The 56,783-nt window shown below is 60.9% G+C and carries 52 protein-coding genes and 1 tRNA gene (1 of these 53 running past the window's edge); 32 read left to right on the top strand and 21 right to left on the bottom strand.

What is annotated here, in order from left to right:
- The first annotated feature begins 177 nt into the window (after positions 1–177).
- From ACUUL3_RS09975 to ACUUL3_RS09985, 3 genes are all read left to right on the top strand, one after another.
- Positions 178–576: a hypothetical protein gene (locus ACUUL3_RS09975; RefSeq protein WP_448550936.1), complete on the top strand. Its 399-nt coding sequence runs from the start codon at positions 178–180 to the stop codon at positions 574–576.
- 70 nt (positions 577–646) lie between these two features.
- Positions 647–781 (top strand): DUF3373 family protein, encoded by a 135-nt coding sequence (locus ACUUL3_RS09980; protein WP_448550938.1) that lies wholly within the window; start codon positions 647–649, stop codon positions 779–781.
- Positions 782–1,038: 257 nt separating this feature from the next.
- Positions 1,039–2,985 carry a DUF3373 family protein gene (locus tag ACUUL3_RS09985; RefSeq protein ID WP_448550940.1) on the top strand — a complete coding sequence of 649 codons (1,947 nt, stop codon included), beginning with the start codon at positions 1,039–1,041 and terminating at the stop codon, positions 2,983–2,985.
- A 202-nt stretch (positions 2,986–3,187) separates the two neighbouring features.
- Here the strand turns inward: ACUUL3_RS09985 and ACUUL3_RS09990 are convergent, their stop codons facing one another.
- Positions 3,188–4,399, bottom strand: coding sequence for a DegT/DnrJ/EryC1/StrS family aminotransferase (locus ACUUL3_RS09990; RefSeq protein WP_448550942.1), 1,212 nt, complete (start codon positions 4,397–4,399; stop codon positions 3,188–3,190).
- A 106-nt stretch (positions 4,400–4,505) separates the two neighbouring features.
- Complete coding sequence (locus tag ACUUL3_RS09995) at positions 4,506–5,678, bottom strand: iron-containing alcohol dehydrogenase (protein WP_448550944.1); 1,173 nt, start codon at positions 5,676–5,678, stop codon at positions 4,506–4,508.
- A 93-nt stretch (positions 5,679–5,771) separates the two neighbouring features.
- Between ACUUL3_RS09995 and yjgA the strand changes: the two genes are divergently transcribed.
- From yjgA to ACUUL3_RS10010, 3 genes are all read left to right on the top strand, one after another.
- Positions 5,772–6,374: a ribosome biogenesis factor YjgA gene (gene yjgA, locus ACUUL3_RS10000; RefSeq protein WP_448550946.1), complete on the top strand. Its 603-nt coding sequence runs from the start codon at positions 5,772–5,774 to the stop codon at positions 6,372–6,374.
- Positions 6,375–6,500: 126 nt separating this feature from the next.
- On the top strand, positions 6,501–6,938 hold the full coding sequence (locus ACUUL3_RS10005; RefSeq protein ID WP_448550948.1) for a PPC domain-containing DNA-binding protein: 438 nt from the start codon (positions 6,501–6,503) through the stop codon (positions 6,936–6,938).
- 117 nt (positions 6,939–7,055) lie between these two features.
- Positions 7,056–7,373, top strand: a complete 318-nt coding sequence (locus ACUUL3_RS10010) for an isoamylase early set domain-containing protein (protein WP_448550950.1) — start codon at positions 7,056–7,058, stop codon at positions 7,371–7,373.
- Positions 7,374–7,586: 213 nt separating this feature from the next.
- On the opposite strand, the gene ACUUL3_RS10015 is transcribed toward ACUUL3_RS10010, so the two are convergent.
- Entirely contained in the window at positions 7,587–9,503 is a 1,917-nt protein-coding gene (locus ACUUL3_RS10015; RefSeq protein ID WP_448550952.1) for a biotin/lipoyl-containing protein, read from the bottom strand.
- Between the two features lie 73 nt (positions 9,504–9,576).
- On the bottom strand, positions 9,577–11,019 hold the full coding sequence (locus ACUUL3_RS10020; protein WP_448550954.1) for an acetyl-CoA carboxylase biotin carboxylase subunit: 1,443 nt from the start codon (positions 11,017–11,019) through the stop codon (positions 9,577–9,579).
- 562 nt (positions 11,020–11,581) lie between these two features.
- On the opposite strand from ACUUL3_RS10020, the gene ACUUL3_RS10025 reads away from it, so the two are divergent.
- The 6 genes from ACUUL3_RS10025 to ACUUL3_RS10050 are packed head-to-tail and all read left to right on the top strand — an operon-like array spanning position 11,582 to position 18,258.
- Positions 11,582–11,977: a roadblock/LC7 domain-containing protein gene (locus ACUUL3_RS10025; RefSeq protein WP_448550956.1), complete on the top strand. Its 396-nt coding sequence runs from the start codon at positions 11,582–11,584 to the stop codon at positions 11,975–11,977.
- 3 nt (positions 11,978–11,980) lie between these two features.
- The gene (locus ACUUL3_RS10030; RefSeq protein ID WP_448550958.1) at positions 11,981–12,601 is read left to right on the top strand and encodes a GTP-binding protein; all 621 of its coding nucleotides are present in this window, start codon (positions 11,981–11,983) and stop codon (positions 12,599–12,601) included.
- Between the two features lie 53 nt (positions 12,602–12,654).
- Positions 12,655–14,061, top strand: coding sequence for a hypothetical protein (locus ACUUL3_RS10035; protein WP_448550960.1), 1,407 nt, complete (start codon positions 12,655–12,657; stop codon positions 14,059–14,061).
- Between the two features lie 10 nt (positions 14,062–14,071).
- Positions 14,072–16,411, top strand: coding sequence for an ATPase, T2SS/T4P/T4SS family (locus ACUUL3_RS10040; protein ID WP_448550962.1), 2,340 nt, complete (start codon positions 14,072–14,074; stop codon positions 16,409–16,411).
- A 50-nt stretch (positions 16,412–16,461) separates the two neighbouring features.
- Positions 16,462–17,598, top strand: coding sequence for a response regulator (locus ACUUL3_RS10045; RefSeq protein ID WP_448550964.1), 1,137 nt, complete (start codon positions 16,462–16,464; stop codon positions 17,596–17,598).
- Between the two features lie 15 nt (positions 17,599–17,613).
- The gene (locus ACUUL3_RS10050) at positions 17,614–18,258 is read left to right on the top strand and encodes a hypothetical protein (RefSeq protein ID WP_448550966.1); all 645 of its coding nucleotides are present in this window, start codon (positions 17,614–17,616) and stop codon (positions 18,256–18,258) included.
- 111 nt (positions 18,259–18,369) lie between these two features.
- Here ACUUL3_RS10050 and ACUUL3_RS10055 read toward each other — a convergent pair whose 3' ends face one another.
- The 3 genes from ACUUL3_RS10055 to ACUUL3_RS10065 form a co-directional block, all read right to left on the bottom strand.
- Positions 18,370–19,251 (bottom strand): OmpA family protein, encoded by an 882-nt coding sequence (locus tag ACUUL3_RS10055; protein ID WP_448550968.1) that lies wholly within the window; start codon positions 19,249–19,251, stop codon positions 18,370–18,372.
- Positions 19,252–19,355: 104 nt separating this feature from the next.
- The gene (locus ACUUL3_RS10060) at positions 19,356–20,225 is read right to left on the bottom strand and encodes a c-type heme family protein (protein ID WP_448550970.1); all 870 of its coding nucleotides are present in this window, start codon (positions 20,223–20,225) and stop codon (positions 19,356–19,358) included.
- A 202-nt stretch (positions 20,226–20,427) separates the two neighbouring features.
- Positions 20,428–21,540, bottom strand: a complete 1,113-nt coding sequence (locus ACUUL3_RS10065; RefSeq protein ID WP_448550971.1) for a sensor histidine kinase — start codon at positions 21,538–21,540, stop codon at positions 20,428–20,430.
- A gap of 323 nt (positions 21,541–21,863) precedes the next feature.
- On the opposite strand from ACUUL3_RS10065, the gene ACUUL3_RS10070 reads away from it, so the two are divergent.
- On the top strand, positions 21,864–23,504 hold the full coding sequence (locus tag ACUUL3_RS10070; protein ID WP_448550973.1) for a hypothetical protein: 1,641 nt from the start codon (positions 21,864–21,866) through the stop codon (positions 23,502–23,504).
- 9 nt (positions 23,505–23,513) lie between these two features.
- Here ACUUL3_RS10070 and tsoX read toward each other — a convergent pair whose 3' ends face one another.
- From tsoX to ACUUL3_RS10105, 7 genes are all read right to left on the bottom strand, one after another.
- The gene (tsoX, locus tag ACUUL3_RS10075; RefSeq protein WP_448550975.1) at positions 23,514–23,774 is read right to left on the bottom strand and encodes an HSGNPxU motif (seleno)protein TsoX; all 261 of its coding nucleotides are present in this window, start codon (positions 23,772–23,774) and stop codon (positions 23,514–23,516) included.
- 53 nt (positions 23,775–23,827) lie between these two features.
- Positions 23,828–24,487, bottom strand: a complete 660-nt coding sequence (locus ACUUL3_RS10080) for a 4Fe-4S binding protein (RefSeq protein ID WP_448550977.1) — start codon at positions 24,485–24,487, stop codon at positions 23,828–23,830.
- 29 nt (positions 24,488–24,516) lie between these two features.
- Positions 24,517–25,707 (bottom strand): NAD(P)/FAD-dependent oxidoreductase, encoded by a 1,191-nt coding sequence (locus ACUUL3_RS10085; protein WP_448550979.1) that lies wholly within the window; start codon positions 25,705–25,707, stop codon positions 24,517–24,519.
- Between the two features lie 72 nt (positions 25,708–25,779).
- Positions 25,780–26,043: an NEPxGxxU motif selenoprotein TsoC gene (tsoC, locus tag ACUUL3_RS10090; protein WP_448550981.1), complete on the bottom strand. Its 264-nt coding sequence runs from the start codon at positions 26,041–26,043 to the stop codon at positions 25,780–25,782.
- Between the two features lie 9 nt (positions 26,044–26,052).
- Positions 26,053–26,511 (bottom strand): LULAXC motif selenoprotein TsoA, encoded by a 459-nt coding sequence (gene tsoA / locus ACUUL3_RS10095; RefSeq protein ID WP_448550983.1) that lies wholly within the window; start codon positions 26,509–26,511, stop codon positions 26,053–26,055.
- A gap of 18 nt (positions 26,512–26,529) precedes the next feature.
- Complete coding sequence (gene tsoR / locus ACUUL3_RS10100; protein WP_448556466.1) at positions 26,530–26,856, bottom strand: ArsR/SmtB-type metalloregulator TsoR; 327 nt, start codon at positions 26,854–26,856, stop codon at positions 26,530–26,532.
- A gap of 27 nt (positions 26,857–26,883) precedes the next feature.
- Positions 26,884–27,171, bottom strand: a complete 288-nt coding sequence (locus ACUUL3_RS10105) for a hypothetical protein (RefSeq protein WP_448550985.1) — start codon at positions 27,169–27,171, stop codon at positions 26,884–26,886.
- Positions 27,172–27,450: 279 nt separating this feature from the next.
- Between ACUUL3_RS10105 and trpB the strand changes: the two genes are divergently transcribed.
- The 5 genes from trpB to ACUUL3_RS10130 all read left to right on the top strand — a co-directional run bounded on the left by trpB (position 27,451) and on the right by ACUUL3_RS10130 (position 33,119).
- On the top strand, positions 27,451–28,683 hold the full coding sequence (gene trpB, locus ACUUL3_RS10110; protein ID WP_448550987.1) for a tryptophan synthase subunit beta: 1,233 nt from the start codon (positions 27,451–27,453) through the stop codon (positions 28,681–28,683).
- Entirely contained in the window at positions 28,670–29,434 is a 765-nt protein-coding gene (gene trpA, locus ACUUL3_RS10115; protein ID WP_448550989.1) for a tryptophan synthase subunit alpha, read from the top strand. The genes trpB and trpA overlap by 14 nt, the downstream gene beginning before the upstream one ends.
- 10 nt (positions 29,435–29,444) lie before the next feature.
- Positions 29,445–30,638 carry a PAS domain-containing protein gene (locus tag ACUUL3_RS10120; RefSeq protein WP_448550991.1) on the top strand — a complete coding sequence of 398 codons (1,194 nt, stop codon included), beginning with the start codon at positions 29,445–29,447 and terminating at the stop codon, positions 30,636–30,638.
- Between the two features lie 258 nt (positions 30,639–30,896).
- Complete coding sequence (locus ACUUL3_RS10125) at positions 30,897–31,904, top strand: PAS domain-containing protein (protein ID WP_448550992.1); 1,008 nt, start codon at positions 30,897–30,899, stop codon at positions 31,902–31,904.
- Positions 31,905–32,171: 267 nt separating this feature from the next.
- Complete coding sequence (locus ACUUL3_RS10130; protein WP_448550994.1) at positions 32,172–33,119, top strand: HDOD domain-containing protein; 948 nt, start codon at positions 32,172–32,174, stop codon at positions 33,117–33,119.
- A 162-nt stretch (positions 33,120–33,281) separates the two neighbouring features.
- Here the strand turns inward: ACUUL3_RS10130 and ACUUL3_RS10135 are convergent, their stop codons facing one another.
- From ACUUL3_RS10135 to ACUUL3_RS10150, 4 genes are all read right to left on the bottom strand, one after another.
- On the bottom strand, positions 33,282–34,547 hold the full coding sequence (locus ACUUL3_RS10135; RefSeq protein WP_448550995.1) for a glucose-1-phosphate adenylyltransferase family protein: 1,266 nt from the start codon (positions 34,545–34,547) through the stop codon (positions 33,282–33,284).
- Positions 34,544–35,803, bottom strand: coding sequence for a glucose-1-phosphate adenylyltransferase family protein (locus tag ACUUL3_RS10140; RefSeq protein ID WP_448550997.1), 1,260 nt, complete (start codon positions 35,801–35,803; stop codon positions 34,544–34,546). Before ACUUL3_RS10140 ends, ACUUL3_RS10135 begins: the two co-directional genes overlap by 4 nt.
- A 132-nt stretch (positions 35,804–35,935) precedes the next feature.
- Positions 35,936–36,958 (bottom strand): DHH family phosphoesterase, encoded by a 1,023-nt coding sequence (locus ACUUL3_RS10145; RefSeq protein WP_448550999.1) that lies wholly within the window; start codon positions 36,956–36,958, stop codon positions 35,936–35,938.
- 110 nt (positions 36,959–37,068) lie between these two features.
- On the bottom strand, positions 37,069–38,616 hold the full coding sequence (locus ACUUL3_RS10150; protein ID WP_448551000.1) for an ASKHA domain-containing protein: 1,548 nt from the start codon (positions 38,614–38,616) through the stop codon (positions 37,069–37,071).
- A 277-nt stretch (positions 38,617–38,893) separates the two neighbouring features.
- Between ACUUL3_RS10150 and crcB the strand changes: the two genes are divergently transcribed.
- The 7 genes from crcB (at position 38,894) to ACUUL3_RS10185 (ending at position 46,741) form a co-directional block, all read left to right on the top strand.
- Positions 38,894–39,280, top strand: a complete 387-nt coding sequence (gene crcB, locus ACUUL3_RS10155; protein WP_448551002.1) for a fluoride efflux transporter CrcB — start codon at positions 38,894–38,896, stop codon at positions 39,278–39,280.
- A gap of 157 nt (positions 39,281–39,437) precedes the next feature.
- Complete coding sequence (locus tag ACUUL3_RS10160; RefSeq protein WP_448551004.1) at positions 39,438–40,625, top strand: LptF/LptG family permease; 1,188 nt, start codon at positions 39,438–39,440, stop codon at positions 40,623–40,625.
- Positions 40,622–41,704, top strand: a complete 1,083-nt coding sequence (locus ACUUL3_RS10165) for an LptF/LptG family permease (protein WP_448551006.1) — start codon at positions 40,622–40,624, stop codon at positions 41,702–41,704. The genes ACUUL3_RS10160 and ACUUL3_RS10165 overlap by 4 nt, the downstream gene beginning before the upstream one ends.
- A 5-nt stretch (positions 41,705–41,709) precedes the next feature.
- Positions 41,710–42,486 (top strand): hypothetical protein, encoded by a 777-nt coding sequence (locus ACUUL3_RS10170; protein WP_448551008.1) that lies wholly within the window; start codon positions 41,710–41,712, stop codon positions 42,484–42,486.
- Positions 42,486–43,148, top strand: a complete 663-nt coding sequence (locus ACUUL3_RS10175; protein WP_448551010.1) for an ATPase — start codon at positions 42,486–42,488, stop codon at positions 43,146–43,148. Before ACUUL3_RS10170 ends, ACUUL3_RS10175 begins: the two co-directional genes overlap by 1 nt.
- Before the next feature lie 12 nt (positions 43,149–43,160).
- Positions 43,161–43,358 carry a uracil-DNA glycosylase gene (locus ACUUL3_RS10180; RefSeq protein WP_448551012.1) on the top strand — a complete coding sequence of 66 codons (198 nt, stop codon included), beginning with the start codon at positions 43,161–43,163 and terminating at the stop codon, positions 43,356–43,358.
- Positions 43,359–43,648: 290 nt separating this feature from the next.
- Positions 43,649–46,741 carry a GAF domain-containing protein gene (locus ACUUL3_RS10185; protein ID WP_448551013.1) on the top strand — a complete coding sequence of 1,031 codons (3,093 nt, stop codon included), beginning with the start codon at positions 43,649–43,651 and terminating at the stop codon, positions 46,739–46,741.
- 121 nt (positions 46,742–46,862) lie between these two features.
- On the opposite strand, the gene ACUUL3_RS10190 is transcribed toward ACUUL3_RS10185, so the two are convergent.
- The 3 genes from ACUUL3_RS10190 to rnc all read right to left on the bottom strand — a co-directional run bounded on the left by ACUUL3_RS10190 (position 46,863) and on the right by rnc (position 49,147).
- Positions 46,863–47,273: a hypothetical protein gene (locus tag ACUUL3_RS10190; protein ID WP_448551015.1), complete on the bottom strand. Its 411-nt coding sequence runs from the start codon at positions 47,271–47,273 to the stop codon at positions 46,863–46,865.
- A gap of 84 nt (positions 47,274–47,357) precedes the next feature.
- On the bottom strand, positions 47,358–48,374 hold the full coding sequence (locus tag ACUUL3_RS10195; RefSeq protein ID WP_448551017.1) for an elongator complex protein 3: 1,017 nt from the start codon (positions 48,372–48,374) through the stop codon (positions 47,358–47,360).
- A 35-nt stretch (positions 48,375–48,409) separates the two neighbouring features.
- Positions 48,410–49,147, bottom strand: coding sequence for a ribonuclease III (rnc, locus tag ACUUL3_RS10200; RefSeq protein ID WP_448551019.1), 738 nt, complete (start codon positions 49,145–49,147; stop codon positions 48,410–48,412).
- A 223-nt stretch (positions 49,148–49,370) separates the two neighbouring features.
- Between rnc and ACUUL3_RS10205 the strand changes: the two genes are divergently transcribed.
- From ACUUL3_RS10205 to ACUUL3_RS10235, 7 genes are all read left to right on the top strand, one after another.
- A tRNA-Cys gene (locus ACUUL3_RS10205) sits at positions 49,371–49,446 on the top strand.
- Positions 49,447–49,552: 106 nt separating this feature from the next.
- Positions 49,553–50,584, top strand: a complete 1,032-nt coding sequence (locus ACUUL3_RS10210; RefSeq protein ID WP_448551021.1) for a multiheme c-type cytochrome — start codon at positions 49,553–49,555, stop codon at positions 50,582–50,584.
- A 120-nt stretch (positions 50,585–50,704) separates the two neighbouring features.
- Positions 50,705–51,916: a U32 family peptidase gene (locus tag ACUUL3_RS10215; protein ID WP_448551023.1), complete on the top strand. Its 1,212-nt coding sequence runs from the start codon at positions 50,705–50,707 to the stop codon at positions 51,914–51,916.
- Entirely contained in the window at positions 51,913–52,980 is a 1,068-nt protein-coding gene (locus tag ACUUL3_RS10220; protein WP_448551025.1) for an SDR family oxidoreductase, read from the top strand. The genes ACUUL3_RS10215 and ACUUL3_RS10220 overlap by 4 nt, the downstream gene beginning before the upstream one ends.
- A gap of 1 nt (position 52,981) precedes the next feature.
- Positions 52,982–53,401, top strand: coding sequence for an SCP2 sterol-binding domain-containing protein (locus ACUUL3_RS10225; RefSeq protein WP_448551027.1), 420 nt, complete (start codon positions 52,982–52,984; stop codon positions 53,399–53,401).
- Positions 53,377–54,834 carry an aspartate aminotransferase family protein gene (locus ACUUL3_RS10230; RefSeq protein ID WP_448551029.1) on the top strand — a complete coding sequence of 486 codons (1,458 nt, stop codon included), beginning with the start codon at positions 53,377–53,379 and terminating at the stop codon, positions 54,832–54,834. The genes ACUUL3_RS10225 and ACUUL3_RS10230 overlap by 25 nt, the downstream gene beginning before the upstream one ends.
- A gap of 6 nt (positions 54,835–54,840) precedes the next feature.
- Positions 54,841–56,783, top strand: partial view of an efflux RND transporter permease subunit gene (locus ACUUL3_RS10235; protein WP_448551031.1) — the 5' portion only. It continues 46 nt past the right edge of the window; only the first 1,943 of its 1,989 coding nucleotides appear in the window; its start codon is at positions 54,841–54,843; the stop codon falls past the right edge of the window.

Consider the following 56,783-nt stretch of genomic DNA (forward strand, 5'->3'; position numbering starts at 1 on the left):
GCAAGAATGAATGTTCATTTTCTTCTTGAAATCTTTTCCACCCCGTGTAATAACAAGCTGCAATAGTTCACAAGGGGCCGCCCAGCCCCTCTGGAAACCAGTAAAACGGGACGCTGGAGCAAAAACAAGATCACCTGTCGTCTGGATTGTCGAAAACGCAGCACAGGAGGTGGAAAGATGAAAGAAAAGATCGCGGTCATTGTTGTGATGGTGGCATCCCTGGCAGTACTGTCCCATGCTCATGTTTTTGCCGGAGAGACGGTCTACCGGTTTGATCCGGCGACCCAGACCAGTCGTGCCATGGAGTTTAAAAACACCTTTGACGGGCATAAACTCTATAAAAGCAACTGCAAGAGTTGCCATTACCGAGGGAACGGCAAAGGCGCCCGGTACCTGAATGAGGATTCACGGACCATGCGGGGCTGGAACGCCCTGTTTTTCAGGAAAAACGTGCGCTGCGCCAAGGACGGCGCCTGGGAGAGGCTTTCCGCCGAAGAATTGACATTGGTGAATGATTACCTGTACAGCACGGCCTATGACACCTGGGATCCCAGGACCGCCAGAAGCTGCGGCTGATAAGCCTTGGCTGCTCCCGGTCCGGGGGCGATCACAATCTGATTCCGGTAAAAAGGTTCCAGCGCAGCGGATGGCCACCCCGGTTGCCTACATGGATTACCCCTTTGATGGCGTTTCCCTGGGCTATGCCTACAACAACCTGGGCAACCTCACCGATGCACCCCTGGCCGTATGCCTTTGTACCGGAGAAACGCACCGACACTGATCCGTCAAACCATTCAGGAAGGCATCGAAAACAAAGAGATCAGATCCATCGAACCGGCCGAGGTTCCGGCGCGATGAAGGCCTGATATTTTTTTTCCTCCAGACAAGAATGAATGTTCATTTTTATCAAATTGGGATACCGCCCTTCTGATTTGCCTGCGGATAAAAAGCCTCGGCTCAAGCTCCTCACCATCGAAAGAACAGCTCGATTTTATGGAAGCGGGAACCACCACAATCAACAAAAAAAGGAGAAAAAAGATGGTCAAAAAAATCTCAACTCTTGCCATGTCGGCAATTTTCGCCATCCCGGTTGCCGCTCACGCGGGGGCTGGAAGCGTGAGCAACGCCGAGCTTGACGCCAAAATCGAGCAATTGACCCGTGATTTTCAAAAACAAATCAGTGAACTTCGCAATCAGATGGTGGCGCAAAAAGAGACCATCACCGCGTTTGAGGAAAAATCCGACAAATGGGACTTGGCCTCCCGCTTTCAGTGGTCCGGCGATATGCGGAACAGGGTGGATTTTCACACCGCGGACACCGCGGCCTATTATAAGGCCACGGATGTCGGCAGCGGGGTGCAGGATTTTGTCGGCTTCGGCACGGTCGGAACTCGCTATGCCGTGGCCTCTCCCGGCACCTTGACCAATGCCTATGTGGGCGCCATCATGGGTGGCTTCACAACCAACCCGACCACCGGCGTCATAACCTTCAACTCCAACGGCCTCGTCGTTTCGGCGGCGGAAAAGCAGGCCTTGCAGGGCGTTGTCGCCGCGGCAACGGGAAATGCCGCTTTTGGCGCGGCGTTGAACCCATACATGGGGATGCAGATTGCCGACGTAGGCCCGGCATTAACAAGTGTTCCCAATCTTGTCGACATCATGAAGGGTCTCTCTCCGGCGGATCGAAAGGCGGTGTTTGGGCTGATGAATTATACCCCGACCCCGGCCGCCACCTATGACAACGACACCCTGTACACCACCCGGCTGCGCTTGAACCTGCGGGCCAAGGCCACCGAGGATGTCGAGATCAAGGCCCGAATCGTGGGCTACAAGGCCTGGGGCAGCCAGGATTCCCCCACCCCGGAAACCAATGAGGACGGCATCCATGACACCGACAGCCCCTATTTCTTGAACTCCCGCTCCTTTGACGGCACCGCAGGCCGTCAGCCCGGCGACAACAAGCTGATCCTTGACCGGGCCTTCATGAACTGGAACAACATCGGCGGCGCTCCGATCTGGTTCTCCATCGGCCGCAGGCCCACCACCGATGGTCCGCCCAACCATCTGCGCATGAACAGCGACGAGCGGATGGCCACCCCGGTTGCCTACATGGATTACCCGTTTGACGGGGTTTCCCTTGGCTATGCCTACAACAACCTGGGCAACCTCACCGATGCCCCAGGCCGGATACGTTTTTGCTATGGACGTGGCTTCGAGGCCGGCCCGCAGGAAGAAAATACCGGAATCAGCGATGTGGATTTCGCCGGGTTCAACTGGGATGTCTACAGCAGGGGCAGCCGCTTTTTCAATATCCAGTCCTTCGGCGCCTTCAACATCTTCAACGTGCCGGGCGACACCTACTTCCCCAACCCGCTTGAATTGGCGCAAGAGACAATGTACCCCGGCACCACCGACAATCAATACCTCGACCGGATAAACATGGGCAATATCTTCCAGACCGCCGCGGTGTTCATGGATAAACACAAGAACCTGAACTACTTTGTAACAGGCGGCTGGAGTCATACCGATCCCAAGGCCACGGACGAGATGGGCATCTCTCTGCTGGGCGATTTCTGGACAACTCCCGAAGAAAAAGACGGGTACAGCATCTTTGTCGGCGCACGCTACGACATCCCTGACACCAGCCTCAAGATCGGCGCGGAGTACAACCACGGCACCAAGAATTGGCTGGCCTTTGCGCCTGGCCACGATGATATGTATTCCGCCAAGCTGGCGACCCGCGGCAATGTCTACGAAGTCTACGGCATCTACGACCTCCCGGCCGGCGAGGCCATCTCCAAATACGGCAAGGCCTTTATCCGCCTGGGCTACCAGCATTATGACTACAACTACACCTACAGCGGCATGTGGCTCGGCACCCCGGCCAGGATCGACGATATCCAGAACGACCCTCTCTCGGCCCAGTTCTATGCCCCCATCGATTCAATGGATCAGGTCTACCTGACCTTTGAGGCGAATTTCTAATAAAAGAAAACCGCTTGGGATAATCCTCATCCCAAGCGGTTTTTCTTTATTTTCAATCTCTTTTAGCGAGAGCGCCCCGATCAGAAAAAATCTCGAGCCATCCCACAAAGTGCTCCGGCTGGTCGGTTACTCTGCCCGTTCTCCCAGGCTCCAACCCTGGGAGAACGGGATTTTTCCTTCACACAAACAGCTTTTCGCCTGCTCAGGAAAGAGCGGCCGCCGCCTTTTCCACCGCAGCCCCGATCTGGCCAAGCCGCTCCGCGGAAAGCGCTTTCACCGGCACCGGATAGACGAGCAGGCGGTCCATGATGGCCGCTGATTGCGGCAACACCTGGGCGTCGTAGACCACCCGTTTTTTTCCGCCCGGCTCGCTGAAGGGCCAGCCCGACCTGGCAAGGGTCGAGCCGGCCAGCAGATGCTCCCATTTGGGATAGTAATGCCAGGTGTTTTCGGCAAAGTAGACTGCCGGCGCCCCGTTTTCAGCCAATGCCTTTTTCACCGCCTGGGCCTTGTCCTTGTCCGGCAGGAAAAAGGCGAGGAAGGAGGCGTTGTCCCCCTTCTCGTCGAGGATGGTGCGGAAGGTCACCCCGGGCAGCCTGGCGACAATGGCCTTCATTGCTTTTTTATTCTGCTGCTGGGCCGCGACGATCCCATCGAGCTTGGCCAACTGGGCCAGGCCGATGGCGCCCTGCAGTTCCATCATCCGGTAGTTGAAGCCGATGAAGCTGCGGCCCTCGCCGCCCCGGCCGCCGGGATTGGCCACGTGGTCGTGGCCATGATCGTGGTACTCGCTCATCTCCCGCCAGAGCTTTTCATCGTTGGTGATGATCATCCCGCCCTCGCCGGTGGTCATGGTCTTGACCGGGTCGAAGGAAAAGGTGCCGCAGGCCCCGAAGGAACCGAGGCGTTTGCCGTTTAAGCTGGCGCCGGCCGCCTGGGCCGTGTCTTCCAGGACCGGAATCCCGTGTTTGTCGGCAATCCCCTTGATCTCCTCGATGCGGGCAGCGGCGCCCATCATGTGCACCGGCACGATCAGCCTGGTTTTCGGGGTGATCTTCTTGGCAAGATCGGCCGGGTCCATGTTCAGGGTCTCGTCCACCTCGGCGAAAACCGCGATGGCGCCGATGTCCAGGATCGCCTCCCAGGTGGCGACAAAGGTGAAACCCTGGGTGATCACCTCGTCTCCGGGGCCGATGCCCAGGGCGGCCATGGCCACTTTGAGGGCAGCGGTGCCCGAGGTGACGGCCTGGCCGTGCTTCACCCCGCAGTAGGCGGCAAACTTCTCCTCAAAGGTGCGGACCTTGTAGATCCCCTTGCGCTCGTTGGGGAACTCGTAGCGGAACAGCACCCCGGTGTCGAGCACCTCCAGAATTTCCTTCTTCTCTTCCTCGCCGAATATCTCAAAACCAGGCATAATGCGCTCCTCTGTCTGCGGCTCTTCTCGCAATTCTTTCGCGGCTCAAGCCGCTCCTACTCTTAACTCTTAACTCTTAACTTTTCATTTTTCATTCTTCACTAACTCAGCCCCAGCCTTCCATGGCGGTTTCGTAGACCCGGATCACATCCTCCAGACTGGGCTTGCGCGGGTTGTTCTCCACCGGCCGGGTAACGGTGAGGGCGATCTTGGCCATCTCGGGGATCTTCTTGGCCGGGATCTTGAGTTCGGCAAGACTGGAGGGGATGCCAAGATCCTGATTGAGGCGGTAGATGGTTTCCACTCCGGCCTCGCCGGCCTCGCGCAGGGGGAGCCCCTCCACCTTGGCGCCCAGCACTTCGGCCAGCAGGGCGAACTTTTGCGGGTTGCCGATGAGATTGTAGGCCATCACGTAGGGCAGGAGCACGGCGTTGGCCAGGCCGTGCGGGATGCCGAACATGCCGCCCAGGGGATAGGCCATGGCATGCACCAGACCAACGCCGGCCGTGGCCAGGGCCTTGCCGGCAAGCAGGCTGCCCAGGAGCATGTTGGCCCGGGCCTCCAAATTGCCGCCGTGCGCGTAGGCCACGCCCAGATTGCGGCTGATGAGGTCGATGGCCTCCAGGGCGTACATGTCGGATATGGCATGGGCCTGGGTGGAGACAAAGGCCTCCAGGGCATGGGTCAAAGCGTCGATGCCGGTGGTGGCGGTGATGTGCTGGGGCATGGAGACGGTGAGGGCCGGATCGAGGATGGCGGCCTCGGGATAGAGGGGATCGCCGTTCATGCCGCCCTTGGATTTGGTCTTTTCGTTGATGAACACGGCGGTGAAGGTCACCTCGGCGCCGGTCCCGGCCGTGGTGGGGATCATGATCTTGGGCACACCGGGCTTCTTGATCTTGCCCAGGCCCAGATAATCCTCGGCCTTGCCGCCATTGCCGAGCAGGATGCTGACCGCCTTGGCCACGTCCATGGCCGAACCGCCGCCGGCGCCGACCACGCAGTCGCACTTGGCCTTTTTCGCCAGCTTCAGCCCGTTGTCGGCAAGTTTCAGGCCCGGCTCCGGATCGACCTTGTCGTAGAGTTCGAAGCCGATCTTGGCCGCGGTGAGCGGGGCGGTGATCTTCTCCACCAGCCCTGCCTTGACCAGGCCGGGATCGACCACGAAAAACACCTTGCTGCCGCCCAGCTCCTTCACCAGGGTGGGCAGGTCGTTGATAGCATTGACGCCAAAGCGGATGCGGGTGGGCTGGGTCACGGTGAAAGACTGGGAAATCATGGGGGTCCCCTTTTTTTGTTTATGAAACCTGCGGGTGGTGATACTCTCCTGGAACAAGAAAAGATGGCAAATACTACTGTAGCGGGAAGTTCCATGGCAACTAAAAAATCAAGAACCCAGGAGAGCGGCGGGCAGGACATCTACGTGAGCCGCTCCGAAAAAAAACGGCTGGCGAAAAACATCGAAGAGATCGCCAGGGAACTGGCCGAGCTTTCTCCTGCCGAATTGAAGAAACTGCCCTGCGACGAGCCGATCAGGACGGAAATCAAAAACTGTCACGGCCTCAAGGCCGGCTCCCTGAAACGGCAGATCAAATTCATCGCCAAGGAACTGCGGCAGATCGACGTCCAGGAGATCCTTTCCTTTCTCACCGAGAGAAAGGGCTCCCGCCTCAAACAGGCCGGCGAATTTCACGAGCTGGAACAGCTGCGGGAAGACATCATCAGCGAGGCGCTTTACGCTCGGGAGGAGGCGCTGCACACGGGCGGGCAGCTCACCGAGGCCTGGGATTCCGAGGCCATCGCCATGGCGGTCGCCCGTTTCCCGGACGCGGATGCGCAAGGTCTCAAAAAATCGGCCCTGAGCTACGCGGCGACCAGGAAACCCGTTTACCGCAAGGAGATCTTCCGGCAACTGCAGGCCGCCCAGGAACGGCAGCTTTTTGCGGATAAAACGAAAAAAACGGCCGCTTCCTGATGCGCTTCCAGTCCCCCTGAAACAGAGCGGCCCGGGCCAATAAAGCAAAAAACACCGCGGGAAAGCGGCGGAACAGCAACCGTTGCAATGGCGTTTTATCCCATTGCGACAAAAGTGAGGAAGAGCATGGAATACCGAAGCGGCACCATCAAACGGGTCTTTTCCGTCCGTTTCGACGAAGGAGATGATTTTCTTGCCGGCCTGCAGGAGCTGATCAGAAAGGAAAACATCCGCTGCGCCTGGTTCCACATCCTGGGCGGCCTGCGGGAGGCCGGAGTGGTCACCGGCCCCAGGGAACCGGTCATGCCGCCCGAACCTGTCTGGGCGCAGATCACGGGCGCCCGGGAAACCCTTGGCTCCGGATCCATCCTCTGGGACGAGACAGAACCGAAGATCCATCTCCACGCCGCCCTGGGCCACCACGGCGAAACCCTCACCGCCTGCGTGCGCAAGGGCACCAAGGTCTATCTCATCCTGGAGGTGCTGATTCTGGAACTTGACGGCCTCGACGCCAGCCGGCCCTGGTATCCAGAGGGGGGATTCAACCGCCTCTCCTTCTCCTAACCAACATTTCAATTGACATCCTTCCCGAACTTCCTCCACAATAGGGATTGTTTCCCTGCCTCCTCCTGTTCACGAGGCAGAACAACCGACCGCATATCCGCAGCTAGGGAGGAACACATGGCAACCACGAAGACAAGTACGGCAAAAACGGCCACGGCCAAAAAAAGCAAAAGCGCGCCGGCCATCGAATTCACCATCACCGCGCCCGAGGCCAGGGAAGTCTTCCTGGTCGGCGACTTCAACGGCTGGCAGGCCGAAGGCTTTCAGATGCGCAAATTCAAGGACGGCACCTGCAAGAAAAAGGTACAGCTCAAGCCGGGCCGCTACGAGTACCGGTTTATCGTGGACGGCAACTGGTGCACGGATCCCGGCAACGAGAAGCGCGCCAGCAACCCGTTTGGCTCGGAAAACTCGGTGATCCAGATCGAGAATTGAGGATTCCCGAAAAACCATAAGCCGTCACGCAAAGGCGCCAGGCCGCGAAGATCGCCCCACGGCGACAAAAAAGCCTGAAACCTTGTGCCATAGCGCCCCGGCGTCACGAAAGCGCATGGCACCCAGCAGGCACATGCCCTGCCGAAAAGCAAAAAAAGCCCGGCCACTCTCCGGCGGCCGGGCTTTTTTTTACGCTTGCCCTGAGGGCAACGTTCAACAGGTGCTGCTTGGCGTCACCTTGACCAGCTCGTCGCCCGGCTGCGCCGCGTCGCCCACCTTGGCGACGATCCTGGCCACCACGCCGTCCACCACGCTGACCACCGGGGTCTGCATCTTCATGGCTTCAAGGATGACCAGCTTGTCGCCGGCTTTGACTTCGTCACCTTCCTTCACCGACACCTCACAGACATTGGCGGCAAAGGGGGCGCGCACGTCGCCGGCCTTGGCGAGATCCTCGATCTCCTTCTTGCTCAGCTTGACCGCCTTGGCCTCGCCCGCCTCGGCAACCGCGTTCTCAAAGACAAAGACCCGCTGGTGATGGTCCACGTTGAGATAGACGTTGGTTTCCTTGCCGTCGTCATTCTCCTGCATGGGGCCGATCTCGATGATGTGCTCCTTGCCGGTATGATCCTTGAAGGTGATGATCTCGCCCAGCTTGAAGCCGCCACGGCGGAAAAGGATGCTCGGCGGCAGGACATGGACCTTGCCGAATTTCTCCTCGAACTTGAAGAAACTCACCGCATCGTTGGGATGCTGGAGATAGGTGACCAGCTGCTGCTCGGTGGGCGCGTAACCCAGCTTCTCCGCCAGCTTGGCCCGCTCCTGCTCGATATCGATGTCGCCGATGGCCTCCATGCCGCCTTCCTCGGCCAGCACCTTCCGCCAGTCCGGGCCAAAGGCCTTTTCATAAATCCAGTCGGGCGGCTGATAAAAGGGGAAGGGGCCGTACTTGCCCAGCAGCAGGTTCTTGAGGTCGCCGGAGCAGTTGCCGTAACGCTCACCGCCCTGCACGTTGCTCACCGCCGTGGTCCAGAGGATCTGGGAGCCGGGGGTGACGCTCCAGTAGTTGCCAAGCTCCACCTGCACCTTGGGCAGTTCCTTGTGGAGGATCTCCGGCATCTTGTCGAGAAAGCCGCCCTTGGCCGCCTGTTCGAGGCTCGAACCCATGGCGCCGCCCGGCAGCTTGTGGATCTGCACCGTCGGGTCGAAGCCCTTGATCTGCGATTCGAAATACTCGTAGTATTTGCGCTCCGGCTGCAACAGCTCGGAGGTTTCCATGATGGCGTCCTCGTTGACGCCCACGGCGTTGCGGCCATATTCCTTCAGGGTGTGGATGACGCTCAGGATCGGGGGCGGCCCGTAGTAGCCGGTGAAGGCGTGGTCCGAGGCGTCGACGATCTTGGCGCCGGCCATGGCCGCGGCGACGATGCGACCGATGTCGTTGCCGTCGGTGTTGTGGCCATGGTAGTGGATGATCATCTCCGGATACTTCTGGAGAATCGCATCCACCAGTTCGCCGATCCGCTTCGGCGAGCCGAGGCCGCCGTGATTCTTGATGCAGAGCAGGATCTCGTCGCCGGTGACATCGAGGATCTCCCGGACCTTCTTCACGTAGAACTCGTTGGTGTGCTCGGGGCCGGTGGAGAAACAGATGCAGGGCTCCAGGATCTTGCCGGCGGCCTGGACCTCTTCGAAAACCGCCTGCATGTTGGGCACGTGGTTCAAAAAGTCGAATACCCGCCAGACATCCACGTACTTGGCAAACTCCTTGACGACAAAACGGATGACGTTCTGCGGATAGGGGCGGTAGCCAAAGAGATTGATGCCGCGACACAGGGTCTGAAACATGGTCTTGGGCATTTTCTCGCGCAGGAGTTCCAGCTTGAGGAAGGGATCCACCTGCTTTCTGAGGATATCCACGTGCACCGATGCCCCGCCGGTGATCTCCAGGGAGAAATACCCGGCCTCCTCGCGGGAGGGCGCGGCCAGCAGATCCGTGTGCAGCAGAATCCTGTTCTTGTAATCGGACTGCGACATGTCGCGGGCGGTATTGGTGATATAATACCCGTCCGCCTGCCGCATAATCTTGAGTACCTCGGTGATACCCATGCCTTGAACGATGCGTTCCATGACGACTCCTATCTTGCTCAACAATCGGCCGGAAGGCGCCTTGCCCCATCCGGAACCAACAGATAATTATTAATTAGATGGCGTAGGGGTTTTCCCCTTTGTAATGAATCTCCGCGATCAGATGGGCCAGTTTGTTGCCTTCGCTCACCTGCTCGTCATACTCGACCAGATGCGGATGGGTGTCGATGAAGGAGGTGTCGAAATCGCCTCTCTTGAAATCCGGATCCTGCACCAGATTCACGTAGTAGGGAATCGTGGTCTTGGGCCCGGTGATGACGAAATTGTGGAGGCAACGCAGGAGCCTGTCCACGGTCTCGTTCCAGGAAAAACCGAAGACGGTCATCTTGACCAGGAGCGAGTCATACACCTTGGGGATGGTGAAGCCCTGGTAGACAAAGCCGTCCAGCCGCACCCCGTACCCGCCCGGCGAACGGTAGACGCTGACGGTCTTGCCGCCTTCCGGCATGAAATTGTTCTGGGGATCCTCGGCGTTGATGCGCATTTCCACGGCATAGCCGCGGATCTTCACGTCATCCTGGCTGAAGGCGAGCTTCTTGCCAAAGGCCAGCTTGATCTGGGTCCGGACGATATCGATGCCGGTGACCATCTCCGTGACCGTGTGCTCAACCTGGACGCGGGTATTGATCTCCATGAAGTAAAAACTCCAGTCCTTGTCCACCAGGAACTCGACGGTGCCGGCATTGAAATAGTTGGCCGCCTTGGCCGCTTTGACCGCGGTCTGGCAGATCCGGTCCACCAGGGCCTTGTCCGGGATCAGGGAGGGGGCGATCTCAACGAGCTTCTGGTTGCGGCGCTGGATGGAACAGTCGCGGGAGCCGAGGTGGACGGTGTTGCCCTCCTTGTCGGCAATGATCTGCACCTCGACATGCTTGGGATTGATCACCACCTTTTCCAGATAGACGGCGTCGTTGTTGAAGGCTGCCTTGGCCTCGGCCCGGGCCACGGGAATTTCGTCAACAAGCTGTTTTTCGTTCTCCACCCGCCGAATGCCGCGACCGCCGCCGCCGGCGGTGGCCTTCAGCATCACCGGATAGCCGTACTTGTCGGCAAAGGCCTTGGCCTCGGCAACCCCGGCCTCGCCGGCAGCGAGGTTCTGGGTGCCGGGCACCATGGCGATGCCCGCCTCCTGCATGATCCGTCGGGCGGTGACCTTGTCGCCCAGGGCCTGGATCACCTGGGAGGAGGGGCCGATGAAAATGATGCCGTTATCCTCGCAGGCCTTGGCGAAATCGGGATTCTCCGCCAGGAAGCCGTAGCCGGGATGAATGGCGTCCACCCCATGCTGCTTGGCGACGGTGATCACCTTGTCGATATTCAGGTAGTCGGCCCGCGGGCCATTGCCGATCCAGACAGCCTCATCCGCAGTCCGGATATGCAGGGCGTCCTTGTCCGGCGTTTCGTAAATGGCCACGGCGACATGCCCCAGCTCCTGCACCGCCCGGATAATGCGCAGGGCAATTTCACCCCGGTTGGCAATTAAGATCTTCTTTTTCAAGCGATCACCTCATGAACAAAGCAATTTCCAGGACATGAACCGCAAGTTCAGCCTGTATATATAATGTAGAATACCTTTGGCAAGATCAGGAACGAGGCCGGGAACCGGCCGTCGCAAGGAGGTTTTCCCCGGCGAAAGCCGCGCGGACACCCCATCCGGAAAACACTCAACTTTGCAATCTACCATAATCGGTTTCCCAGGGCAATACTTTCTCGCCCGCGGACTTTCCCATTGTAATAACGTGCTTTTCCTTACAATCCAGCATGCCTCCCTCGCAAAGAGCACACCCCCTCCGGCCTCTTGCCTGCCCCCCCTGGTTCCCCCAGCAAATCAGGGCTGCCGGCGGCCGGAGCCGAGATTTCCCACACGCTTTCCGCTTGACAGGGTTTGTTTTTCCATGTACACGGTATAAACGTGTTTTTTCCTTTAATTCAGCAGGATAAACAGGTTATTCACCAGACAACGAAACACCTCAGGTCGAATCCGCCTCCCTTTTCCCGAGGCCTGCGCCTGGCTGTTGCCGCAACAACAATCCCCAACCTACCGCAGGAGTGATCGGGACATGCAAGATTTCATCCTCACGGCGGAAATTCTGGAAAAAGCCAGAACCGCCATTGAAGGCTCGCTGATTCAGGCCGGGGTCCGCACCGCATTGCTCATTGATGGCGCCGGCAACATTCTTTCCAACTGCGGGCAGGACGCAAACGATATTGACGCCATTTCCCTGGCCGCCCTGGCCGCGGCCAATCTCGGAGCGACCTCCCAGATCGCCAAGCTGATCGGCGAAGAGGATTTCTCCCTCCTGTTCCACAAGGGGAAAAACGGCAACATCCATTTCGGCCGTATCGGGGACGAGCTGATCCTCATCACCATCTTCGGCGAGGATGTTTCCCTGGGCCTGGTCCGCTGCCGGGTGGCCGATCTTTCCAACACCATCCTGAAAATATTCGAGGGGTGAACCATGGCCCTCATCGACCTGAGCAAAAGGGAAGTCCACTGCAAGATCGTCTATTACGGTCCCGGCCGGTGCGGCAAAACCACCAACCTGCTCACCGTGCACAATTCCATGGCTGACAACACCCGCGGCAAGATGCTGACCATCGAAACCAAGGGAGACCGAACCCTGTTCTTCGACCTGCTGCCCCTGAACCTGGGCACGATCCAGGGCTTCAATATCCGCATCCAGCTCTACACCGTGCCCGGCCAGGTCATGTATGCGGCGACCCGCAAACTCGTCCTCAAGGGGGTCGACGGCCTGGTCTTTGTCGCCGACCCGCTGCAGGTCCGCCGCGACCGCAATATCGAAAGCCTGGAGGATTTACGCAAGAATCTTCTCGACTACGGGCTGAAGCTCGAGGAAATGCCCCTGGTCATCCAATACAATAAAAGGGATCTGGTGGGCACCCCCATCCCCACCCTCACCGTCGAAGAACTCGAAGCGGACCTCAACACCACCCTCAAGGTGAAAACCTTTGAGGCCTCCGCGGTAACCGGCATGGGGGTCTTCGAGACTCTGCGCGAAATCAGCAAGCAGACGGTCCGTTATGTCGCCAACAAGCACCTGCTGCATGAAAGAAAATAAACAAGCCACCGTGACGGCTGGATTCTAGGCGGTTTTTCAAGGAGAACACCTGCATGATCGATAAAGCCCCGGGCAAGGATTTTCACAGCGAAATCGACGAAGCCATTGACAACCTGTTTACCCCCTTTGCCGGACTCGGCCAGGATACGCCGGCCGCGGATGCCGGCGCCGCCGCCAAGGCTGGCCCTGCCCCGGAGGAAAGGGCGCCGTCGGCCGCCGTCCCGCCCGGCGCAGCGGCGGCAAGCGCGACCGCCTCGGAGCCCCCCCGGGAATTCACCGCCTTTGAAGAGGCCCTGCTCTCCCTGGAATGGGAAATCTCGGCAAGCAACATCGACAAGTGCCGGGCGGCGCTGCAGGAAATCCAGAACAATTTCGACCTGGACAAGGCAATCGCCATGACCGAGGTCTTCGCGCTCATGGACCGCATCCTTGAGGTCATGTCCGTCGCTCCGCAGAACGTTCCGACCTCGGCGCCCAAGACCCTGAAGGAAGGGCTGCACACCCTGCTGGCGGTGACGCAGGCCGCGGATCTATCCCTGCTCGAACAAACCCTCATCGATCCCACCCTTTCGGAATTGCGCTCGGCCGTGCCCAACATCCCCAGGGACTACAGCAAACTTGCCCAGCCCGCCGCCGCAAAGGCCCAGGCGAAACCGGCCGCGCCCGCGGTGAAGACGCCGCCCAAACCGCGTCCCGCGCCGGCTTCCGACACAAAACCGGAAGCGGAGGATCCCGGTCTGGAGCTGCCGGCCGCCGCGGTCTCCGGCAAGGCGCCGGCCGGGCTCGGCGAGGCTGTCAACGCCCATATCACCGTGCTCGGCAAATGCATTGAAAAAAGAATCATCCCCATTGAAAACCTTTTCGCCAAAACCCCGGGCTACGAGAAGCTCCATGCCATCCATACCGAACTCCGCGAACGCCTGGAAAAGGAGAAGCAGATTCTGATTTCCGCCCTGGCCGGCGACTACCGTCCGGGCAGCCAACCACCCGCCGAATCCCTGCCCGACGCGGCGACGGCGCCGCGGGCCTGCCCCTGGCAGACCCTGGCCACCGCCACCTGGGATGGCAAAACCATCGCCTTCGTTCCCGAGCAGATTGCCTACGAGGCGACACCGGCCAAAAAGCAGGCCGGCCCCTTCTATGCCCTCGGGAATCTCAAAAAAGGGTTCTTCGGAAAGATCGGCCTGGCGGTCCGCGGCGCGCTGCGCCAGTACGACGAGGCAACCCTCAGAACCATGAGCGTGCCGGTGGCGGCCCTGCCCTCCCGGGCCGACACCACTCTCCTCATCGCCTTCAAGGATAAATGCGGCATGGCCTTCTGGCTGGAAGGCCCCAGCGAGGAAATCGATGTTCCGGCAAACGCGCCCTGGACCGCCGGCCAGGATCCGGACTCCCTTTTCGCGGGGCAACTGCAGATCAACGGCCGGAATATTTCGGTCATAACGCTCAGGAGCGTCTGATCCTTATTCCATGAGCACGACTATCACCGCGGCCGGCAAGGAAGCCATCGAGGCGCGACTCAGCGAAGCGGATCTCTATGCCAAGCAGGGGCTCATCGACGAAGCCCTTTCCATTTACGAATCCCTCATTGGCCTGGTGGGAGACGACCAGCCGATTCTCCGCGATCTGGTGGAAGAACGGCTGGTCGCCCTGCAAACCGAATCCGGCACCGTCAGCGTCAGCCCCGGGCAAAAGGCCGGGCCAAGCGCCCTCAGTGAGGCGGACCGCTTTGAAAACAGCCTGGGCCTGATGGTCGCTGGCTTTCATGCCGAGGCGGCCGACGAGTTCCGCGCCCTGCTCAACAGCCAGTATCGCCCGGCCGCGGTGCATGCCAAACTCGGCGAATGTTGCCTGCAGATGGACAAACCCTTTGAGGCCATCGAGCACTTTGAGGCGGCCTGCAAAAAAAGCGGCTTGAACCGCAGGGAGGAACGCCTCCAGCTCCTGGACCTGCTGGCCATCACCTATGAGCGCACCGGCTCCATCCCATGCACCATCAGGACTCTGGAAGAAATCGTTGCCCTTGATCCCTCCTTTCACGACGCCAGGAAACGGCTCTCGACCCTCTCGCAGACCACCACCAAGTACGGACAGTTTTACGGCCTGATCCGCAACAGCCACCTGACCCCGGCCCAGTTCGACGCGGCCAAGGAAAAGGCCCGCCAGCACAACAATACCCTGGACAATGTCCTGCGCGGCGATTTCGGCATCGACAAAAGGCAACTCGGCCAGTCCCTGAGCGAATATTACGATTGCCCCTTTGTCCAGTTCATCGAGGCGGAAATGCCCGAGGTCCCCCGCTGCATCCAGGGGGTCAAGGAGAGCTACTTCCGGTCCAACGTCTTCATTCCCATCGCCGAGGAAGGCGAGCTCATCACCGTCCTGGCGGACAACCCCAATGATCTCGGCAAGCAGGACAATATCCGCTCCGTCCTCCACGGCGCCGCCTTCCGGTTCAATGTCGGACTCAAGGAAGACATCAACAAGTTCATCGACTTCTTCTATGGCAAATACTCCACGGATGAGCCGAACCAGGATGTGTTCGAATCCCTGGAGATTCTCGACGAGGTGGAAGACCAGGGCGACGAGGACGAGGGAAGCGGCAGCGCCGCGGACGGCGTGGTCGTGCAGATGGCCAACAAGATCATCGAGGACGCGGTGGCGCGCAACGCCTCGGATATCCATATCGAATCCCTGCCCGGCAAGAAGGGAACTTCCATCCGCTTCCGCATCGACGGGGCCTGCAGCCATTACAAAAACATCCCGCATACCTACAAGCGCTCCCTGATCTCGCGCCTGAAAATCCTCGCCAAGCTGGATATCTCGGAAAAACGCCTGCCTCAGGACGGCAAGATCAAATTCAAAACCCGCAGGGGCAAGATCGAGCTGCGGGTCGCCACCCTGCCCACCCACGGCGGCAATGAGGACATGGTGCTGCGTATTCTTGGTTCGGGCTCGGCGCTGCCCCTCGATCAAATGGGGCTCTCCGGAAGAAACCTCGTGGAACTGCGCCGCCTCCTCGATCTGCCTTACGGGCTCATCCTGGTGGTCGGCCCCACCGGCTCCGGCAAGACCACCACCCTGCACAGCTCGCTCAACTACGTCAACCGGCCGGACAAAAAGATCTGGACCGTCGAGGATCCGGTGGAAATCGTCCAGGACGGCCTCCGCCAGGTCCAGGTGGAAAAGAAGATCGGCCTCGACTTCGCCAGGATCCTGCGCGCCTTCCTGCGCGCCGACCCGGACATCATCATGGTCGGCGAGACCCGTGATCCGGAAACCGCGGAAATCGTCATCGAGGCGGCACTCACCGGCCATCTGGTTTTTTCCACCCTGCACACCAACTCCGCGCCGGAAACGGTGACCAGGCTCCTGGGCATGGGAATCGACCCGTTCAATTTTTCCGACTCGCTGCTCGGCATTCTCGCCCAGCGCCTGGTAAGACGCCTGTGTCCGCACTGCCGGACGCCCTACCGCCCCGACGCCCAGGAACAGGAGCTGCTCGTGAGCGAGTACGGCCCCCACCCGCTTGCTCCCTTGACCATGGCGGACATCGAAACCGCCACCCTTTGCCGGCCGGTGGGCTGCGGCAAGTGCAAAAACAGCGGCTACCTCGGCCGGCTCGCCATCCACGAACTGCTGACCGTCAGCGACCGGCTCAAGCTCCTGATCGTCAAGAACGCCCCCATCGCGGAAATCCGCGAGACAGGCATGGCAGGCGGTATGCTTACCCTCAAGCAGGACGGCATCCGCAAGGTCTTGCAGGGCCATACCGACCTTTTCCAGGTCCGGGCGGCCTGCATCAAGTAACGTTTTTTGTATCCGACTCGCATAAACTGCATTGAATGGGGGCAGAATCCATGAAAAAAGTGTTAATCGTCGACGACGATCAGGGATTTATCCTGAGCCTGCAAGACATGCTCAAGGAACATACCGACAAATTCCAGGCCATTACCGCGGGCAACGGCAAGGAGGCCCTTGCCATCCTGAAAAGCCAGCCCATCTCCCTGGTGGTCACGGATCTGAAAATGCCGGAGATGGACGGCTTTCAACTGGTAAGCCAGATCAGCCGCTTGAGCAACATCGTGCCGGTCATCGCCATGACCGCCTTCGGCACCCCGGAAATGGAAGACCGCCTCATGAACATGGGCGCCTTTCAGTATATCGAAAAACCAATCGATTTCGGCCTGCTCCTCCAGAAGATCCAGGACGGCCTGAAGGCCGGTGCCAAGGGGCATGTGAGCGGCATCTCCCTGCCCTCCTTTCTCCAACTCCTGGAGCTGGACAAAAAGACCTGCACGATCACGGCCAAAGCCGGCGCCCGCACCGGCCTGCTCTTTTTCCAGAACGGCGATCTGATCAATGCCTATACCGAACCCATCGAAGGACTCGACGCCGCCTTTGAAATCATCAGCTGGGAACAGGCGGAGATAGAAATTTACAACTTCTGCCAGAACCGCAAACGAACCATCGAAGTGCCCCTGGGCTTCATCCTCATCGAAGGCGCCCGCCTAAGCGACGAGAAGGCGGAACGGTCGGCCCGGGAGGGCGACGGACAGGCAGCGGCCTCCCTTGCCGACGAGCTTGACCAGCTTGACGATCTTGATTTCGCCACCGTTCCACCCCCTCCGCCGGAATTGCCCCGGGAGTTCGGCGGCGACCCCAGGAGCGTGCTCGAACACAAGCTCAACAACAATGCCGGAGTCGCCCGCATGGTCCTCATTGCCGGCGACGGTTCGGTGCTGGCCCAGAAAAACATCGACAACAAGGAATTCAAACCCTTTGTCACCTATGTTTCCGTGGCCGCCGACAAGATCCGCACCATCCTCGGCTACGGAAACCTCCCGAAGCATATCATCCTCACCCAGGAAAAGGGCGAAAAGCTGCTCATCCTTCCCGGCCCGAAACTCTCGGTGGGGATCGAGGTGCATCCTGAGGTTTCCCCGACAAAAATCGCGGCAAGCCTTGCCCAGGCCCTTGCCGAAGCCCAGGCCTAAGAAGGAGCGCTCACCATGGATGAACTGTTGCAGGAAATCAAGATGCTCCCCGGCGTGAAGGGAGTTTTCGTCTATATCGGCAAACCCGATCTCACTTTCTCCGATCTGCCGCCGGACTTCAGCCATGAGACCGTAAAGCAGATGGAAGCCTCGATTGAACGCATCTTCAAGATGAACGCCTCCTGCCGCCTCAGCGTCAATTCGGTGGAGATGCTTTTTGACGACACGATGGTGCTGGCCAAGCACCTGCACACCGACTCGTCCCTTGTGGTACTCTGCGAGCCGGACGCCAATTTCCCCCTGATCAACATGACCAGCAACATGCTCATCGGCGAACTGGCCCAGGGAGTCGAAAAGGTCCGGGCCAACCCCGAGGCCGCCCAGAAGTCGGTTTCCGCGAAAAAGCCCGGGGGCAAAAGCTTTGCCGAGGCGCAGAAGGAAGAGCCCCTAAAGAGCGCCATCCCGGTTTTTCAGGATGCCCTGGCCCGGGCCATCGGCCCCATTGCCGCCATGATCGTCAGGGAAACCATGGAAAAATGGCTGCAGGCAGGGGATTGCAAAAAAGAACGCTTCCCGGAGCTGGTGACCGCCTTCTGCAAGGAGATCGGCGACCCTGCCCTGGAAAAGGAATTCAAGGCGCAGACCGCCAGGCTTTTGTGAGCCCTGCCATCTGCTGCGCGGAAGAATAAAAAAGGGGCCGGATCGGCCCCTTTTTTATTCTTCCGCAAAACACGCCACCCCTCTCGACCGCGGCAGCGAAAAAATTTTCTTTCACTTGATCCGTTTGAACTCCACCCGGTTGTTCATGCTCCTGTTCTGCTCGGTGGTGTTGGGGACAATGGGCTGACTCTGGCCATGGGCGGCCACCTGGAGCCTCCTGGCGTCGATATTGAAGTTCTTTACCAGGAAATGGCGGACCACCTCGGCCCTCTTCCTGGAAAGATCCATGTTGCCCGCCGCGTCCCCGGAATCATCCGTGTTGCCGGCAACCTCGAAGACGGCGCCCTTCAGCTCGGGGCTCGACAGGGCCCGCGCCGCCACCAGACTGAGCTGATCAGCCCCCTCCTCCGGCAGCTCCGCCGAGCCGCCGGGAAAAAGAACCAGCAGGCGGAGAATCGTCGCCTCGACAGGGCTCACCTCCCGGTCCCTGGACTTTTCGGCCATCAGGACGGCCACCGCCTCCTCGGAGCTTACCGACTCGCCGCGCAGGGCTTTCAGCTTGATGCGGGCAGACTCCAGGGATTTTTCCGCCCTTCTGTCGCCCGGCGCAAGGGAGAGCCCCTTTTCATAGGCAGCCACGGCATCGGCCACCTTGTCCTGGATCAGATAGATATCGGCCATGCTGAAAAAGGCCTTGGCATTTTTTTTGTCCAGGGCCGTGGTGTTATTGTAATATTTCAAGGCCTCATCATACTTGCGCAGCCGCTCCAGGGAGTAGCCGTACATGTAGTTGATTTCCGGGTCCCCGGCGCACTCCTTGATGGCGCCGGCAAGCAGGTCCCTTTTCTTGACCAGGCTCTGCTCCTTCCTGAGGTTTTCGGCAATCGCCTTGCAGTCCGCGGCAATTCCGTTGCTGCCCGTGCAAAAGATCCCGGCAAGCAGCACGAGAAACGCCAGCAGCGTTCCTCTTCCTTTCCCTGAGCGCGTATCCATGGCACACCCCCCTTACGCTTTGTCGCCGTCGCGGGCAGCCGCCGGAAAGCCTTTGGCCCCGCCCCCATTTGCCCTCGCTTGGCAGCCCGTTCTTCAAGGGCCTGTTACCGCTTGAGAATTCTGACCATGCTCATCCGCAACCGCTCGATGGCGCTGGCCAGGGCGCCAATTTCATCATTGCGCTTGATGCCCACGCTTTCCTCGATGTTCTTGCCGAGACTGATCTCTTCGGCCTTGCCGCTCAAGCGCACGATGGGGTTGACGATGAAGCGATCCATGAAGACCCAGATACCGATGAGGGCGACGAGCAGGCAGCCGGCGCCGATGAGGTAGAGGACCATGGCGCCTTTCCTGGCGTCCGCCAGGGCCTTTTCCACCGAAACATAGACCACGTAGGCGGCCACCGTATCATTCATCTTCCAGTTGTAGCCGTTCCTGGTTCCGTAAATCTCCACCTGATCCTTCGGCGCGTCGCTCACGTCGCCATGGCAGCGCAGACAGTCCTTCTCGGAAACCCTGATGGGTTTCGCCATGTAGAAAAAGCTCTCGTCGCCCCTTTTCATCAACCCTTCGCTGATCTTCATCTCGGGATTCCCGGCAAACACGGCTATCAGCTCCCGCTCCCACTGGTCCGCTTTGTTGGGCAGATGCAGGGGGTCCAGGGTGGCCTGTTTGAAATCATAGCCGGCAAGATTCTTCTTGAAGATGTCAAAGGTGCCGCGGGTGAGGACAAAGCCGGACATCAGTTCCGGATAAAAGCGGTCCTTTTCAAAAACCTCCATGATCAGAGGCCGCTGCTTCTCTTTGTAGAAATCTCTGTTGGCGAGGATATAATTGAAGATCAACTCGCCTTTGCTCTTTGCTTCCGTAAGGGCGCTCCGCTCACTGAACTTGTAACTGGCCACCCCGATCAGCACGGTGGCCACGCCGAAAATAACTGTCAAGATAACCATGAAGCGTGAACGAATCCCCATCTGTCCCTCCTTAGGATCTCTCTCAATAAAGAGTTGCCGGCGAACAACGCGCGCCGCCAACGGTTTTCCAGCTTGTCAGGCATACGGCAGGTTGGGTCTGGCCCTTAGTCCCTCCGACACTCCCACCCGAACAATGACTTTATCATAACACACCAATTTCATTCAACAAGCCAGAAGAAAGGGAAATTTCTCCATCCCGTGGCTATTCCGTGCTCCGCTGCATCTTCATTTCGCTTTTCGGCAGGGTCAGGGTGAAAACCGTGCCTTTCCCCTTCTCGCTGGTCAGCTCGATGCCGCAGTTCATCTGGGCCAGCATCTTCTTGGAAATCACCAGGCCAAGGCCGGTGCCGTGGGGCTTGGTGGTGAAAAAAGGCTTGAAGATGTCCCGCACCAGCTCCTCGGACATGCCGCAGCCGTTGTCGGACACGGAAAGCAGAACAATATCCCCCCGGCTCCGGCTCGTGACGATCAATTTCGGCCGGGCCACCCCGACCATGGCGTCGATGGCGTTGGCGAAAAGATTCATGATCACATGCTGGAGAGCACGGGTGTCCACCAGCACCCGCTGGGCTTCCGGGGCGAGATTGATGCGCACCTCCACGTTCTTGTTGCGGATATCCGCGCCCAGCAGATGCATGAGATTGTCAAAAAAGACGGCCAGATCCACGTCGCTGGTCTTGGGGGTTTCAAACATGCTGAAGTTCTTGAAGGATTTGAGCAACGCCTCCATCTTGGAGATTTCTCCGGAGATACGGTTGAAGTAGACGTCGATCTCCTCGGGCGAATATTTGTTGAGGTTGTTCTGGAGAACCGTCAGGGCCATCTTGATGGAGTTCAGGGGATTGCCTATTTCATGGCGAATCCCGGAAAAAAGGCAGCTGATGTTGTTCATCATCTCCGAGGCCTCGTCAATGGCGGCCAGACGGTGCCTGTCGGTGATGTCCTGGATAAGAACCGAGACATAGCGCTCGTCCCCGGGGATCCGGTAGACCGTATAGCCGAGCACCCGGTGCTCATAGCGGATGATGGTCTGCCGGCCGCGGGTGCGCCCCGGCTTTTGCAGGTTGCTCAAATCATTGCAGAGAATGACGCACAGCCCATGGTAATCCTGGGCCGCGGCCAGCGGTTCGAGAATCCGCACCGCGTGCTTGTTTTTAAAAAAAACCTTTTTCTGGATGGTGTCGAGGATGATGAGGCCGGTATCAATATCCCGAAGCACATCGGTGAAGATACAAGGGGCGGCGCAGATGGCGTCCGGAGCCGGCAGAGGCTTGGCCGCCCCGCGGGCAAAAAACTTCTGAAAAAAAGTGGTCATCACCTGACTATACTCGCGTCACGGAAAAAGGGGGTATTGTTTTTCCTGAGAAGGATAAAGAACTTACCCGTTACAACAGATTGCCCCTAGCGGATACTGAGCCCATATTAGCAAATTTCATTGCAAAGGGAAGCGGCAGGATGGGAGGCAGCGTAAAAAAGAGAGAGAGACGTAAAAATAATTTTCTTTGCGCCTTGGCGCCATTGCGTTAAAAAGGCTTTGCTCAATCGCCCTTTCCAGGGAGCCTCTTTTTTTCTGCGCCTTTTTCCTGTAGTGTGTGCAGAAATCCCTGAGTACTGTATCCCCATTTGGGAGGCTTTGTCATGACACATCGCTCCTGCGTGCATCCGGCCGGCCATTTCAGCCATGGCCTGCACAAGCCAAGCTACACGGTCGCCAACCTGCGGGAAAACGATTTCTTGGGCCCCTTGGGCGTTCTTTCCGACGGCAGCCCTTATCTGAACAGCGCAAACTTCCCCGATGGCGCCGTCGAGGTTGCCCAGGCGGACTGGATCTACGAGATCGCCAACCCCTTTCCCTTCCGGGGAGCCACCTTTATCTGCAAATCCTGGGCGGAAAGCAGGGCTTGCGATCCGGCCGCGATCCGCCTGCCCGACCCGCCTTCGGTTTCCATGCACCAAGCGCTGGAGAGGATCTGTCCCTCCCGGGACGCCCGGGAACGCGGAGCCCAATTCCGGGTTCTGCCCGAAACCGTGCTGCTGACCCTGGCGGCCACCTCCACCGACCCGGAGGATCTTGTCCTGCTTGCGAAACTCTGCTGCGACCCGCTCCCCGGCGAAGGCGGGGAGCCCGCCGGCCTGCGGTACGAGAAAGACGAAAACGGCCGGCCGCGGCCGCGCATCCGCAACCACGACCTCTTTGAGGCCCTGGTCAACAACATCCACCTGCCGGATGCCTACAAACGGGTCATGGTTCTCAGGCCCGGGGTCCAGGGCGGCAGCGAAATCGTCGGCGAATTCTCGGGCTCAGGCAGCCACATCTTCGAATACCTGCGCCGGAACAGCTATATCCCCTGGGGCCACTATGCGGCGAACATGGCGGATGACGCAATCCGCTACCGCACCGCGGAACTTTCCCTCACCGACATGCGGGGCCTGCGCCACCTCTACTACCAGCGCACCTATTTCCGCCTGGCCGAGCAGCTGTCGCTCCCCCTGCCTGATCCGCGCAAGGCCATGACGGAAAGCGAACTGGAGAGCCTGCGCAAACGGATAATGGTCGCCCTTGCCAGGCAGGATGCCGCGCCTCTGCCCTTCAACGCCACCCTCTGGGGCTGGAACTACGGCTTTGATTTCGCGGCGAGCGGCTACCGGCTCCATGCCTCCCACCAGCAGATCCACCAGCAATTCGCCATGCTGCCGCGGGAGGTTCCCCTCTGGCGGCATGGCGAACTCTCTACCGACGAAACCATGCCCAGCTACGGCTGCGGCGATCTTATCGCCGACTTTACCGAACGATACAGGCAGGAAAACGGCCGGCCTTTCTTCAGCGCCTACCTGGCGGCAATTCGGGGCAACAGACGGATGGACGGGAAGAAAAACGGCAATGACAGCCTGATTGTCCATGAGGATGAGAACGTGATGCTCTTTGTTCCCAAGGCCCAGACCTCGCAGTGGGAGCTGCAGATCATGACGGTGAAGGAGACGGGCAACATCCTGGAGGCGGACGCCACGACCCGCGCCTCCCTGGACAAGGCCCTGCTCATCGGCCAGCAGATCCTGGCGGCCCTGGGCGCCCGGCTGGTGACCAGCATCGAATTTGCCAAGCGCATCGACAACCCGGACCGGGACCAGCGCCTTCTCTACGCGCTGCTGCCAAAGCTGCCCCACTCCATGGGCGCCTTTTCCGAGGCGCAGCTCCGGTGGATCAACGGCCATTTCCCCGAGGACTTCGCCGCCGCCTGCCGGCTCAAGCTGCCCGAGGCCCTGGCGAAGATCGATTGAGGCCCGGACTCAGCCGGCAAGCCTTTTTTCCAGATATAATGCCATGCGTTCCGGGGATGTCGCCACGTCCAGGGGCACCCATTCCATGCCGATGAAGACGTTTGTAGCCCCTTTCAGGGGATAGGCGGCGGCCGCCGGGGAATTGACGGTATCGATCTTCACCGCCAGTCGCTCCCCAAACCGCTCCTGCATTGCCCTGGCCACGCCCGTGGCCTTCTGGCAAGTGGTTCAGCCGGGATTGCCGCTGTGAAATACGGTCAGCTCGATCATGACACGCCTCCCTGTTTTTTTGATTGTTTTCTTCAGGCCGCCGCAGCAGACACTCACCCGTTGAAGCCGAGAGCCTGCTGCGGGCAATTTTCCACACAGCGTGAGCATTTCAGACAATCGCCGTCGGTCACCAGACCCTGCTCCCTGTACGAGCCGGGATTGATCTGCATCCGGCATACCTTTTCGCAGGCGCCGCATCCGGTGCAGCCTTCCGCAACCCTGAGAAGCATCTTCCCTCTGCCCAGGATGTTGGCCATGGTCCCCATGGGGCAGAACATGCACCAGACGCGTTCGTGATAGAGGACGCCGAAAATCACGCCCACCACGGTGGTCATGGTGAGAATCATCACAAAGGGCTTGCCCATCTTCTCGAAATCGCCCCAGACCGGCGGCAGTTGAAGAGCCAGCATGCTCATCAGAAGCACCAGCCAGGCGGTCCGGAATAACGGATGCCGAAAAAAGGAAGGAACCCGCCTGCGAAGGCTGAACCGTTTGAGCACGGTATCCCAGAAGCTCCCCCGCGGACACAGCCAGTCACACCAGTATCTCCCCCTGACAACGCCGATGAGCATGGCCCCGGCCATGCAGATCAGCAGAAAATAACCCAGCGGGTAATAAAACCAGCCTCCTGCCAGCAGGGCCAGGAAAAACAGACTCAGCCACAGTTGCTTTTTTTTATCGGGTTCCGCAGAAGTACAGTCGCTCGCAGACATGATGGTTCCTCTTGCTTGCGCTTTCCAGGTTATGGCAATCGGCTCAGGCCGTGCCGCATCTTCCATAGGAAATAATGTTCAAATCCGGCCTTGGCCCATGGCACCCAACGCCCTTTTTTGAGCAACGACCGCTGCCGAGGCGGCTGAATCGGTTGGGCGAACATCAGCGCGCCCGTGTTCCCCATGTCCATGAGACAGAGGACGTCGGGGTCGTCCACCGCCACAGGTGCGCTGTTGTTGCAATCCGCCGCAATGTTGAAGGCCGCCGCCTTGGCCATCCGCACGGTCATGTATCCGGTCTTCGGCACCCCGGTCGGCACTGGCGTCGGCTCTCGCGGCGCCATGGCCACGGCCACGCCCACGGCAAAGATATTGGCATGTTGTGGATGGCGATAACAGCAATCCACCGGGATAAACCCGCGTGGATTTCCGAGATGGGCAACCCCTGCCACTCCTTTGAAAGGAGGCGCCAGCAGGGCCAGCGTGAAGGGCAGTTTGCTCCCGTCCGCCAGGTGGACGTTATCAGGCTCGACGCCCTCCACAGCCTGATTCACCACGTGCCTGATGTCGCGCTTGGCGAATTCGTCCTCGACAAAGCGGCTGGAAGAGCCGAGGCCGCCCATGCCCATATGCCCGAGGCATGGTTCCGAAGTGAGATAGGTGATGGGCACCTTATGGCGTATGCGGCGACGACGCAGTTCGTGATCGAGCCCGAAAGCCAGTTCGTAATAGGGGCCGAAACAGCTCGCCAGCTGCGTGGACCCCAACACCAGCGGCCCCGGCTTTTCCAGCAGCCGCAGCCAGGCCTCCCGCGCTTTCCGGGCATGCTCCATGGTGAAGATGCAGTGGGTATACCCCTCTTTAGGCCCGAGACCGGCAATCTCCTCGCAGGCCAGATGCGGCCCGGTGGCAATAACAAGATAATCGTAATCGTGCGAACCATTTTCCGTTGTTACGCGCATCGTGGCCGGATCCACGCCGCGGACCGCGCCTTGCACGAAACGGATGCCTCGCCGGGCCAGAATGGCGCCTGTCGGCAGGCTCAAATCTTCCGCCCGCCGATGGCCGGTGACCAGCCAGGGCAGGGAGGGCAGAAAGACGAAACGGTCCTCCTTGCTGACAACCGTCACCCGGGCCCGCTCCCCCAACCTCCTTTTTACCTCGAATGCCGCGGTCAGGCCGCCGAAGGAGCCGCCGAGCACCAGAACTTTTTTACGCATCCCACCCCCTCGGATTCTTTCCGGACGATTCGCCCCGCGCCCTCCCCCTTCTTCCCGTACCGGCCAGGGCGCCTACCCGCGGAGATGGCGGCGGATGGCGGCCTCCACCTCCTCTTCCGCCGCATCCTTGCCTTCGGCGATGATCTCTTCGCCCACCATTACCGCCGGCGCCACGGGCAGGTCCAGCTCGAAATAGGCATCGGTCTGGTACTCGGCCCTGGGTTTCGCGACAACCTCAATTTCGATATCGTACTTTGCGCCCAACCTGGGCATCATCTCCAGGAAATGGCCTCAGGTCTTGCCGTTCGGCTCGTTCAGAAAAAAACGCACCCGCATGACTCCTCCTTATTTTCCGTCTGTTTGTCTTTCCCGCCGCAGCTTGGCAAGCAGAAAGGCGGCGCCGCTGCGCGAAAGCCCCAGCCGGCTCGCAAGCTCGGCCGCATCGCTTTCCGGATGCCGCGCCAGGTAATGAAGAACCTCGTTTTCCAGCTCCTCCAGCCAGTCTTCAAAGAGGACCAGCAGTTCCGGATCGGTGACCGAACGCAGCTGCCTGGACTGGGCAACTTTATCCACCAGGCTCTGACACATCTTGGTCGGGTCGACACCTTCGCCCATGCATTCCGCCAGTCAGAGCTGCACGAGGCTGGCCACCTTGTCGGTGCCGGCCTCGCCGATGAGGCCCACCACGAAATGGAGGCGAATCTCCTCGCTCACCAGGGGAAAAAGTTTGCTGGCCACGGCGGCCATGCTGGTCAGGGCCTCTTCCGGAGCCATCCGGTCCGCTATTTTTTGAATATCGTCCATACCCGCAGACAACGCTCCTCACGCAAAGGTTGTTTTTCTCTTGAGCAGATCCCTTCCCAGCCCGTCCAGCTCCGCGAGTATCGCAAGAATCCGCGCGTCGGCAAGGGTGTAGTAAACAAAGGGACCGCTCCTCTCGACCTCCACCAGAAGGGAGCGCTTCAACTCCTTCAGGTGGTGGGACACCAGGGGTTGCGACAACCCGACCTCCTCGACGATCCGGGAGACGGGCTTCTTCCCTTCGCTGACGCAAAGCAGGATGCGCAGCCGGTTTTCATCGGCCAGACACTTGGCGAGAAAGGCAAGGCTCTGCAGATTCATCTCATGTCCGGGGTTGTCCATGCCCACGTCGCGCAATCAAGCCGCTCCTGCCCATCAATAAAGGAATTTGCTGAAAATCGCCTCAATGGCATCGGCCTGCACCCCATGTCCCTCCAGCACGCCGCGCGCATGCTCCACGAACTTCCCCCGCTTCAGGAGCGCCCCGCTGCCGAGCAGCCCCTGCCGGGCGTAGCAGAGCAGAAGAGCCTCCGGGCTGCTGCCCTCAAGCGTCGCCGCCTCCTTGAGCTGATCGAGGAGGGCGACGGGAATCTCCACGTTCATGGCCACGGTTGGCCCCTGTTCGTCCGAAGTCGCTTGGCATTGACAAAGATGTTCTTGCATGGTCAGGCCTCCTTTCGAAGTTCAACAGATCGACGTCCATAATGATATAAATATACATTTATATGAAAACGTCAAGCGGTTTTCCGAACGGTCCGCCTCCGCCCGGGGAAACCGGAATCAGCGGCGGTCCGGTCAAGTACAATGCAGCCGGCCGCGGCAGGCAGCCACCAAAATCCTCGCGAGAATACTTGTCGAACCGGCCCCGGATCGTGTATCGTATCTCTTTTCCGTAATTTCCCGGCAGAACCTGGCCATGCGCCGACAGCGAAGGAACCGACGATGAACAAACCCGGTTATTTTGGACAGTGGGGAGGGGCCTTTATCCCCGAGGTGCTCTATGAAACCTTTCGCCATCTGCGCGAGGTTTACGAGGGACTCCGGAAAGACCCCGCCTTCTGGCGGGAATATGTGGAGCTGATGGGCTCCTACTCCTGCCGGCCCACCCCGCTCACCCACGCGGAAAACCTCTCCCGCCACTTCGGCGGCGCCCGGATCTACATCAAGCGCGAGGATCTCAATCACACCGGCGCCCACAAGGCCAACAACGTCATGGGCCAGGGCTTGCTGGTCAGGCGCATGGGCAAGAAACGGGTGATCGCCGAAACCGGCGCCGGCCAGCATGGGGTGGCCACCGCCACCATGGCCGCCAAATTCGGCTTTGCATGCACGATCTACATGGGGGCGGAGGATGTCCATCGCCAGCGCCCCAATGTCTTCTGGATGGAAAAGCTCGGCGCCACGGTGGTGCCGGTGACCACCGGCTCGAAAACCCTGAAGGACGCCATCAACGAGGCCTTCCGCGACTGGGTCTCCAACATGGACACCACCCACTACGTGATGGGCACCGTCTGCGGGCCGCATCCCTTTCCCGAGATGGTGGCCTGGTTCCAGTCCATCATCGGCCAGGAGGCAAAGAAACAGATCCTGCACTCCTTCGGCGGACTTCCGGCCAGGGTCTATGCCTGCGTGGGCGGCGGCTCCAACGCCATGGGCATCTTCCAGGGCTTTCTCGACGAAAAGGATGTGGAGCTGATCGGGGTGGAGGCCGGCGGCAAGGGGGTTGCCAGCGGCCAGCATGCGGCGCGCCTTGCTTCGAAAGACGCCTCCCCGGGCGTGGCCCAGGGCTACAAAACCATGTTCCTGCAGGATTCCGACGGTCAGATGCTCGACACCCACTCGGTGGCGGCAGGACTTGACTACATCGGAGTCTCCCCCATCCTCTCCGACCTGTGGGAAAAGGGCAGGGTCCGCTTTGAGGCGGCCACGGACCAGGAGGTCATGGCGGCCCTGGACCTGACCATCAAGAAGGAAGGCATCATCCCGGCCCTGGAATCGGCGCACGCCTTTGTCCAGGCCTTCAAGGAGGCGGGTTCGCTCTCCCCTGACCAGGCCATCATCATCAACCAGTCCGGCCGGGGCGACAAGGACATCTTCACCATTGCCCACGCCTTTGACGATCCTTCCTGGAAGGCGTTCATCCGGGAAAAGGGGGCCGAATATGCAGCTTACTGACACCATCCGGGCCAGAAAGGCCCAAAAGGATATCCTGCTCATGACCCATCTGGTTCTGGGCTACCCCTCATTTGCCGTGAACCGCGAGGTGATCGGGCAGATGGTGAAAAACGGCGTGGACGTGATCGAGCTGCAGATCCCCTTTTCCGAGCCGGTGGCGGACGGCCCCATGATCCTCAGGGCCAACCAGGAAGCCATCGCCGCCGGCGTCAAGGTGCGGGAGTGTCTCGACTTTGCCGCGGAAATGGCGGCCTGTCACCAAATCCCCTTCCTGTTCATGACCTATTACAACATCCTTTTCAAATACGGGGTGGGTGATTTCATTAAAAAATCCAAGGAAATCGGCATGCAGGGCTTCATCGTCCCCGATCTGCCTCCGGAAGAGGGGGCGGAGTACCTGCGCCTCTGCGGCGAGCATGGCCTTGCCCCCATCCAGATCTTCGCCCCCACCAGCAGCGAGGAAAGGATGCGGGAACTGGCCGGGCACGGCGAGGGCTTCATCTACTGCGTTGCCCGCCGGGGCGTCACCGGCAGCAAGACCGAGTTCGACCGGCCCTTCAACGACTATCTGGCCCGCTGCCGCGGGGCCACCGACCTGCCGCTCGCCGTGGGTTTCGGCATCAGCAGCAGGGAGGACGTGGCGGCACTCACCGGCAAGGCGGATCTTGCCGTCATCGGCACCGCCACCATCCGCCTGGTCGAAGAAAAGGGGCCGGCAGCCGTGGGCCCCTTCATCGCCGGCCTCAGGTAAGGGCTACGCCATGAGCATGGGTATTCTCCCGGAGCAGAGAGGCTTTGAGCCGCTTGCCGGCTTGAGCCGCGAGTGGCTCTGGCAAACCGACCTCAAGGGCAAACTCATTTCCTGTTCACCCGGCTGCGAGGGAGTATACGGCTACCTGCCCGAAGAGCTCCTTGGCCGCAACCCCTTTTCCCTGGTACTGCCGGCCGAGGAACGGGCCGCCCAACGGAAGATTTTCGACAGACTCAAGCGCGAGAAAAACCCTCTTTACGAGCTCAGGGGACGCGGCCTCAAGAAAGACGGCACCCTGATCGACACGAAAACGCACTGCCTGCCCGTGGTTACCGCTGATCAGGTAATCGGGGTGCGCGGGCTCACCCGCAACCTCGGCGTCAGGCGGGAAGGCGCCCTGGCCGGGCGGGAACCTGGAGAAGCGGCGCAGGTGCTGTTCCTGGGCGCCGAAGATGGCGCCCTCCTCATTGCCCCGGACGGCACCATCCTGGAAGCCAATGCCGTTGCCGCCGCGGACCTCGATGCCCCGGCCCGGGAGCTCCGCGGCCGGAATCTTTGGCATCTTTTGCCAAGCGAGCTTGCCGCTTCCCGCCGGGAGGCGGTCCGCCAGCTGCTGGCCACCGGCACCCCCCACCGGAGCGCCAACCGGCAAAACGGCAAGTGGTATGACATCACCATGACCCCGGTGAGGGACGGCCGGGGCAGAATCACAAAAATTTCCCTTCTCTGCCGGGATATCACCTCCCAGAAAGAACTGGCCCTCCGGCTCGAACATAAGACCAGGGAACTCACCGAGGTGAACAACGCGCTCAAGGTTTTGCTCCAGCAGAGCACCGAGGCCATCGCCGCCCACGAGCGCACGATCCACGAAAATCTGCACCGCCTGGTCTTTCCCTATCTTGAAAAGATCAGGGCGAAAATCAACGACACCGAAATGGATCTCTACCTCAATGTGGTGCAGGCAAACCTGGAAAAAATCAACTCCACCTTCACCGCTTCCATTTCCTCCCGCCTTTCCGGCCTCACCCCGAGGGAACTGCAGGTGGCGGAATTCATCAAGCAGGGGAAAACCACCAAGGAGATGGCCACTCTCCTTGAAATATCCGCCCGCACTGTGGAATTTTACCGCGATAAACTCCGGATCAAGCTGGGCATCAAAAACCGCAAAATGAACCTCCGCTCCCACCTCTCTTCCCTTATCTGAAAAGAACCGCCCGGAACCCCGTATTTTTTCCGTATTGCCATCCCCTCCCTTATTCAGTATTAACAAAAGCGATCCGGCTTCCATCAGGATCGCTTTTGGCGATCCCATTGTCTTTGCACAGATCCCGGGGGGGGATGACAAAAGAACGAGAGCAGCAAACACGATCGAAGAGCTTCACCTGACTGGCGTAACAGAGCAACGCGCTGCCCCTTGAAGAAAAATCTTGCCGACCGACACGAACGAATACAGGAGAGCTCTTTGCAACCCCCCTCTGGACCACCTTCCGCCCCGGATGTATTCCATAAGCTCTACGCCTCCCTCGCGGACAACATCTGCTGCGGCCTGCTCGCCGTGGAAATACTCCGTGACGGCAAGAACGCCGTCAGGGGGTTCAAGGGCGCCATCGTCAACAAGCCGTTTTGCGACCTGCTCGGCCTCAACCACGCCGATATCGACGGCAAGGAGCTGCCCCGGGACTTCGCCCACGCCCTGCCTCTGTCCGAACTCCTTCGCGAGGCGGCCGCCACAGGCAGCCAGAAGGTCTTCAAAGGCTACCATCTCGGCAAGGACCGTTATTATGACATCCAGGTCTATTCCCCGACGCCGGGTTTCTGCGCCGTCATCATCAAGGACGCGAGCAAAAACGGCGGCGCCGAAGGCCCTGAAAACGATTTCTGCAGCCATGGGTCCATCCTGACCCAGGCGGAAGAGGTTCTGGCCAGCCTGGGTGATCCCTTCTGCATCGTTGATGAAAAACTCGTTATCCGGTACGAGAACGAAACCGCCAGAAAGTTCTGGGGCGACAACGCGGGCAAGACCTGCTACTCCGCCTACCAGTTCCAGAACAAGCGCTGCGACGATTGCCATGCGGCAAAGGTGTTTGCCGACGGCAAGATCCACAGCGCGGAAAAGATCATGCTCACCGAACACGGGGAAAAACATGTGGAAATCACCGCCGCCCCGCTCAGGGACTCCTCGGGCAAGGTAATCGCGGTGGTGGAGATCGCCCGGGACATGACCCTGCGCAAGATGGCGGAAAAAGGCAAGGACCGTCTCATCCAGGAATTGCAATCCGCCCTGGCCAAGGTCAAGCGCTTGAGCGGGCTTTTACCGATCTGCTCCTACTGCAAAAAAATCAGAGACGACAAGGGCTACTGGAATCAGTTGGAAAGCTACATCCGCAGCCACGCCGAGGTCGAATTCAGCCACAGCATCTGCGAAGAGTGCGCCAAGGATCATCATCCCGGGTTCTTCAAAAAGAAATAAACAAGCCTTCCCCGCCCTCGCCCGCGCCTCTTTTCGGGAATGGTGGACATGCGGATCGTTGCGATCTTTTCTTTTGGCGGGACCAGCTGTTACACATTTTTTTTGCGGCCTGACAAGAGAACGGGTACAATCGTATGGTTGCGCACGCCCGACGTCCGCCCTCCTTTTTTTTACGAACCGCGCCGCGGGCCGCCGTGCCCGGGCCGGAAAAAACCAGCAGCCGTAGGCTTTCTCCTGACCAAGAAAGAAAAAACCGCGGCAACAGCCATGAATATGCCGAGCAGCCGAGATGCCAACAAAACCCTGGCCGATGTCTTCAGCAAGGTCAACATGAGCGAACTCCCCGCCATGGGCGACCATGTGCGGGAACTGATCAGCCTGCTGCACAACGGCAAGAGCACGGCGCAGGAGATCGCCAACGTCATCCTCAAGGACGCCTCCCTTACCACCAAGCTCCTGCAGGTGGTCAACTCGGCCTATTACAGCAGGGGAGTTCCGGTCACCAGCGTCAGCCGGGCGATCACCGCGGTGGGCATCAACACCCTGAAGGAACTGGCGGTGACCCTGGCCCTGTTCGAGGATTTTCTCAAGGCGGGGGTGGAAAAGGAAGAGATCAGCAAGCTCCTGGCAAAATGCTTCGTCAGCGCCACCGAGGCGAAAATCCTCTGCACGGTCAAGAAGATCAAGGTGCCGGAGGAGGAGGTCTTCATCTGCACCCTGCTCCACGAACTGGGCAAGATCATCATCCTGGTCTACATGCCGGAACTTTACCGCAAGGCCCAGGAGCTGATCGACCGCGGCTACTCCGATGAGTTTGCCGCCAAAACCGTGCTCAATGACCTGACCTTCACCAAAATCGGCATGGAGATCGCCCGCTTCTGGAATTTTTCCGAAAAAATCATCCTCAGCATGACGGACAACCCGCCCAAACCCACCAACAAATTCGATTCCCAGATCTATCTGCTCAACGTGGCCGCCTTCTGCAACCGCCTCACCTGGATCATCTGCTACGGATCCGACCTGGAGCTGAGCGAGCTGCTCCTCCACTATGGCCCCATCATGAATCTCAACAGACAGGAGGCGCTGGGCCTGATCAGCAAGAGCGTGGATGCTTCCGAGGACATGTCCTCCATCATCCGCTTCGGCCTCTCCAAGCTCAAAATCCGCAGCAAAATAGCCCAGAAAGAGGGAATCTGCGAGCCGCCCCCGGCTTGACCGCGATTTTTCTCCACGGCCTGGCCAGCAACCGCCGCGGCCGCAAGGGCGGGTTCTTCCGGAAACACTTTCCCGGCCTGGACCGGCCGGGGGGAGACGCAAGGGTCCCGCGCCACTGCTGAATACCTGGCCGGCCCCCCGAGGGGGCCCGGCCTTGTGCGATCAGATGGTTTCCCCGGTCGCGAGCCGCAGGCTCGGGAAATCCTCTGCCTTGCGGTAGGGTTCCACCACGCAGTTGCGGCCGATCACCGCCCCGGCGGGCACCACCACCTCCTTGCCGATCATGGTGATGCCGGTGTAGAGATGCTTTGGGTAAACCTTGTTGGGGGTCTCCCTGTCCTCGCCGGAACCGACCACCGCCCCCGGGCCGACCAGAACCCGTTTGTCGAGAATGGCCAGATCGACCACCGCGTCCTCTTCGAGCACGCAGTCATGGAAGATGATGGAATCCTTGACCAGCACGCCTTTTCCCACCTTGACCCCGGGAGAAAGCATCGAGTTGATCACCCGGCCTTCGACGACGCAGCCGGCGGAAATCATGGAGCCCTGCACCTGGCAGCCGCTCACGAAACGGGCCGGGCAACGGTCGGAGGCAAGGCCGTCCGCATAGGGGTTCGGCCGGATCCCCCAGGCCTGGGGGGAAATCTCCGATCCGGAGCGGATGACGTCCATGTTGGCCTCCCAGTAGGCCTGGATCGTGCCCACGTCCCGCCAGTAGCCCCGGAAGGGATAGGCAAAGACATTGTCCCGCTCGATGGCCTTGGGAATAAGATGCATGCCGAAATCCACCTCCTCGCGGTCCTCTTCGAGGATCCGGAGCAGGTACTCGGTATCGAAGACATAGATACCCATGGAGGCCAGATCGGTGCGCGGCACCCTGGGCTTCTCCTCCCATTCGACGATGCGGCCCTCCTCGTCGGTAATCCCGGCGCCGAACTGATGGATCTCGGAAAGCGGCACCACCATCATGGCGATGGTCACGTCCGCCTGCTTGCGGCGGTGGAAGCGCAGCATGTCGTCCAGGTCCATCCGGTAGATGTGATCGCCGGAGAGAATGACGATCTCCCGGGAAGGGTGCGCCCGGATGAAGTCGATATTCTGGCGCACGGCGTCGGCGGTGCCTTTGTACCAGTCCGAATCCTTGAAGCCGGTGCGGGGCGGCAGGATCTTCACCCCCCGGGTGCGGCCGGTAAAGTCCCAGGCCTCGCCGGTGCCAAGGTGGCGCATCAGGGAAAGGGGCTTGTACTGGGTGAGGACCCCCACCTGACTCAAGCCCGAGTTCATCACGTTGCTTAAGGAAAAATCGATGATCCGGTAGAAGCCGGCAAAAGGCACGGCCGGCTTGGCGCGGGTCTGGACCAGGATATTCAGGCGGCTGCCCACCCCGCCGGCCAGGAGAAGCACCAGGGTATCGTCTCGGTTCATCATCGGACCACCTCGCCGCTCTTGATTTCGGCGGCCAGCCTTTCCGGCCGCAGATTCGGGTGCAGGGTGCAGCCCGAGCCGATGACCAGGCCGTCGGGAATGCTGTTGTTCCAGCCCAGCACCGTCACCTCCTTGCCGCCAGGCGCCCCCTCGGCGCCGACGCGGGCGCCCGCGCCGATCTTGACGTTGACGTCGCTCACCACCTTGTCGAGCACGGCGTTGTGGCCGATGAGGTTGTCGAAAAAGAGCACCGAATTCTTCACCACCGCCCCGGCCTTGACATGGACGCCGGGAAAGAGGATGGAATTTTCCACCCGCCCTTCCACCACGCAGCCGTTATAGACCAGGCTGTTGTCGATGCTGCCCTGATCCCCCACCTTGAGCGGCTGGTAATCGCGGAGGGCCCGGTGTTCAAGGTTGGTACGGATGCCCCAGTTGGCGAGGCCGACCTTGGGCGCGGGTCCGAGCAGATCCATGCTGGTCTGCCAGTATTCGGCAATGGTCCGGGTATACCCCCAGTAGCCGTAGAACTTGAAGCCGTAAACCTTGCGCTGGGCCGCCATGAGCCTGGGGATGATGTCCCGGCCGAATTCGAAGGATTCGTCCTCGCGGGCATTATCCTCCAGCACTTCGTAAAGCACGGAAGGTTTGAAGCAGTAAACGGTGAGCGAGGCCCAGTTGAAACTGGGGCTTGTCGGTTTCTCCTGGTAGCGGAGGACACGGCCGCCCCGCTCTCCGTCCTCGGAGTCGATCTCCGCCACCCCGAAGCGGCTCGCCTCGGGCATGGGCACCTGCAGGCAGGCAATGGTGAGATCGGCGTCCTTTTCCTTGTGATAGGTGAGGATTTCCCGGTAATCCATCTGGTAGACATGGTCGCCGGAGAGGATGAGGATGGTTTCGGGATCGTGGTAATGGACAAAATCGAGATTCTGGTAGATGGCGTCGGCGGAACCGCGGTACCAGCTGCTCTGGCCCGAGCCCTGAAAGGGCGGCAGGATGAAGACTCCGCGATGCCGGCCGGTCATGTCCCAGGCCGCGCCGATGCCGATATGGTTGATCAGGGAAAAGCTCCGGTACTGGCTCAGGATCGCCACCAGTTCGAGGCCGGAGTGCATGAGATTGCTCAGGGGAAAGTCGATCACCCGGGCGAAGCCGCCGAAGGGGACGGCCGACTTGGGCCGGTAGGCGGTGAGCACGTTCAGCTCATCGACGCGGCCGCCGGCGAGGATCATGGCCAGAACTTTCGGTTTTAGTTTCATGGAGCCCCTGGTTGTAAACTGGAATGAAACCCTGCCTTTGCGAAAAAAGAGCCGTCTTCCCGGTTATTATGAAAAGCGTTCCGCCAAAAAGCAAGACAAGGAGAGAGAATTGAAAAAATATTTTCCAGGGGGCTATTTGAAGTGTTTGGTGGTCAGGCGCATCAGGGTGCGGGTGGAAAAATCCTGCATCTCCCCGGGCAGGTTCCTGAGCGGCACCTCGGCGCGGGCCGCCTGCCGGTGCCCGCCCGCGGACCCGATCTCGTTGAACATCTTTTCCGCCAGGCGGCCGGCGTTCTTCTTGTAGCCGTCACAACGGAAAATCACCACCAGCTTGTCGTTGTGCAGGCCGGAAACAAAGACCCAGGCAACGTCATGGACCTGATTGAAAAAATCGGCGATGAGCACCAGGACGTCCGGGCTGGGCACCCGGCCGAGATGGGCGTAAAGACGCTCCTTGCTCACCTTCATCTCATTGAGGGCGCTCTTGAAATAATTGATTTCGCTGCGCCTGAGGGAGGAAAGCTCGATCTTGCGCACCAGATTCATGTTGGCGTGGTTGAAGAGGTAGCGAAAGGAAATGGCGTCGGAGAGGGTGGCCTTTTTCTCGAAATTCTGGGTATCCACCTTGATGGCGTAAAAAAGGGCGGTGGCCAGGGCCACGGAGGGCTTCAAACTGGCGGCCCGCAGGTATTCGACCAGCATGGAGGCGGTCGCCCCCCACTCCTTGCGGATGTCGACAAAGGTCGCCACCCAACCCTTGGTGGCGGGATGGTGGTCGATGACCACGTCAAACTGGATATTCTCGAAAGCGGGCAGGTGGGTGGGCTGGGAATCGAGCATCACCTTCTTGGTGTACTCACCGACCTTGACCGTGTGCAGCCGCTCCATGGGAATCTTCAACAGATCCATCATGACCACGTTGTTGAGGCGGCGGATCTCGTTGGGGTAGGCGATGGTGACGTTTTTCACCCGGTAGCGCAGGAGCCGCTTCACCGCCATGGCGCTGGCGATGGCGTCAGGGTCGGCATTGATCACCACCAGGACGTCATCCTCCTTGCTGAAGATGGACCAGAACTCCTGCAGACGCTCCTTGGCGGTCTTCTTCTTGTTCGACAGCCGTTTCTTCGGGAGTTCCGGATTCTCTTTTTCGTTCACGCACGCACCTCACCGCCCGAAAAGGCGACCCATGCCCAGGGGCATTCTTGGCAAAGAAATTACACTCTTTACCACATCAAGGGAAAAAATTCAAAATTTAGCCGACCGCCTCAATCCCCCTCGAAAAACGGCACCGAGGGAAAGAGGCCGTGGTCGGTGTGGGGGATGAAGCGGGAACCGGAAAAACGGATCATGAACTCCTGATTGACGTTCAGCTCGATGTAGGTGATTTTTTTCCCCAGGGCCAGACAGCGCGAGCGCGCGCCGTCATCGAGCAGCACCAGTTCGGCACCGGCCAGGGAGCTGTTGCCCACCGGCTCATAGGTGGCAAGGGGCAGATCCGGCAGCATGCCCAGGACGATGGCCTGCCTGGGGGCGATATGGCGGCCGAAAGCGCCGGCCACATAGATGCGGTGCAGTTCGGCAAAGCCGACCCCGACCTGATTGAGCAGGGTGGTGAGGATGGCGTACATGGCCGCCTTGGAGCGCATGAGCGCGTCGAGATCCACCTGGGAAAGCACCACCGGCCGGCCATCCGCCGACTCTTCTCCCGGCACCACCACGAACATCCTGCCCTCGTCGCCCTCAAGCAGGCGGTCCCCCGCGGCCTGCGGCCGGAACTTGCCCCGGATGTCGATCTGCCGGGAGAGATAGAGTTCGGCCACCAGATCGATGATGCCGGAGCCGCAGATGCCCCTGGGCTTGGCGTTGCCGATGGTGGCGTAACGGATCGCCTTTGTTTCCGGCTCGATTGCCACATGCTCGATGGCGCCCGGGCCCGCCCGCATTCCCATGCGGGCCACGCCGCCTTCCAGGGCGGGGCCGGCGGCGCCGGCGCAGGCGATGAGCCATTCGCGGTTGCCGACGATCACCTCGGCGTTGGTGCCCACGTCGATGAGCATGCTGGTCTGCTCGCCCAGGTCAAGGCCGCTGGCCAGCACCCCGGAAATGAGGTCGCCGCCGAAATAACTGCCCACGCTGGGCAGCAGCCAGACCGGCGCGGCCGGATGGATGGCGAGGGCAAGGTCGGCGGCCAGACAGGGATCCGGGGCGTTGACCATGGGGATATAGGGCTCCCGGCAGATATGATACGGGTCGATGTTCAGGAAGAAATGCACCATGGTGGTGTTGCCGGAAACCGAGAGGGCCCGGATGCCGGCGGGCTCAAGTCCGGCGGCGCCGGCCAGCTCCGCGGCCAGCCGGTTGACGTCGTCGATGATCCCGGCATGGAGGCGGGCCAGGCCGTTGCCCTTGCCGGCGAAATGAATCCGGCTCAGGATATCCGCGCCATGGCGGATCTGGCTGTTTTCCCGGTTGGCCCTGGCCATGACCTTGCCGGAGGCCAGATCGAGCAGGCTCGCCTCCAGGTGGGTGGTGCCCAGATCAAGGGCCATGCCGGCGACAATCCGCGGCGCGGCCGGCAGGAAATCGACCAGCAGGGGGCCGCCCGGCATATCGTTGAGAAGAGCCAGCCCCTGGAAGCCGGCCGCCCGAAAAGCCGTGGCGACCGGGGCCAGCCGCGGATAGGGCACCAGGGGGGAAACGCCGTCAAGGGACGGCAGCAAAGCCTTTTTCAGGCGGTCGATGTCGCCGGTGTTATCCCGCAGGCTGGGTGGGGAGGCTTCAACCGGGATGACGCGCACAATGGGAAAAGACATGGTCATACTCCGTAAAAAAGCATTGTTCCGTTTTCTCAATGCCGCACATACTATGCCGGAGGGACAAAAAAGTCCGCAAAAAAATGTCCGCCCTCCCGCCCCCATGCCGTTGACGTTCCGCCGGCGCAATGGTATTGGTTGGGAAACATTATGGAGAGCAGCCCCTTGGAAAACGGGCTGTTGGCGGCACAGGATGTGGCGCCGAATTTTCTTTGGCCAACCAGCGGTTGAAAAAGCCAGGGATGCCTTTTTCGACGGACTGACATAAGGATATCCCATGCTCAAGATTATGGCCATTGCCGTGGGCGGCGGCCTGGGCGCCCTGCTGCGCTACGCTGTTTTTCTCCTCGTCCAGCGGCCGAACGGGCCGGAGTTTCCACTCGGCACCCTGGCGGCCAACCTGGCCGGCTGCCTCTTGATCGGCTTTCTCTGGAGCGCCTTCGAGGGAACCCGGCTGGCCAACGAGTGGCGCCTCTTCATCTTCACCGGTTTCCTGGGCGGCTTCACCACCTTCTCCACCTTTGCCAGGGAAACGACCCAGCTCTACGAGGCAGGGGAGTGGAAAAGCGCCCTGCTCTACCTGTCGCTCAGCAATGTCTTCGGCCTCGCCCTGGTGATGGCGGGATATGCCCTGGCAAAAAAAATCCCTCTCTTCCCCCGCTGAGCATTTCCAGGGGCATACCGGCCGGAGCCCCTGCGGCCACTGGGTTTTCCGGAAATAAAAGATGCCGCCCCCCGCAACTTGTGATACATTTCAGAATTCCGGTCCCCACTGGGCCCCGGCAAACTTAAAACACATTTTCCGGAACCGTTTCAGCACGATGCCGCTCCTGCTCTACACATACATCGCCACCGAGATCCTCGCCCCCTTTTTCGCGAGCTTTCTTGTCCTGAACGGCATCCTCTTCCTGGGCCGGCTTGTCCCGCTGCTGGACAGCATTTTCGGCTTCGGCATCGGCGCGGCCGATTTTTTGCGGATGTGCGCCTACATCCTCCCCAAACTGATGCTCTTTTCCATCCCCATGGCCAGCATGATGGGGGTGATCATCGCCATCACCCGCATGGTGGGCGACAACGAAGTGATGGCCCTGAAGGCCGGCGGCATCGGCCTGCTCCGTCTGCTGCCGCCGGTGATCGCCGTTTCCCTGGCCACCGCCCTCCTCGCCTACTTTTCCGCCGTCTCCCTGATCCCCCAAGGCACGGTGGCCATGAAAAATCTTTTCTTCAAGCTGGCCAAGGAAAAGATCGACAGAGGCATCCAGCCCCGGCAGTTCAGCGAGGGACTGAGCAAGGTGGTGCTCTATGTCGACGCCGTCGATCCGGTCAGCAAGCAGTGGCAGGGAGTCTACCTCTCGGATCTGCGCCATGAAAAAACGCCCCTCACCATTGTCGCGAAAAGCGGCAGCCTCACCACCAGGATGGAGGCGATGCAGCTGCGCCTCAACCTGGCGGACGGCACCATGAACCGGGCCAGCGGCGATGTGACCCAGACCATCCATTTCGACCGCTACCAGCTCAACCTGCCCATCACCACGCCGGCGGAGATCGCCGGCACCTCGGTACACGATGTCGGCAAGAACGGCATGACCCAGGCGCAGCTTCTGGCAATGGCGAAAAAATTCGGCGCGAAGAGCGACAAGGGCCTGCCCCTGCTCATCGAGTACCATACCCGCATGGCCCTGCCGGTCGGCTGCTTCATCCTCTCGGTGCTCGGCCTCTCGCTGGCCATGCTTTCCCGGCCCGGCCGCCGGCCCGTCGGAGTGCCTCTGGGCCTCGCCTGCTTCATCATCTATTACATCCTCTTCACCGCTGGGAAAGCGGGCTGCGAAGGCGGCAAATGGCCCGTTTTCGTCGGGGTCTGGCTGCCCAACGTGCTGATCGCCCTCTTCACCTTTTTCCTGACCCGCCAGGTGGCCAACGAATCGAGCCGGTTCTTTTTTGACCGCCTCCTCAGCCGCGGCCTGGAACTCATCGCCCGCCTGCCCGGCGGCAAGGCCAGGGGGAAATGATGATGAAGCTGCTGGACCGTTACCTCATCACCCAATTCAGCAAGAACCTCCTCCTGGTGCTTTGCTCGCTGCTCACCATCTATCTGCTGGTGGATTTTTTCGAACGGGTGGACAACTTTCTCGCCGCCAAGAAAAGCGTGGGGCTGGCCGTGCAATACCTCCTGCTCAAAGTGCCCTTCATGTACGAGCAGCTCATCCCCGTCTGCCTCCTGCTCGCCGGCATCATCACCCTGGGAGTGCTCAACCACCATTTCGAATTCATGGCCCTCATGGCCGGCGGCATCAGCGTGGTGCGGATCATCCGGCCACTCATCATCGCCGCCGCCTTTTTCACCCTGCTCACCGTCATGGTGGGCCAGTGGGTTCTCCCGCCCACCATGACCGCCACGGACCGGATCTGGTACGAAGAGGTCAACCGGCAGATCCCCAAGGGAATCATCCGCAACGGCTATACCTATTTCCGGGGGCAGGACGGCATCTTCTCCTTTGTCCGTCCCAACCCCGCCAAAAACGAATTCAGGAACTTCACCTACACCGGCTTTGACGCGGAGCACGGCTTAAAAACCCTGCTCACCGCGAATCGGGCCTCATTCAAAGACAACAGCTGGCACTTCAAAAACGGCCAGCTCAAGGAACGCACTGCCGAAGGCAGGTTCCGCGTCAAACATTTCCGCGCCCTCACCTATCCCTTTGGCGAGACACCGGATGAATTCTTCATGCCGGAGTATAAGATCAGGCAGCTCTCCTACAGCGCCCTCCTCGCGGAAGCCCTGGCCAGCGAGTCACCGGGCGGCGCCGCCTGGCTGGAGTTTCACCGGCGCTTTTCCTATGTCTTCCTGGGAATTCCCCTGCTGCTCGTAGGCATCCCGGTCCTGCTCATGGTGCATAAAACCCGGGGCCGCGACCTCGCCCTCGCCATTCCGGTCAGCTGCGCCATGGCCTTTGCCGCCTGGGGCGCCTGGAGCGCCAGCCAATCCCTGGCCAGGACCGCCTATCTTCCGCCAGGCGTTGCCTCCTGGGCCATCCACCTCCTGGCCGGCGCTCTGGGCATCTTTCTCATCAGGCACCACAACCGGTAGGATGCATGCCAGAAAATTCCGAAAAAATCCGTGAGACAATGCACCGGTTCCAGAAGGTGGGCATCGTGGGCATTCCGCCGCTCTCCGTGATCGCCGCCCTGAACGAGCAGGGGGTCACGATCCATGACCTGGACGAGCCCCTGGTCCGGGAAGATCTCGAAACGGCGAGCCCCTATCTGCCCAGGGTCTACTGCGCCATTCTCCGCACCGCCGTGGTCAATGCCCTGCATCTTACGCTTGATGCCATCTACATCGACACCGGACCGGGCAAATGCGACTGCGCCCTTTACACGGCTTCCGTGCTCGCCGACATCCTGCCCATTCCGGTGATCCGCACCGCGAACACCGACAACAGGCCCTACGGCACACCGCTTTCGGAAGCACGCATGGCTCTCACCGCCAAGATGCTCGCCATCACCAAGGGGGTGAAGTCCGCCGCCCCGTACACCGGCAACCCGCCGGCCTGCCTGCCCACCGCCGGCTTCTGGGGGGTGCCGCCCAGGGATTTCTCCATCCTCTCGCTCTTCCCGGAGACGACCCACATTTACGGCTGGGCGCGCTGCATGGAAAACAAGACCCCTGCCGATCACGGCCTGGAGGCGATGTCCAACCCCAGGGTGCCCACGGTATTCTTTGCCCAGTCCTTCTGCGCGAAAACCGCCCTGGCCCGTTATCTCGCCAAAAAGCATCCCCATGCCCTCTATCTTGACGTGGACGCGCACACCGGCAGCAGCGCCAAGGCGAAGATCCAGGCCTTTCTGGAACTGTCGGGGGTGGGCTGATGCTTCTGGGCGATTTCGGCACCTCCTACTGCAAGTTTCTTGATCTGGACGAAAACGGGGCGGCCCCCTACATCCTGCCCACCAAGGAACTGCCCCGGGAAATGCGGGTGGATCTGGCCACCGGCCACAACGGCAAGCGCTTCGCCGACCATTACGTCAACGAACTCATCGCCCTTGCCCGGGGCGGGGAGGAGCTGATCGCCGAGGGGGATTACGTGCTCCTCGACTGCGGCAGCCGTGACATCAAATTCATCAAATACCAAAACCACAAGCTGGCCGACATGGGCTGGAACGCCGAATGCGGCGCCTCCATGGGCTTTACCATCGAACTGCTGGAACGTTACTACGACCTGGACCATGGCCGCATGGAAGCGCCGGAACACACTTTTTCCGTGACCTGCGGGGTCCTCGGCATGAGCGACATCTTTGACGCGGTGATCTCGGGCGTGCCGGTGGCCGAAGCGGTTGCCCGTTTCGTCAAGGGGATCGCCCTCAACGCCTACCGCTTCGCCGGCAGCCCGGAAAAACTCTATCTCTCCGGCGGCCTTTGCGACAATCCCATCTTTGTCGGCAGCTTCCCCTGCACGGTGGTGCCCTTGGGCCGCTTCGTCCTTTTGCGCGGCCTCGCCGCCGTGGCCCGGCAGGCAAAAAAAACCGCCTGAACAGGAGAGGCCATGCGCCAGGAGCAAACCAGCCTGCCAAACTGTCTTGCCTGTCTCCATTTCTTCATCACCTACGAACCGGCGCACCCTTACGGCTGCAGGGCCATGGGCTTCAAATCCCGCGAGTATCCGGCCAAGGTGGTCTTCGCGAGTTCGGGCATCCACTGTCAGCTCTTCTCCGCCAAAAAGAAACAGGGTCCGGGGGAATAAATCCTCCGCGGCCCGCGGCAAACCGGTTTTGTCCGTTCCGGCTTCGCCCGGGCCGGAAGAATTGCTGCTTGATTTTGCGAACCGAATGCATGATATACTTTGTGGATGGCCGCCTTAAAACAGCCGGGATACGCTAAAATACGGCGCGTCGGTCAGGAGGGAGCCGTACTTGCAGCGCCCTGAACACCCCGGAGCAACGGCGAGGCCCCAAAGGGATCCGCCGGAGATAACCAGCCGACATCACGTATTTTTTATAATGTCAGCCAAAACACTCAAGATAGAAAAATCCTATGCGGCCCTGGTTCCCGCCGGCAGCCATCACCATCCTGCTCGCCTATCTGCTGCTGCTGGCCACCTTCATTCTTGTCTCACGGAAAAGCAGGGACAACCCCTCCCTGCGCTGGGCCCTGGGCTGGTTTTTCCTCTGCCTCCATCTCCTCGGGGACACGGCCATCATCTGGCAGGGCGGCTCCCCCCTTCTCAGCGTGGCCAGCCATCTTGCCCTGGCCGTCGGCACGATCCTGATCCTGACCGCCGCCCTTTCCCTGACCAGCGAGACGGACTATTCCTGGCATGCCGCCCTGGTTTTCTCGCTCTTCGCCCTCTGGACCATGTCCGGCGCCATCTTCATCAGCGTTCCCTTCCTGTTCCTGCTGCCGATCTCTTTTTTTTACGCCGCCATCCTCCTGGGCAGCGCCTTCGTCCTCTTCCGGCATGGCGGCCAGGGACAATCCTCCCCGGGGATCATCCTCCTGGCCTGCGCCCTGTCGCTCTGGGGGACGGAAACACTGGCCTCGCCATTCATTGCGCCCCGCCACATCCTCTGGGCATACGTTCTCGACAGCGGGGTGATTTTCTGCACAGGGCTTGCCGCCCTGCTTTTTCTTTTTGAGCGCTGGGAACAGAAGGCCCACTCCTATGGCGAACGCTACCGCGCCCTCTTCAACGGCAGCCGGGACGCCCTCTTTGTTTTCCATCTCACCGAGCACGGCCTTCCGGACCGGTTGATCGAAACCAACGAAACCGCCTGCCGGCTGCTCGGCTACAATCGCACGGAACTTCTCCGCCTTGCCCCGAAGGGACTCAGCGCCCCGGAACTGGTCGGAGAGGGGAAAGAACTGCTCAAAAGGCTCGGCAGGGAGAAAAACATTCTCTTCCGCTGGCGCCTGCGGCACAAGACGGACGGAGATCTGCCCGTGGAAATCGATGCCCGCATCGTCCAACTGGAAGGAAGACCCACCCTGATGGCCGCGGCCAGGGATATCAGGGAACAGCTCCGGACCGACGCCAGGCTCGCCGAGTCGCACCAGCGCCTGATCCGCGTCCTGGACAGCCTGGAAGCCATGGTCTATGTGGCGGATCTTGAAAGCGACGAAATCCTTTACGCCAATCGGAAGGTCAGCCAGACATACGGCGATGTCGTGGGCCTTTCGAGCGAACAGGCCCTGCGGACAACCCATGGAGCAGCCGCGGAACACCTTGCCCGGAAACGGCTCCTCGCCCGGGACGGCGAACCGGCGGACCCCTTTACCTGGGAGACGTTCAGCGCGGCCACCGGCAAATGGTATCATCTGAACGACAAGGCGATCCGCTGGCTGGACGGCCGGCTGGTCCGCCTGGAGGTCGCCACCGATATCACGGAGCGGAAGCATGCCGAAAAGGTGCTGCAGCGGGAGCTTGCCATCCGCACCGCCCTGGCCATGATCTCGGAAAAGCTCCTGGCCGAAAGCATAGTCCTGGCCGATATCGCCAAGATCATCTTCAGCCAGGCGAAAACCATCACCGGCAGCGCCCACGGCCTGGTGGGCTTTGTCGACCGCGACACGAAAAACCTTATTTCCACCACCTTCACGGAGATGATGACGCGGCAAGGCCCCGCCGCCGCCACGGCGAAGACCCTCAGCTTTCCCCTGGGAGCGGACGGCCGCTATCCGGGCCTCTGGGGCCATGCCCTCAACACGGGCAGATCCTTTTTCAGCAACGACCCGACCAGCCATCCGGCGGCCCGCGGCCTGCCAGCCGGCCATCTTGCCCTGAGCAATTTTCTGGCCGTGCCCATCCGTTTCGACGATGAAATCGTCGGCCAGATTGCCCTGGCCAACAGCAGGGACGGCTATGGCGAGGCGGATCTGGCCGCCATCGAACGGCTGGGGCAGATCTATGCCCTGGCCCTGCACCAGGAACAGACCCAGAAAGAAAAAGAACGTCTGATCGGCGAGTTACGGCAATCCCAGAAGATGGAGGCCATCGGCACCCTGGCCGGCGGCATCGCCCACGACTTCAACAACACCCTCTACGCCATTCTCGGTTACGCGGAGCTGACCCTGAGCGATCTGCCCGCAGAAAGCAAGGCCGCCGCCAACATCCGGGAAATCATCAAGGGGGGGAAAAGGGCCGCGGAACTCGTCGCCCAGATCCTCGTGTTCAGCCGCACCCTGACCGAGGATAAAAAGAAAGTCGCCCTGCAGTTCGTGATCAAGGAAACACTGAAACTTCTGCGCGGCACCCTCCCCACCACCATCGAGATCCGGGAAAACATCGACACCCGGTGCCGGCCGGTCCTTGCCGACATCATGCAGATCCACCAGATCATCATCAATCTCTGCACCAACGCCCATCACGCCATGCGGGAAAAGGGCGGCCTGCTCAGCATCGCACTTGCCGAGACCGTGATCGACCTCAACAATGCCGCGGATTATCCAGGACTCGCCACCGGCGATTACCTCAAGCTCACGGTTCAGGATACCGGCTGCGGCATGACCGGCCAGACCCTGAAGCGGATATTCGAGCCCCATTTCACCACCAAGGCCGCCTCGGGCGGCACCGGCCTCGGCCTGGCCACGGTCCAGGCAATCGTCAAGGACCTGGGCGGCGGCATCACCGTGCAGAGCGAGCCGGGTCTGGGCACCACCTTTGAGCTGCTCTTTCCGATCCTGGCGGAAAACGACGCCGATCAGGGGGAACAGCCAGAAGCGCCGTTCAAAAAGTTCCCCCGCTTTCAGGCCCGGATCCTCTTTGTCGACGACGAACTCACCATCGTCAACATGGCCAGGAAAATACTCGAAAAAATGGGCTGCACCGTAAAAACCTACACCAGCAGCGTCGCCGCCCTGCAGGCATTCGCCAGCGCCCCGGAGAGCTACGATCTGGTCATCAGCGACCAGACCATGCCGGAGCTTTCCGGCTACGATCTCGCCTGCAAGCTGCTGGCCATCCGCCCCGGCCTGCCCCTCATCCTCATCACCGGCTTCAGTGACTCCGTGACCGAGGCGGAGGTGAGCAAGGCGGGGATCAGCGCATTTCTCCTCAAGCCGCTCTCGGTGGAAAACCTGGCCAGAGCCATTGGCGCCTGTCTCGGCGAAAACGCCGCCGGGAGCCGGTAACGAACCGCCGCCGCTGAACCAGGGGACGGGCAACCGCGGCGGCAAGCGGCGGCAGGCCATAAAAAAATGGGGCCCGGCAACCGCCGAACCCCATTTTTCATTTCAGAATTGTCGGGAAAATTTATTGTTCCCGCCAGCCGTACTTGAGAAAAAGCGCCGCCATCAGGCCCCAGAGGCCGGTGAAAAAAAAGGCCCAGACCGGCGCGCCCCAGCCCAGCCCGAAACCGAACATGCCGGCCTGCATTTTTTGGGGGAAAACGACCAGGAGCATCACCAGCCAGAGCGGCAGGCTCAGGAGCAACCCCTTCTCGAGAAGATCCTCCTGCCAGAAAGGCGGCAGGAACATGAGTCCCCAGACAGCGCTGGGCACCAGCCTGGGCATCAGCCAGGCAAGGGTAAGTTCCGGCACGTAGTTAAAGCCCAGGGCCGGAGTAACCCCCAGAACGCCAAAAGCCCAGATGGCCAGGCTGTTGGCCAGCCCCCCCAGGACGCCGGCAGTCAGCGCCCGTACAATCCGTTGCGGCAATACCATTGTCATCCTCCCTGCAGATCATTCCCCCCACCACGAGATCAAGACATTACCTCAGGTGCGACAATTTGTCCAGGCGATCTTTTCTCAGGAAAGTCGGAGTGTTACACTCTGGCGCGGTTGGGTGTCGGAATACACGGTGCTCACCCCGGCAAGCAGGCCGAGCGCATCGAGGCGCCGCACGTTGCGGTTGGCCTGGCCGCGGTGGATCGATTCGTCGGCCCTGGCGATGATCAGGGTATGGGACGCATGCCGCGCGCGCCCGGCGAGCAGGGCGCGCACCCTGGTAAAGAAAAGGCGGGAGAGGACCAGTTCGCCAAAGGCGGGATGGTAAGGACCGGCCAGCAGGCCCGCCTCCAGAGACGCGGAAGGCTGCAACCCCATGCGCACCACCGGAATCCGCACCCCGGCGAAAATCCGCCAGAGGCGGCCGGCCAGGGCCACGGCCCGGGCAAGGCCCAGGGGTTGGTAGCCGCCGTTGCGGTACAAGATCTCAAGCGGGCTGCCGCCGATCACCAGACAGGGATAAAGGCGAACCAGATCCGGGGCAAGGGCGGCGGCCGCCTGCGCGCTTTTCACCGCCAGGGCCGTGGTATCGCCCGGCAGACCGAGCATGAGCTGAATGCCGATCCTCATGCCGACCGTGCGCAGGGCACGGACGGCGCTTTGCACCTGGGCCGCGGTATGGCCGCGGGCGCTGAGGGCCAGCACGGAATCGGCCAGGGACTGGGCGCCCAGTTCCACGGTCCGCACTCCGTGCTCCCACAAAAAGCGGGCGATTTCCGGACTCACGTAATCGGGCCTGGTGGACAGCCGGATCTCCTGCACCTGGCCGCTTCGCAGAAAGGGCTGCACCGCCACGAGCAGTTCCTCCTGCCGGCCCCGCGGAAGCCCGGTGAAGCTGCCGCCGTAAAAGGCAACCTGCACCGGGGCCTGCTTCCCGCGGCGCGGCCAGGCCAGCTGGCCGCGGATGATCTCCCGCACCTGGGCGGGACTGTTCAGCTCCTCGCCCATGCCGGTGATGCTCCGCTGGTTGCAAAAGAGACACCGGTGCGGGCAGCCCTGATGGCTTATGAAGATGGGGATGACAAAGGGGGGACTCATGATGGCCTTACCCTGCCTGGATCGGACAAGGAGGCTTACGCCTTGCCCGGGCCAGGGTCCGGAAGATTCTGGAGAGCCGCTGCGGCGGCCAGTTGCTCCGCTTCCTTCTTGCTGCGGGCGCTGCCATGCCCCAACACCTCATCGCGGAAACGCACCGTCACATGGAAGACCTTGTCGTGGTCCGGCCCTTCCGCGCCCTCAAGCGCATAGCGCGGGGTCTCGCCGAAGCGCTCCTGCAGCAGCTCCTGCAGCGAACTTTTGGCATCGGCCAGAAACATGGTCTGCTGCCGCCTGGCAAACCAGGGGATAAAATGCTGCTCCACAAACGCGGTGGCGGCCGGATAGCCGCCGTCCAGAAAGATTGCGCCCACCACCGCTTCGTAGGCGCAGGAAAGGATCGAGGCCTTCTCCCGGCCCCGGCTTGCCTCCTCCCCTTTGCCCAGCAACAGATGGGCACCGAGTTCGACCGCCCTCGCCATCTCGGCCAGGTGCCGCTCGTTGACCAAGGCTGCCCGCAGCCGGGTCAGATCCCCCTCCCGCATCTCGGGATAGTGGCGATAAAGCGCATGGCCGACGGCAAGATCCAGAACGGCATCGCCGAGAAATTCCAGGGTCTCGTTGTCCTTCTTCGGCTCCCGCCCCTGCTCAAAGGCATGGGAAGTGTGGATCAAGGCCGTCGCGAGCAGGGTGAGATCCTTGAAGTGATAGCCGAGCCGAGCGGAAAGCCGACGCAGACCTTCCTGATTTTCCGGGGTGGCTGGAAGAGTGGTCACTGTTTTTGCGGGTACGGTTGAGCACACACGGGCAAGTTTTTTTCTCCTCACGTTTTTCAAAAACAAGATCAACTCTACCTGTATTTGGCGAAAAGGGCAATGGAATCACCGCCAATCTCCCTCTGTTCATGCTTTTCAGCCGCGGCAGGCCTTGATCTGGGATCAGTGCACATTTTCCCTTGTCAAAAACCGGATCTCTGTTTAAGATTGCCCCCATTCGAAAGGCGGCGTAGCCAAGTGGCTAAGGCAGTGGTCTGCAAAACCATTATTCAGCGGTTCAACTCCGCTCGCCGCCTCCAGGAAATCCAAAGGTCAGCCTGCCCGGGCTGACCTTTTTTATTTGCTTGCCCATCCCGGCAACAATCATCCATTGCCAGGCATACCCGAACGGAAGGGAATACCGCCATGCCGGACAGGACAACATACCGCCGCCTCATTCTCGCTACCCTGCTGGGTCTCCTGCTGCCCGCCTGTTCCCCTTTTTCCCATCTCACCACGGTGGAAAACAACGGCCTGCACCCGCACGGCCCCGAAGCCCAGGACTGCGGCGGCTGCCATATCGAGCAGTATCAGGAATGGCAGGGCTCGGCCCATGCCCAGGCATACCGCAATCCCCGCTATCAGGCGATCCTGGCCGAAGGGGTGGACGACGCCTGCCTGGGCTGCCATGTGCCTGCCACGGTGCCGGCCGGCGGAGAGCCGCCCGCCCCCCGTCGCTACAACCTTGCCGATGGCGTCTCCTGCCTGGCCTGCCATCTGCGGGAAGGCCGCATGCTCGGTCCGGAAGCCGGTTCCGCCCTGGCCAACCCGCACCCCATCCAGGCAGAGCCCGAGTTTTTCCGCGGGGCCGCCCTCTGCGGCTCCTGTCATACGGAAGCCTACGCGGACTGGCAGGCAAGCCGCCAAGCCGGACCTGCCCTCCCGACCTGCCAGGAATGCCACATGCCCCGGGTTTTCCGGACAGCCACCCAGGGAAGCAACCTCTTTTCCAGGATCCTGGTCTCCTTTGAAAAAGCGCGCCCCACCCGGCGTCACTCCTTTGCCTTTACCCACCTCGCCGAAATGAACAGCGCCGTGCGCCTTGCCCTTGCCGATTGGCAGCCGAACCGGGCCGACACCCTCGGCGTAACCGTTACCAACCTCCTGCCCCACAGGCTGCCGGCCGGCTATTTCCGTAATCGTCCGGCCCGCCTGCAGGTTACCCTCCTTGACCGGGAAGAGGCAATCCTGGCCAGGGGGCAAATCCCGTTGAGCGCAGGCGACACACCCCTGGCTGCCGGGGAAGCACGCCTCCTCGCCGTCCCCCTGAGCCCGGAAACCGGCCCGACGAAAAATCCTGCCGCGCAGGCCGCTGTCGAGCTTATTCTCGGCAGCCTGGCACACGAACCGGAACTGGTGCTGGCGCGGGCACGATTCAGCCGGCCGGAATCCCGTTGAAGAGCTGTTTCTCTCCCGCGATTCCGCCTTGACATCCCGACCGCCACTCTCTACTATGCGCTCTTTCCCACGCGCGAACCAGCGTCCCAGGTCCATCCAACTCAGCCCAGGCTGCCGCCCATGAATCTCACCGTACCCACCACCTTCACCCCCTCCTTTCTGGAGGGCCTGGCCAGCCTCAACGGAGAATTCGCCGCGGCTGGCCGCGGCGTGTATGAAATCTACGGCTCCCTGCAGAGCGTCCCCTTCAACTCGGCAAGACCGGCGAAATACCTGCCCGCTCCTTCCGAAGCGCAGTTCGTGGGCCATGTGCGGGGGGCGCGGGACAAAGGCCTTATCTTCAACTACCTGCTCAACGCGCCGAGCTATGCCAATTACGAGTATACCAGCCGGGGCCGCCGCGAACTCCTCGATCTTCTCGGCTTTCTCGTGGATGCCGGGGTAGGGGCGGTGACCGTGGCCGTGCCCTACCTGGCTCATATCATCGCCATCCGCTTTCCCGCCCTTGAGGTGGTGACCTCCACCATCGGCTATGTGGGAGCCATGCGCGGCATCGAGCAGGCGGTGGAGGCCGGCGCGAAACGCATCGTCCTCGATGTGGAGGTGAACCGCGACTTCCGTTTTTTAACACGCGCCGCCCAGGAAAGCCCGGTCCCCCTGGAGGTGATCGCCAACCCGGTTTGCATCTACCAGTGCCATTACAAATTCAACCACTATTGCGTGGCGGCGCACGGCTCGCAAACCAGCTTCAGCAGCGGCGTCCCCGGCTTTCCGTACAACGGCTTCTATCTCAACTGGTGCTTTTTAAAAAAAATCGCCACTCCGGGCGAATTTCTGAAAAGCCCGTGGCTGCGGCCGGAAGACACCCGGCTCTGGGAGAAGAGCGGCATCAACTTTTTCAAACTGGCCGGCCGCGGCATGCCCGAGGAAAAAATTCTCTCCTTGACCCGCGCCTATCTGGCCGCCCGTTACGAAGGCGATCTCCTCGACCTGCTCGGCTGGCCGCACTGGCTGAATTTCCGGAAGAATGCCGACGGCAGCCTGCTGCCGCCCCTGGCCATCCATCTGCCCAACGAGGCCCTCACCGGCTTCCTCGACTTTTTCCACGACAAACTGCCCGAGTGCCGGCTGGGCTGCAAGGGCTGCGAACATTGCTCCAGCTGGGGAAAAAAGGCGCTTGAAATCCCCTCCCGGGAGCTGCGCCAACGCTACGTGACCAACATGCGGCAGAGCCTTGACACCCTGGTGAACCACGCCCCCACCTCGGCAGAAGAGGAAGCGCTCCTTGCCCTGTGGCGGGAGCAGGCCGACAGGCAGAGCCTGGACCGATGAGGAAGAAAATCGTCATCACCGGAGCAAGCGGCATCGTCGGCCGCGCCCTCCTGAAAAAATATCTGGACGCAGGCTGCGAGGTGATCGCCCTCTCCCGCAAGCCGCCGCTGCTGCCCGGCCTTGGCAGGAGAGAAGAAGCGCTGCTCACCTGGGAAAAGGCCGATGTCAGCCTGCCGGCCTTCGGCCTTGCCGAGGAAACCTGGGCCGCGGTGCGCCGTCAGACCAAAATACTTTTCCACCTGGCTGCCCGCACCGACTTCAAGGATAAAAACGCGGCCAGCTATCTGCCGGTGAACCTGGCCGGGGTGCAACACGCCCTGCGGCTGGCCGAAGAGGCCGGAGCGCCCTTCCACCATGTGAGCACCGCCTTTGTCTGCGGCACCTGGCAGGGGCTTTTCCGTGAAAATAACCTGAATTTGGGCCAGGAGTTCCGCAACGGCTACGAGGAAAGCAAAAACCTGGGCGAATCCTTTCTGCAAGAGGCCATGCAAAGCTCGCCGCTGCCCGTGACCATCCACCGTCCAGGCATCGTCGTCGAGAATGAACCCACTCCTGCCTCGGGCAAAACCTTCGGCCCCTTTCTCTTTCTCGATGCCGTGGCCCGGCTGCGGGAGGGGGCGGCAAAAAAAGGCCTGCACGGGATCCCGTGCCTGCGGGTGCTCGGCAACCGCAGGGCGCACCTGCCCCTGGTCTTTGCCGAGGATGTGGCCGAAGCCCTGATGCGGGCCGCATCGCTTCCCGAAAGCGCGGGCAGGGTGCTGCAACTGGTGGCGCCCCGGCCGGTGGGCAACGACCTGCTTGAAGAGGCATTCAATGCCGCCTTTGGCCTTCGCGCCGCCTGTTTTGCCGAGAGCGCCGAGTTTGCCGCCTCCGCCGCCAACGGCATGGAGGCGCTCCTGGCCAAAAAAACCCAGCCCTACGCCGGGTATCTCGATCTGCGGGTACGTTTTTCCCGGGAGAATCTTGACGACCTCTGCGGCGGTTCCGCATTGCCCACCCCGAACAGCGAGGCGCTCGGCCGGGCCTTTGCCGCCTTTCTTGCCATCAGGGCCCGGGGAGCGTAAGATGGAAAACACCCGGGCCGTACATGCCTTTTTCAACGAATATCTGCCCGCTTTCCTGGGCAAAAGGTTGATCCCCAACCTGGCCAGCCTTTCCGCCGTATTCTGGATCGCGGTCAAGGAGCGGGGCAGCTGGTCGCTGACCATCGAAGGGGGCATCCTCTCGGGAGTACGGCCGGAAAGCGCGGCGGGAGATTTCGGCTATCGCACCGACAGCGAAACATTTCTCGCCGTGGCCCGGGCACAACTCTCCCCCCAGAAAAGCTTTTTCACGGGGAGGACGAAGATTTCCGGCAACTTCAAGGAAGCCCTGCGCACCGCCACGGCCCTGGAGGAGTTCTTCAGGCTCTACCCCTTTCCGGAAGACGGCTCGCCCATCTTCCGCACGGAGCACCCACGATGCACAAAGACTGGATCCCCTTAAGCGAGGTGAGCGAACGGCCCTATGCCGAAACGGTGGCGCTCTTCCGCAGACATGTGAACCCGGGGCTCGTCACCCTGCTCGAGATGGGGGAGTACACGGAGATCGACCCGGTCTCGGCGGAAGGCGCGACGATCACCGCGGCGGACGGCCGCAGGATCCTCGATTTTGTCTCCTCCTACGGCGCCTTGAACCTGGGCCACAATCATCCCAGGGTCGGCGCGGCGATCAGCGAGGTGCTCAAGGCCAGGAGGGTCGATCTTTCCAAGGAGCTCCTCTCACGCTATGTCGCCGCTTTGGCCCACAATCTGAGCCTCCTCGCCCCCGGTGATCTTGATCAGGTCTATCTCTGCAATTCTGGCACCGAGGCGGTGGAAGCGGCCCTGAAGATCGCGGCCCGTTACTTCAAGGGCAAACGGAGTCAGTTCATTTACGCCAACGAGGCCTTGCACGGAAAAACCCTGGGGGCGCTCTCGGTCACCGGCAATGCCAGGTTGCGTCGGCATTTCCCGCTGCTTGCCAACCACAGTGTCCCATACGGGGATGCGGCGGCCATCGGAACCCTGCTCGCCAACGCGCCCAAGGAAGGGGCCGGCGCCATTGCCGGGGTGATCCTCGAACCGATCCAGGGAGAGGCCGGGGTGATCGTGCCGCCGCCGGGCTATCTGCAGGCGGTGCGGGAGATCACCAAACAATACGGCGTCCTGTTCATCCTCGACGAGATTCAGACCGGCTTCTGCCGGACCGGCACCTTCTTTGCCTGCGAGGCGGAAGGGATCGTGCCGGATATCCTGGCACTGGCCAAATCCCTGGGAGGAGGCCTGGCCAGCGTCGGCGCCACCATCAGCCGCGGGCCGGTATACCGGCAGGCCTACGACAATCCCCATGATTGCCTGGTGCAGACCTCCACCTTCGGCGGCCGCTCCCTGGCCTGCGCGGCAGCCCTGGCCGCCCTTGAGGTCTATCAGGAGGAAAAACTGGCCGAACGGGCCGCCAGGCTGGGGGAGGCTTTCAAGCGGAAGCTCCTGGCCATCAAGGAGAAATATCCTGAATGGATCCGGGAGATCCGCGGCCGCGGCCTCATGCTCGGCATCGAGTTCCAGGAAGCCATCATCGATCAGGTCAGCTATCTGCCCCTGCAGTTGCCAGGCCTGAAAAACGTGCTGCGCGAGCACCTGCCCGGCATGGTGGCCGCCGCCCTTCTCAAGAAGCACGGAATCCTGGGCACCCTGATGCTGAACAACCGGGCCGTGCTCCGGGTTTACCCGCCCCTGATCGTCGGCGAGGAGGAGCTCGCTCACTTCTGCGCCTCCCTGGATGCGGTGCTGGCCGACGGCCCCAAGGAGCTGGTGAAAAAAAGGGTCAACCACGCCATGAGCTTTGCCGGCCTGAAATTCGTGGCACCCTGGGTCGCTTCCCTGGCCCCGAAGCGGTAACGGCGCATGCAGCAGCCTTTTCTTGCCCTTGCCCGCATCCTGCAACGCCATCGCCGAAGCGTTCTTCTCCTTCTCATTGCCGGCACCCTGCTCCTCGCCCTGGCCTCCCTCCGCTCGCGGGTGGACAACTCCATCGCGGTCTGGCAGACGCCGGACGACCCGCATTGGCTGCACTTTCTCGATTATTCCCAGCGCCACCGGCTGCGCGACCCGCTGGTCGTTTATCTGCCAAAGGCCACGCCGGCCGGGGCCGGCAGCCTCAAGCTGGCCGCGAAAAAGATCCCGGCGGTCGAGGCAAGTGCCCTTTTCACCCTCGATCACGGCGAGGGGAAAGGCCAGCTTCTCCTGGTGACGCCCCGGGCCAAGAGCAACCCGGCCGCGCTGGCCGCCCTCATCGGGGAAATCCAACGGCTGGCCGCGGAAATGCTGCCAAACGAGCCAATGCACCTGGGTGGAGTCTGGTATCTCACCAATGCCCTGGACAGTCTCTCCGCCGCCTCCACCCGCACTCTTTTCCCCCTGGTCATCGCCATCCTCGCCGCCGGGGTCTGCCTCTTTCTCCGCGACCTGCGCCGAAGCTCGCTGGCCGTGGCCTGCGGCCTGCTGCCCGCTCTGCATCTTACCGGCCTCATGGCCCTCTGCCGGGAGCCGCTGAACATGATCCTCCTGGCCCTGCCGCCGCTGACCATGATCCTCGGCATTGCCCACGCCATCCATTTCCTGAAAAAAGAGGCGCCGGAAGCCGCCTTTTCCCTTTATGCAACCGTGGCGGCGCCTTGCCTCCTTTCCGCCGCCACCACCATGCTCGGCTTTCTCTCCCTGTTGAGCAGCGCCTACGGCCCGGTGCAGAAGCTCGGCCTCTGGGGCGCGGTGGGTGCGGGCCTTTCCCTGCTCTCTCCGCTCGTCCTGATCCCGATCTTTCCCCAGCCTGGCGCCGCGTCAAGCGAGAGACAACGGCCAAAGCCGAATTGGGCCGGAACCCTCTTCCGCTGCAAGGGGGTAATCCTTGGCGCGGTCTGCGGCCTGCTCCTTCTCTCGGCCTGGGGTATCCAGCGCCTGGAAAGGGGTTCCCTGATCCTTGATTTTTTCAGACCCGAGGCGGTGCTTGTCGAGGATTACCGGATCATCGAGGCGGCCGGCCTCGGCCTGACCCCGCTGGAAATCGATCTGGACGGCGTCGGGCTTGCGGGCCCCACCCTGCAGCAGGCCCTGCTCGCCCTGGCTGACAGGCATCCGGAGATCAGCCATTTCTTCCTCACCTTTGATGCGGCGGGCAAGGTTGTCCTGCCCCTGGCCACCGCCAACGGCGCCGTGCTTGAAACCCCTCTCCTGCCCGGCTTTGGCCAGGGCGCGCCCAGACGGGTCACCATCCTGACCCGCACCCTTGCCTCGGAAAAAACCCTGGCCCTGGTGGAGGCCATCGAACTTGATCTCTCGGAAAAGCTCGGCCCACGGGAAACCCCCTACCTCACCGGCACGGTTCCCCTCTACACCCGGGGGCAGCGCGCCCTTTTCTCCACATTGCTCGTCAGCTTCGCCCTGGCCTTTGTCAGCATCTCCCTGATCATGGGGCTGGCCCTGCGCTCGCTGCCCCTGGCAATCCTCGCGGCGATCCCCAATCTGGTCCCGGTCCTCTTCATCCTCGGCAGCATGGGCCTCGTCGGCATTCCCCTGAGCGTGGCCACCGTCACCGTGGCCTCCATTGTCTTCGGGGTGGTGGTGGATGACACCATCCATTTTCTCCACAACTGGCAAGCCCGCCACGACCAGGCCGACCCCCTCTTGAAGCTCAACGCGGTCCTCAACCATGTGGGGCCGGCCATGCTCACCACCTCCATCGTGGCGGGCACCGGCTTCCTGGGCTTTCTCATCTCCCCCTTCATTCCCTTGCGAAACTTCGGCCTGCTCATCAGCCTGGCTCTCGGCTACGCCATCCTCTGCGACCTGAT

The sequence above is a fragment of the Thiovibrio sp. JS02 genome (genome assembly GCF_053485635.1).

Coding starts and splice junctions, on each gene's coding strand:
- ACUUL3_RS09975 (WP_448550936.1), top strand. CDS start 178: ATGAAAGAAAAGATCGCGGTCATTGTTGTGATGGTGGCATCCCTGGCA.
- ACUUL3_RS09980 (WP_448550938.1), top strand. CDS start 647: ATGGCCACCCCGGTTGCCTACATGGATTACCCCTTTGATGGCGTTTCC.
- ACUUL3_RS09985 (WP_448550940.1), top strand. CDS start 1,039: ATGGTCAAAAAAATCTCAACTCTTGCCATGTCGGCAATTTTCGCCATC.
- ACUUL3_RS09990 (WP_448550942.1), bottom strand. CDS start 4,399: ATGCCTGGTTTTGAGATATTCGGCGAGGAAGAGAAGAAGGAAATTCTG.
- ACUUL3_RS09995 (WP_448550944.1), bottom strand. CDS start 5,678: ATGATTTCCCAGTCTTTCACCGTGACCCAGCCCACCCGCATCCGCTTT.
- yjgA (WP_448550946.1), top strand. CDS start 5,772: ATGGCAACTAAAAAATCAAGAACCCAGGAGAGCGGCGGGCAGGACATC.
- ACUUL3_RS10005 (WP_448550948.1), top strand. CDS start 6,501: ATGGAATACCGAAGCGGCACCATCAAACGGGTCTTTTCCGTCCGTTTC.
- ACUUL3_RS10010 (WP_448550950.1), top strand. CDS start 7,056: ATGGCAACCACGAAGACAAGTACGGCAAAAACGGCCACGGCCAAAAAA.
- ACUUL3_RS10015 (WP_448550952.1), bottom strand. CDS start 9,503: ATGGAACGCATCGTTCAAGGCATGGGTATCACCGAGGTACTCAAGATT.
- ACUUL3_RS10025 (WP_448550956.1), top strand. CDS start 11,582: ATGCAAGATTTCATCCTCACGGCGGAAATTCTGGAAAAAGCCAGAACC.
- ACUUL3_RS10030 (WP_448550958.1), top strand. CDS start 11,981: ATGGCCCTCATCGACCTGAGCAAAAGGGAAGTCCACTGCAAGATCGTC.
- ACUUL3_RS10035 (WP_448550960.1), top strand. CDS start 12,655: ATGATCGATAAAGCCCCGGGCAAGGATTTTCACAGCGAAATCGACGAA.
- ACUUL3_RS10040 (WP_448550962.1), top strand. CDS start 14,072: ATGAGCACGACTATCACCGCGGCCGGCAAGGAAGCCATCGAGGCGCGA.
- ACUUL3_RS10045 (WP_448550964.1), top strand. CDS start 16,462: ATGAAAAAAGTGTTAATCGTCGACGACGATCAGGGATTTATCCTGAGC.
- ACUUL3_RS10050 (WP_448550966.1), top strand. CDS start 17,614: ATGGATGAACTGTTGCAGGAAATCAAGATGCTCCCCGGCGTGAAGGGA.
- ACUUL3_RS10055 (WP_448550968.1), bottom strand. CDS start 19,251: ATGGATACGCGCTCAGGGAAAGGAAGAGGAACGCTGCTGGCGTTTCTC.
- ACUUL3_RS10060 (WP_448550970.1), bottom strand. CDS start 20,225: ATGGGGATTCGTTCACGCTTCATGGTTATCTTGACAGTTATTTTCGGC.
- ACUUL3_RS10065 (WP_448550971.1), bottom strand. CDS start 21,540: ATGACCACTTTTTTTCAGAAGTTTTTTGCCCGCGGGGCGGCCAAGCCT.
- ACUUL3_RS10070 (WP_448550973.1), top strand. CDS start 21,864: ATGACACATCGCTCCTGCGTGCATCCGGCCGGCCATTTCAGCCATGGC.
- ACUUL3_RS10080 (WP_448550977.1), bottom strand. CDS start 24,487: ATGTCTGCGAGCGACTGTACTTCTGCGGAACCCGATAAAAAAAAGCAA.
- ACUUL3_RS10085 (WP_448550979.1), bottom strand. CDS start 25,707: ATGCGTAAAAAAGTTCTGGTGCTCGGCGGCTCCTTCGGCGGCCTGACC.
- ACUUL3_RS10105 (WP_448550985.1), bottom strand. CDS start 27,171: ATGCAAGAACATCTTTGTCAATGCCAAGCGACTTCGGACGAACAGGGG.
- trpB (WP_448550987.1), top strand. CDS start 27,451: ATGAACAAACCCGGTTATTTTGGACAGTGGGGAGGGGCCTTTATCCCC.
- trpA (WP_448550989.1), top strand. CDS start 28,670: ATGCAGCTTACTGACACCATCCGGGCCAGAAAGGCCCAAAAGGATATC.
- ACUUL3_RS10120 (WP_448550991.1), top strand. CDS start 29,445: ATGAGCATGGGTATTCTCCCGGAGCAGAGAGGCTTTGAGCCGCTTGCC.
- ACUUL3_RS10130 (WP_448550994.1), top strand. CDS start 32,172: ATGAATATGCCGAGCAGCCGAGATGCCAACAAAACCCTGGCCGATGTC.
- ACUUL3_RS10135 (WP_448550995.1), bottom strand. CDS start 34,547: ATGATGAACCGAGACGATACCCTGGTGCTTCTCCTGGCCGGCGGGGTG.
- ACUUL3_RS10140 (WP_448550997.1), bottom strand. CDS start 35,803: ATGAAACTAAAACCGAAAGTTCTGGCCATGATCCTCGCCGGCGGCCGC.
- ACUUL3_RS10150 (WP_448551000.1), bottom strand. CDS start 38,616: ATGTCTTTTCCCATTGTGCGCGTCATCCCGGTTGAAGCCTCCCCACCC.
- crcB (WP_448551002.1), top strand. CDS start 38,894: ATGCTCAAGATTATGGCCATTGCCGTGGGCGGCGGCCTGGGCGCCCTG.
- ACUUL3_RS10160 (WP_448551004.1), top strand. CDS start 39,438: ATGCCGCTCCTGCTCTACACATACATCGCCACCGAGATCCTCGCCCCC.
- ACUUL3_RS10165 (WP_448551006.1), top strand. CDS start 40,622: ATGATGATGAAGCTGCTGGACCGTTACCTCATCACCCAATTCAGCAAG.
- ACUUL3_RS10170 (WP_448551008.1), top strand. CDS start 41,710: ATGCCAGAAAATTCCGAAAAAATCCGTGAGACAATGCACCGGTTCCAG.
- ACUUL3_RS10175 (WP_448551010.1), top strand. CDS start 42,486: ATGCTTCTGGGCGATTTCGGCACCTCCTACTGCAAGTTTCTTGATCTG.
- ACUUL3_RS10180 (WP_448551012.1), top strand. CDS start 43,161: ATGCGCCAGGAGCAAACCAGCCTGCCAAACTGTCTTGCCTGTCTCCAT.
- ACUUL3_RS10185 (WP_448551013.1), top strand. CDS start 43,649: ATGCGGCCCTGGTTCCCGCCGGCAGCCATCACCATCCTGCTCGCCTAT.
- ACUUL3_RS10190 (WP_448551015.1), bottom strand. CDS start 47,273: ATGGTATTGCCGCAACGGATTGTACGGGCGCTGACTGCCGGCGTCCTG.
- ACUUL3_RS10195 (WP_448551017.1), bottom strand. CDS start 48,374: ATGAGTCCCCCCTTTGTCATCCCCATCTTCATAAGCCATCAGGGCTGC.
- ACUUL3_RS10210 (WP_448551021.1), top strand. CDS start 49,553: ATGCCGGACAGGACAACATACCGCCGCCTCATTCTCGCTACCCTGCTG.
- ACUUL3_RS10215 (WP_448551023.1), top strand. CDS start 50,705: ATGAATCTCACCGTACCCACCACCTTCACCCCCTCCTTTCTGGAGGGC.
- ACUUL3_RS10220 (WP_448551025.1), top strand. CDS start 51,913: ATGAGGAAGAAAATCGTCATCACCGGAGCAAGCGGCATCGTCGGCCGC.
- ACUUL3_RS10225 (WP_448551027.1), top strand. CDS start 52,982: ATGGAAAACACCCGGGCCGTACATGCCTTTTTCAACGAATATCTGCCC.
- ACUUL3_RS10230 (WP_448551029.1), top strand. CDS start 53,377: ATGCACAAAGACTGGATCCCCTTAAGCGAGGTGAGCGAACGGCCCTAT.